This is a genomic window from Streptomyces sp. SID5643 (genome assembly GCF_009872555.1).
GTDB classification, from domain to species: Bacteria; Actinomycetota; Actinomycetes; order Streptomycetales; family Streptomycetaceae; genus Streptomyces; species Streptomyces iakyrus.
Genome location: NZ_WWIC01000295.1, coordinates 57,672 through 114,944 on the forward strand (window position 1 = coordinate 57,672; position 57,273 = coordinate 114,944).

The 57,273-nt window shown below is 71.5% G+C and carries 47 protein-coding genes (2 of these 47 running past the window's edge); 18 read left to right on the plus strand and 29 right to left on the minus strand.

Features of this window, described 5'->3' with window-relative positions:
- Together GTY56_RS32400 and GTY56_RS32405 are read right to left on the minus strand one after the other, a co-directional pair.
- Positions 1-1,122 carry the beginning of a bifunctional salicylyl-CoA 5-hydroxylase/oxidoreductase gene (locus GTY56_RS32400; RefSeq protein ID WP_202511025.1) on the minus strand. The gene continues 1,281 nt to the left of window position 1, outside the view, so the window shows 1,122 of its 2,403 coding nt (coding positions 1-1,122); it begins with the start codon at positions 1,120-1,122; its stop codon lies beyond the left edge, outside the window.
- Positions 1,107-1,934, minus strand: a complete 828-nt coding sequence (locus tag GTY56_RS32405) for an enoyl-CoA hydratase family protein (protein ID WP_161368838.1) — start codon at positions 1,932-1,934, stop codon at positions 1,107-1,109. Before GTY56_RS32405 ends, GTY56_RS32400 begins: the two co-directional genes overlap by 16 nt.
- Positions 1,935-2,241: 307 nt before the next feature.
- On the opposite strand from GTY56_RS32405, the gene GTY56_RS32410 reads away from it, so the two are divergent.
- A complete protein-coding gene (locus tag GTY56_RS32410; RefSeq protein ID WP_161368839.1) occupies positions 2,242-2,709 on the plus strand; it encodes an ATP-binding protein in 468 nt (155 codons plus the stop codon).
- Here GTY56_RS32410 and GTY56_RS32415 read toward each other — a convergent pair.
- The 6 genes from GTY56_RS32415 to GTY56_RS32440 form a co-directional block, all read right to left on the minus strand.
- Positions 2,666-4,096, minus strand: coding sequence for an amino acid permease (locus GTY56_RS32415; RefSeq protein ID WP_161368840.1), 1,431 nt, complete (start codon positions 4,094-4,096; stop codon positions 2,666-2,668). The two genes, GTY56_RS32410 and GTY56_RS32415, sit on opposite strands and share 44 nt — an antisense overlap.
- Positions 4,097-4,198: 102 nt before the next feature.
- Positions 4,199-5,206: an ornithine carbamoyltransferase gene (gene argF, locus GTY56_RS32420; protein WP_161368841.1), complete on the minus strand. Its 1,008-nt coding sequence runs from the start codon at positions 5,204-5,206 to the stop codon at positions 4,199-4,201.
- Positions 5,207-5,366: 160 nt separating this feature from the next.
- On the minus strand, positions 5,367-6,593 hold the full coding sequence (locus GTY56_RS32425) for an arginine deiminase (protein WP_161368842.1): 1,227 nt from the start codon (positions 6,591-6,593) through the stop codon (positions 5,367-5,369).
- 266 nt (positions 6,594-6,859) lie between these two features.
- A complete protein-coding gene (locus GTY56_RS32430; RefSeq protein WP_161368843.1) occupies positions 6,860-9,400 on the minus strand; it encodes a polynucleotide kinase-phosphatase in 2,541 nt (846 codons plus the stop codon).
- Positions 9,397-10,860, minus strand: a complete 1,464-nt coding sequence (locus GTY56_RS32435; RefSeq protein ID WP_161368844.1) for a 3' terminal RNA ribose 2'-O-methyltransferase Hen1 — start codon at positions 10,858-10,860, stop codon at positions 9,397-9,399. The genes GTY56_RS32430 and GTY56_RS32435 overlap by 4 nt, the downstream gene beginning before the upstream one ends.
- 154 nt (positions 10,861-11,014) lie before the next feature.
- Positions 11,015-11,938 carry an LLM class F420-dependent oxidoreductase gene (locus GTY56_RS32440; RefSeq protein WP_161368845.1) on the minus strand — a complete coding sequence of 308 codons (924 nt, stop codon included), beginning with the start codon at positions 11,936-11,938 and terminating at the stop codon, positions 11,015-11,017.
- A gap of 238 nt (positions 11,939-12,176) precedes the next feature.
- Between GTY56_RS32440 and GTY56_RS40140 the strand changes: the two genes are divergently transcribed.
- Positions 12,177-12,350, plus strand: a complete 174-nt coding sequence (locus GTY56_RS40140; protein ID WP_202511026.1) for a hypothetical protein — start codon at positions 12,177-12,179, stop codon at positions 12,348-12,350.
- A gap of 33 nt (positions 12,351-12,383) precedes the next feature.
- On the opposite strand, the gene GTY56_RS32445 is transcribed toward GTY56_RS40140, so the two are convergent.
- From GTY56_RS32445 to GTY56_RS32460, 4 genes are all read right to left on the minus strand, one after another.
- Positions 12,384-12,854, minus strand: a complete 471-nt coding sequence (locus GTY56_RS32445) for a DUF6099 family protein (RefSeq protein WP_161368846.1) — start codon at positions 12,852-12,854, stop codon at positions 12,384-12,386.
- A gap of 198 nt (positions 12,855-13,052) precedes the next feature.
- Positions 13,053-13,376, minus strand: a complete 324-nt coding sequence (locus GTY56_RS32450; protein WP_161368847.1) for a MazG-like family protein — start codon at positions 13,374-13,376, stop codon at positions 13,053-13,055.
- Positions 13,369-14,505, minus strand: a complete 1,137-nt coding sequence (locus GTY56_RS32455) for an AAA family ATPase (RefSeq protein ID WP_161368848.1) — start codon at positions 14,503-14,505, stop codon at positions 13,369-13,371. The genes GTY56_RS32450 and GTY56_RS32455 overlap by 8 nt, the downstream gene beginning before the upstream one ends.
- 95 nt (positions 14,506-14,600) lie before the next feature.
- Positions 14,601-14,996 carry a cell division protein SepF gene (locus GTY56_RS32460; protein WP_031134653.1) on the minus strand — a complete coding sequence of 132 codons (396 nt, stop codon included), beginning with the start codon at positions 14,994-14,996 and terminating at the stop codon, positions 14,601-14,603.
- Positions 14,997-15,190: 194 nt separating this feature from the next.
- Here GTY56_RS32460 and GTY56_RS32465 point away from each other — a divergent pair, with 194 nt between their 5' ends.
- Positions 15,191-19,216, plus strand: coding sequence for a bifunctional nitrate reductase/sulfite reductase flavoprotein subunit alpha (locus GTY56_RS32465; RefSeq protein WP_161368849.1), 4,026 nt, complete (start codon positions 15,191-15,193; stop codon positions 19,214-19,216).
- 162 nt (positions 19,217-19,378) lie between these two features.
- On the opposite strand, the gene GTY56_RS32470 is transcribed toward GTY56_RS32465, so the two are convergent.
- Positions 19,379-19,894, minus strand: a complete 516-nt coding sequence (locus GTY56_RS32470; RefSeq protein ID WP_161368850.1) for a YceI family protein — start codon at positions 19,892-19,894, stop codon at positions 19,379-19,381.
- 118 nt (positions 19,895-20,012) lie between these two features.
- Here GTY56_RS32470 and GTY56_RS32475 point away from each other — a divergent pair, with 118 nt between their 5' ends.
- From GTY56_RS32475 to GTY56_RS40145, 5 genes are all read left to right on the plus strand, one after another.
- Entirely contained in the window at positions 20,013-20,516 is a 504-nt protein-coding gene (locus tag GTY56_RS32475) for a MarR family winged helix-turn-helix transcriptional regulator (RefSeq protein WP_161368851.1), read from the plus strand.
- A 189-nt stretch (positions 20,517-20,705) separates the two neighbouring features.
- Positions 20,706-22,049 (plus strand): hemolysin family protein, encoded by a 1,344-nt coding sequence (locus tag GTY56_RS32480; protein ID WP_161368852.1) that lies wholly within the window; start codon positions 20,706-20,708, stop codon positions 22,047-22,049.
- A complete protein-coding gene (locus tag GTY56_RS32485; protein ID WP_161368853.1) occupies positions 22,046-23,068 on the plus strand; it encodes a CNNM domain-containing protein in 1,023 nt (340 codons plus the stop codon). Before GTY56_RS32480 ends, GTY56_RS32485 begins: the two co-directional genes overlap by 4 nt.
- 385 nt (positions 23,069-23,453) lie before the next feature.
- A complete protein-coding gene (locus GTY56_RS32490; protein WP_161368854.1) occupies positions 23,454-23,684 on the plus strand; it encodes a hypothetical protein in 231 nt (76 codons plus the stop codon).
- A 211-nt stretch (positions 23,685-23,895) separates the two neighbouring features.
- Positions 23,896-24,066: a hypothetical protein gene (locus GTY56_RS40145; protein WP_237525135.1), complete on the plus strand. Its 171-nt coding sequence runs from the start codon at positions 23,896-23,898 to the stop codon at positions 24,064-24,066.
- Here GTY56_RS40145 and GTY56_RS32495 read toward each other — a convergent pair whose 3' ends face one another.
- The 8 genes from GTY56_RS32495 to GTY56_RS32530 all read right to left on the minus strand — a co-directional run bounded on the left by GTY56_RS32495 (position 24,067) and on the right by GTY56_RS32530 (position 30,196).
- Positions 24,067-24,402, minus strand: a complete 336-nt coding sequence (locus GTY56_RS32495; RefSeq protein WP_161368855.1) for a DUF3140 domain-containing protein — start codon at positions 24,400-24,402, stop codon at positions 24,067-24,069.
- 6 nt (positions 24,403-24,408) lie between these two features.
- On the minus strand, positions 24,409-24,639 hold the full coding sequence (locus GTY56_RS32500) for a hypervirulence associated TUDOR domain-containing protein (RefSeq protein WP_053667926.1): 231 nt from the start codon (positions 24,637-24,639) through the stop codon (positions 24,409-24,411).
- On the minus strand, positions 24,596-25,816 hold the full coding sequence (locus tag GTY56_RS32505; protein WP_161368856.1) for an acyltransferase family protein: 1,221 nt from the start codon (positions 25,814-25,816) through the stop codon (positions 24,596-24,598). Before GTY56_RS32505 ends, GTY56_RS32500 begins: the two co-directional genes overlap by 44 nt.
- Positions 25,817-26,006: 190 nt before the next feature.
- Positions 26,007-27,068: a peptidoglycan recognition protein family protein gene (locus GTY56_RS32510; RefSeq protein WP_161368857.1), complete on the minus strand. Its 1,062-nt coding sequence runs from the start codon at positions 27,066-27,068 to the stop codon at positions 26,007-26,009.
- 3 nt (positions 27,069-27,071) lie between these two features.
- Complete coding sequence (locus tag GTY56_RS32515; RefSeq protein WP_161368858.1) at positions 27,072-27,554, minus strand: hypothetical protein; 483 nt, start codon at positions 27,552-27,554, stop codon at positions 27,072-27,074.
- A gap of 97 nt (positions 27,555-27,651) precedes the next feature.
- A complete protein-coding gene (locus tag GTY56_RS32520) occupies positions 27,652-28,692 on the minus strand; it encodes a hypothetical protein (protein WP_161368859.1) in 1,041 nt (346 codons plus the stop codon).
- A complete protein-coding gene (locus GTY56_RS32525) occupies positions 28,685-29,212 on the minus strand; it encodes a hypothetical protein (RefSeq protein WP_161368860.1) in 528 nt (175 codons plus the stop codon). The genes GTY56_RS32520 and GTY56_RS32525 overlap by 8 nt, the downstream gene beginning before the upstream one ends.
- A gap of 96 nt (positions 29,213-29,308) precedes the next feature.
- Positions 29,309-30,196, minus strand: a complete 888-nt coding sequence (locus GTY56_RS32530; protein WP_161368861.1) for an NAD(P)-dependent oxidoreductase — start codon at positions 30,194-30,196, stop codon at positions 29,309-29,311.
- Between the two features lie 282 nt (positions 30,197-30,478).
- On the opposite strand from GTY56_RS32530, the gene GTY56_RS32535 reads away from it, so the two are divergent.
- Positions 30,479-33,718, plus strand: a complete 3,240-nt coding sequence (locus GTY56_RS32535) for an AfsR/SARP family transcriptional regulator (protein ID WP_161368862.1) — start codon at positions 30,479-30,481, stop codon at positions 33,716-33,718.
- 233 nt (positions 33,719-33,951) lie between these two features.
- Complete coding sequence (locus GTY56_RS32540) at positions 33,952-34,224, plus strand: DUF3253 domain-containing protein (protein ID WP_161368882.1); 273 nt, start codon at positions 33,952-33,954, stop codon at positions 34,222-34,224.
- 141 nt (positions 34,225-34,365) lie between these two features.
- On the opposite strand, the gene GTY56_RS32545 is transcribed toward GTY56_RS32540, so the two are convergent.
- Together GTY56_RS32545 and GTY56_RS32550 are read right to left on the minus strand one after the other, a co-directional pair.
- The gene (locus tag GTY56_RS32545) at positions 34,366-34,797 is read right to left on the minus strand and encodes an arsenate reductase ArsC (RefSeq protein WP_161368863.1); all 432 of its coding nucleotides are present in this window, start codon (positions 34,795-34,797) and stop codon (positions 34,366-34,368) included.
- 151 nt (positions 34,798-34,948) lie between these two features.
- Entirely contained in the window at positions 34,949-35,326 is a 378-nt protein-coding gene (locus tag GTY56_RS32550; protein ID WP_161368864.1) for an ArsR/SmtB family transcription factor, read from the minus strand.
- A gap of 171 nt (positions 35,327-35,497) precedes the next feature.
- Here GTY56_RS32550 and GTY56_RS32555 point away from each other — a divergent pair, with 171 nt between their 5' ends.
- The 4 genes from GTY56_RS32555 to GTY56_RS32570 all read left to right on the plus strand — a co-directional run bounded on the left by GTY56_RS32555 (position 35,498) and on the right by GTY56_RS32570 (position 42,884).
- Positions 35,498-36,862 (plus strand): NAD(P)-binding domain-containing protein, encoded by a 1,365-nt coding sequence (locus tag GTY56_RS32555; protein WP_161368865.1) that lies wholly within the window; start codon positions 35,498-35,500, stop codon positions 36,860-36,862.
- Between the two features lie 375 nt (positions 36,863-37,237).
- Positions 37,238-39,550, plus strand: a complete 2,313-nt coding sequence (locus tag GTY56_RS32560; RefSeq protein WP_161368866.1) for a beta-L-arabinofuranosidase domain-containing protein — start codon at positions 37,238-37,240, stop codon at positions 39,548-39,550.
- A 181-nt stretch (positions 39,551-39,731) separates the two neighbouring features.
- Positions 39,732-41,144: a non-reducing end alpha-L-arabinofuranosidase family hydrolase gene (locus GTY56_RS32565; protein WP_161368867.1), complete on the plus strand. Its 1,413-nt coding sequence runs from the start codon at positions 39,732-39,734 to the stop codon at positions 41,142-41,144.
- 87 nt (positions 41,145-41,231) lie between these two features.
- The gene (locus GTY56_RS32570) at positions 41,232-42,884 is read left to right on the plus strand and encodes a glycoside hydrolase family 27 protein (RefSeq protein WP_161368868.1); all 1,653 of its coding nucleotides are present in this window, start codon (positions 41,232-41,234) and stop codon (positions 42,882-42,884) included.
- A 112-nt stretch (positions 42,885-42,996) separates the two neighbouring features.
- Here the strand turns inward: GTY56_RS32570 and GTY56_RS32575 are convergent, their stop codons facing one another.
- A complete protein-coding gene (locus GTY56_RS32575; protein ID WP_161368869.1) occupies positions 42,997-45,648 on the minus strand; it encodes an RICIN domain-containing protein in 2,652 nt (883 codons plus the stop codon).
- Between the two features lie 174 nt (positions 45,649-45,822).
- Entirely contained in the window at positions 45,823-46,929 is a 1,107-nt protein-coding gene (locus GTY56_RS32580) for a ricin-type beta-trefoil lectin domain protein (protein ID WP_161368870.1), read from the minus strand.
- An 881-nt stretch (positions 46,930-47,810) separates the two neighbouring features.
- Here GTY56_RS32580 and GTY56_RS32585 point away from each other — a divergent pair.
- Complete coding sequence (locus tag GTY56_RS32585) at positions 47,811-49,166, plus strand: extracellular catalytic domain type 1 short-chain-length polyhydroxyalkanoate depolymerase (protein WP_161368871.1); 1,356 nt, start codon at positions 47,811-47,813, stop codon at positions 49,164-49,166.
- Here GTY56_RS32585 and GTY56_RS32590 read toward each other — a convergent pair.
- Positions 49,048-50,409: a sensor histidine kinase gene (locus tag GTY56_RS32590; protein WP_237525133.1), complete on the minus strand. Its 1,362-nt coding sequence runs from the start codon at positions 50,407-50,409 to the stop codon at positions 49,048-49,050. The genes GTY56_RS32585 and GTY56_RS32590 overlap by 119 nt on opposite strands.
- Here GTY56_RS32590 and GTY56_RS32595 point away from each other — a divergent pair.
- Positions 50,408-50,803, plus strand: coding sequence for a DUF418 domain-containing protein (locus tag GTY56_RS32595; RefSeq protein WP_524540167.1), 396 nt, complete (start codon positions 50,408-50,410; stop codon positions 50,801-50,803). The genes GTY56_RS32590 and GTY56_RS32595 overlap by 2 nt on opposite strands.
- A gap of 719 nt (positions 50,804-51,522) precedes the next feature.
- Here GTY56_RS32595 and GTY56_RS32600 read toward each other — a convergent pair.
- The 3 genes from GTY56_RS32600 to GTY56_RS32610 form a co-directional block, all read right to left on the minus strand.
- Positions 51,523-53,322, minus strand: coding sequence for an ABC transporter transmembrane domain-containing protein (locus GTY56_RS32600; protein ID WP_161368873.1), 1,800 nt, complete (start codon positions 53,320-53,322; stop codon positions 51,523-51,525).
- Positions 53,323-53,524: 202 nt separating this feature from the next.
- A complete protein-coding gene (locus GTY56_RS32605) occupies positions 53,525-53,746 on the minus strand; it encodes a hypothetical protein (protein WP_161368874.1) in 222 nt (73 codons plus the stop codon).
- 418 nt (positions 53,747-54,164) lie between these two features.
- Positions 54,165-55,073, minus strand: a complete 909-nt coding sequence (locus tag GTY56_RS32610; RefSeq protein ID WP_346345635.1) for a LysR family transcriptional regulator — start codon at positions 55,071-55,073, stop codon at positions 54,165-54,167.
- A gap of 201 nt (positions 55,074-55,274) precedes the next feature.
- On the opposite strand from GTY56_RS32610, the gene GTY56_RS32615 reads away from it, so the two are divergent.
- Both GTY56_RS32615 and GTY56_RS32620 read left to right on the plus strand, forming a co-directional pair.
- Positions 55,275-56,495: an FAD-dependent oxidoreductase gene (locus GTY56_RS32615; RefSeq protein WP_161368876.1), complete on the plus strand. Its 1,221-nt coding sequence runs from the start codon at positions 55,275-55,277 to the stop codon at positions 56,493-56,495.
- A gap of 38 nt (positions 56,496-56,533) precedes the next feature.
- Positions 56,534-57,273, plus strand: the 5' portion of a protein-coding gene (locus GTY56_RS32620; RefSeq protein WP_161368877.1) for an alpha/beta hydrolase. It continues 154 nt past the right edge of the window; only the first 740 of its 894 coding nucleotides appear in the window; its start codon is at positions 56,534-56,536; its stop codon lies beyond the right edge, outside the window.

Below are 57,273 nucleotides of genomic sequence, written 5' to 3' on the forward strand. Positions count from 1 at the left end.
GTAGAGGGCGATGTTCTCGAACCACTCCAGGCTGGCCCGGGCGGCACGCTGGGTGGAGGCGACGACGGGTCGCCGCTCCGCCTCGTAGGCGGCCAGGGTCTCGGGCACGGTGTCCCGCTCCTCCAGACAGGCGGCCAGGGCGAGCGCGTCCTCGACGGCGAGCTTGGTGCCGGAGCCGATGGAGAAGTGGGCCGTGTGGGCGGCGTCCCCGAGGAGGACGACGTTGCCGTGCGACCAGCGGTCGTTGACGACCGTACGGAACGTCGTCCACGCGGAGTTGTTCGACTTCAGGGGCCGGCCGCGGAGCGCTTCCGCGAAGATCTTGGCGCAGCGCTCGACCGACTCCGCCTCGTCGAGTTCGTCGAAACCGGCCGCGCGCCAGACCTCGTCGCGCATCTCGATGATCACCGTCGAGGCGTCGGGGGCGTAGGGGTAGCCGTGGAGCTGCATCACGCCGTGTTCGGTCTCGGCGATCTCGAAGCGGAAGGAGTCGAAGGGGAAGTCGGCGGCGAGCCAGATGTAGCGGCAGCGGTGCTGCGTCACCCGGGGGCGGAAGACGTCCGCGTGCCTCTCGCGGGTGGTGCTGTGGATGCCGTCGGCGGCGATGACCAGATCGTGGGTGCCGGCGAGGTCTTCCGGGGCCCCGGCGCGGAAACGGAGGTCGACACCGAGGTCGCGGCAGCGGGTGTGGAGGATCTCCAGGAGGCGCCGGCGGCCGAGGGCCGCGAATCCGTGGCCCGAGGAGGTGTGGCGGGTGTCGCGGTGGACGATGTCGATGTCGTCCCAGCGGGTGAAGTGCCGCTGGAGTGCCTCGTAGACCTCCGGGTCGGCGTGCTCCATGCCGCCGAGGGTTTCGTCGGAGAGGACCACGCCGAAACCGAAGGTGTCGTCGGGGGCGTTGCGTTCCCAGACGGTGATCTCCCGTGCGGGGTCCAGGCGTTTGAGGAGGGCGGCGGCGTAGAGGCCGCCGGGGCCGCCGCCGATGATTGCCACCCGTAGGGGGTGGCCGGGCCGCGCGTGCGAGCGCGGGTCCGTTGCGGCTGATCGCGCCCGCGCGGCGGTAGCCGCACATCCAGCACAGCCCCGCGCCCCTGAGGGTGACTCGCTCACCGTCCGCTCCATTTCGGGGGGCGCTTCTCCGTGAACGCCGCGTGGAACTCGGCGTAGTCCTCGCTGTTCATCAAGAGCGCCTGCGTCGAGGCGTCCAGCTCGATCGAGGCCGCCAACGGCATGTCCAGCTCTGACGTGAGCAGGGCCTTGGTCTGGGCGTAGGCCAGGGCGGGGCCCTCCGCCAGGCGCTGGGCCAGTTGCCGCGCGGTCTCGTCCGCCCGGCCCTCCTCCGTCAGCTCGCTGATCAGGCCGATGCGCTCCGCCTCGGTGGCGCGGACCGGCTCGCCCAGCATCAGCAGGCGGGTCGCGTGCCCCAGTCCGACGACCCGGGGCAGCAGGTAGGCCGCGCCCATGTCACCGCCGGAGAGGCCGACACGGGTGAAGAGGAAGGCGAAGCGGGCGGTGGGGTCGGCGACGCGGAAGTCCGCGGCCAGGGCGAGGACCGCGCCGGCGCCCGCCGCCACGCCGTGCAGCGACGCGATCACGGGGAACGGGCACTCCCGGATCGCCCGGACCACCTGGCCGGTCATCCGGTTGAAGTCCAGGAGCTGGGCGGTGTCCATGCCGAGGGTGGCGCCGATGATCTCGTCGACGTCGCCGCCGGAGCAGAAGCCGCGGCCCTCGCCGGCCAGCACCAGGGCCCGTACGGACCGCTCCCGGGACAGCTCAGCGAGCAGGTCGCGCAGGTCGGCGTAGGCGCCGAAGGTGAGCGCGTTGAGCTTCTCGGGGCGGGCCAGGGTGACGGTCGCGACGCCGTCGGTGACCTCGACGCGCAGGTGCTCCCAGCCGGGGGTGCGGGCGGCGGAGCCGGTGAAGGGACTCATGACGTGCGGCCTCCTCGGGCGGGCACTGCCTCACTGAGCTCTACCCCCCGAAGCTATCACTCATCCGTGACTGTCGTCATGAGTGCGCGATAGACCGTCCGGGTAGGACTTCGGTGTGGGGCCGGCGTGACCCGGGCCGGTCACATCCGTCACAGATCGTCCACACCGCCGTAACGGCGGGAGCAGCTGTGCGCGGCGCCGCGTTCACCTGGGTAAGCCGTCGGCAAGGAGGCAAGGGCGCCTCCGACGGTGCCCCTCGGACGTCTCCGGAGAGCGGCGCCGTACCATTCATCAGGTTGAAAGCAGGATGTCCTGCTCCATGAACGGACCCGCCGTGTACGAACTCCCCTCAGCCCCCGCCTCCTGGCGCATCGCGCTGCCGCACACCGCAGCGGCGGTGCCCGTGGCCCGTGCCCTGGTCCGTACGGCGCTGGCCGAGCTGGAGCGCGGGGCGGACTGCGACACCGCGGAGCTGCTCACGGCGGAGCTGGTGGCCAACGCGGTGGAGCACACCACGGGCGAGTCGCCGATAGAGCTGGTCGTGGAGCTGTTGCCGTCGGGCTGCCAGGTCGAGGTCCACGACACCGACCCGGCCCCGCCCGGCGACCTCACCTGTCCGGCCGGTGGACCGCCCGACCCCTGGCAGGAGCACGGGCGCGGGCTGCTGCTGATCCGCACCCTGAGCTCCTCCTGCGGGCACCGGCCGACCGAGTCCGGCAAGGCGGTCTGGTTCAGACTGCCTCTCGTACCGGCTCAGCGGCGTCCGTCGGTGTGACCGCGGCGAGCCGGGAGTTCCGGCGCCCGTAGAGCAGGTACAGGGCGGTCCCGACCGCGAGGAACCCGGCGAACTGGATCCAGGTCGTCGCACCCGTCTCGTACATCAGGTACAGGCAGAAGCCGACGCCGAGCAGGGGGGTGACGGGGTACAGCGGCACGCGGAAGGTGCGCGCGAGGTCCGGCTCACGGCGGCGCAGGGCGATGACCGCGACGTTCACCACGGCCATGATGGCGAGGGTGCCGATGGTGCACAGGTTGACCACCGCGTCCAGCGGGGCGAAGGCGGCGGGGATCGCGAAGACGACCGCCACGATCAGCGTGCCGGCGACCGGCGTGGAGGTCTTCGGCGAGACCTTCTCGAAGACGCGCGGGATCAGCCCGTCGCGGGACATGGACATCAGGATCCGGGTCTGGCCGTACATCACGGCGAGGACGACCGAGGCGATGGCGACGACCGCGCCGAAGGCGATCACCCCGCCGCCGACGGTGGAGCGGGTGACCTGGTTGACGACATAGGAGAGGGCCGCCGGGCGGCCGCCGACCGCGTCGCCGCCGATGGCGCCGATCGCGGCGAGCGCGACGGCGCAGTAGAGCAGCGTGACCAGTCCGATGCAGACGAGGATCGCGACGGGGATGTCCCTGCGGGGGTTCTTCGCCTCCTCACCGGCGGTGGTGATCGCGTCGAAGCCGATGTACGAGAAGAAGGCGGCGGTCGTGCCCGCCCCGATGCCGGCCAGGCCCGTGGGCGAGAACGGCGTGAGGTTGCCGTCCTCGAACGCGGTGAAGCCGATCGCGATGAAGGCCACCAGGACGGCGAGCTTCAGCACCGCCATCGCCGCCGTGGCCCGGGCGCTCTCACGCACCCCGCGGACCAGCAGGACGGCGGCCATGGCGATGACGATCACGGCCGGGAGGTTCACCACGCCGCCCTCGCCCGGACCGGCCGACAGGGCCGTGGGCAGGTGCAGTCCGACGAGGCTGTCGAGGAGTTCGTTGACGTACTGGCTCCAGCCGACCGCCACCGCGGACACCGAGACGCCGTACTCCAGCAGCAGGCACCAGCCGACGAGGAAGGCCGTGCCCTCGCCGAGACCGGCGTAGGCGAAGGAGTACGAGGAGCCGGAGACCGGGATCGCGCCGCCGAGCTCGGCGAAGGCGAACGCGGTGAAGACACAGGTGGTCGCCGCGAGCAGGAAGGAGACGACGACGCCCGGGCCGGCCTGGGCGACCGAGTCGGACAGGCCGACGAAGATGCCGGTGCCGACGATGGCCCCGACGCCGAAGCAGACGAGCTGGAAGAGGCCCATCGTGCGCCGGAGGCCGTGGCCTTCGCGGTCGGCGCCGGATTCGGCCACCAGGAGATGGGACGACTTGAAGCGGGGCATGCGGGTGGTGCTCGTTTCTGGTGGTGCGGGATGCGACGGGTTCGTCGCGCGGCGGCTGCGGAGAAGGGGTGGCTCCGGGCCGCCGGTCAGCTTAAGGCCTGTTCAGGCCAGGGTTGCCACCATGACCGCCTTGATGGTGTGCATCCGGTTCTCCGCCTCGTCGAAGACGACCGAGTGGGCCGACTCGAAGACCTCGTCGGAGACCTCCAGGTACTCCAGGTCGTGGGCCGCGTGGATCTCCTGGCCGACCTTGGTGCCGAGGTCGTGGAAGGCGGGCAGGCAGTGCAGGAACTTGACCTCCGGGTTGCCGGTGGCGCGCAGGACGTCCATGGTCACGGCGTACGGGGCGAGGGCGGCGATGCGCTCGGCCCAGACCTCCTTCGGCTCGCCCATGGAGACCCAGACGTCCGTGGCCACGAAGTCGGCGCCGCGCACGCCGTCGTCCACCGTCTCGGTCAGCGTGATGCGGGCGCCGCTGCCGACGGCGAGGGCACGGGCCCGGTCGACGACCTCCTCGGCCGGCCAGTACTCCTTCGGTGCGACGAGACGGACGTCCATGCCGAGCAGGGCGCCGGTGACCAGGTAGGAGTTGCCCATGTTGAAGCGGGCGTCGCCCAGGTAGGCGAAGGAGACCTCGGTCAGCGGCTTGGCGCAGTGCTCGGTCATGGTCAGCACGTCGGCGAGCATCTGGGTGGGGTGCCAGTCGTCGGTGAGCCCGTTGTAGACGGGGACACCGGCGTGCGCCGCCAGCTCCTCCACCTTCTGCTGGCTGTCGCCCCGGTACTCGATCGCGTCGTACATCCGGCCCAGCACCCGCGCGGTGTCCTTGACCGACTCCTTGTGCCCGATCTGTGAGCCGGAGGGGTCGAGGTACGTGGTCGAGGCGCCCTGGTCGGCGGCCGCGACCTCGAACGCGCAGCGGGTGCGGGTGGAGGTCTTCTCGAAGATCAGCGCGATGTTCCGGCCCCGCAGGTGCTGGGTCTCGGCCCCGGCCTTCTTGGCGGCCTTGAGCTCGGCGGCCAGCTCGACCAGACCGCGGAACTCGTCCTCGGTGAGGTCCAGCTCCTTGAGGAGGTGGCGGCCGGCGAGGGGGGTCGGGACAGTCGCCATGAGGGCGCTCCAGGGATACGGGGACACAGACTTTTGGAATACTATACGAAAGCCAGCATGCCTATACAGATGCCGTCGGGAGCCCAAGGCCCGGGAACTCAGAGCCCGGGGAACTCAGGACCCGAGGAACTCAGGACCCGGGAACCCCACGGACCCGGCCCTACCGCACCGGATCCCGTTCGACCGGGCAGCTCATGCACCGCGGCCCGCCCCTCCCCCGGCCCAGCTCGCTGCCCGGGATCTCTATCACCTCGATGCCCTGCTTGCGCAGGTGGGTGTTGGTGGTGGAGTTCCGCTCGTAGGCGACCACGACCCCGGGTTCGACGGCCAGGACGTTGCAGCCGTCGTCCCACTGCTCGCGCTCGGCCGCGTGCACGTCCTGGGTGGCGGTCAGCACACGGATCTCGTTCAGGCCGAGGGCCGCCGCGATCGCGCGGTGCATGTGCTCCGGCGGATGGTCGGTGACCTTCAGCTCCTTCTCGCCGACCCCCGGTTCGATGGTGTACGAGCGGAGCATGCCGAGGCCCGCGTACTGGGTGAAGGTATCGCCGTCGACCATCGTCATCACGGTGTCGAGGTGCATGAAGGCACGCCGCTTGGGCATGTCGAGGGCCACGATCGTCTCGGCGGAGCCGGCGGCGAACAGCTTGTGCGCGAGCATCTCCACGGCCTGCGGAGTGGTGCGCTCGCTCATGCCGATGAGCACCGCCCCGTTGCCGATCACCAGCACGTCCCCTCCCTCGATGGTGGAGGGGTAGTCGGCCTGCCCCTTCGACCACTCGTGGAACGTCTCGTCGCGGAACAGCGGGTGGTGCCGGTAGATCGCCTCGAAGTGCACGGTCTCGCGCTGCCGGGCGGGCCAGCGCATGGCGTTGATGGACACGCCGTCGTAGATCCAGGCGGAGGTGTCGCGGGTGAAGAGGTGGTTGGGCAGCGGGCCCAGCAGGAAGTCGTCCAGCTCCATGACGTGGAAGCGCACGGAGGTCGGCTCCGGGTGCACCTCGAGGAACTCGCGTTTCGTCATACCGCCGACCAGGACCTCGGCCAGCTCCCGCGCGGGCAGGTTCTCGAAAGCGGCTCTGAGCGGGTCGGTGGCCAGCGGGCCGTACTCCTTCTCGTCGAAGACCCGTTCCAGGACGAGGGATCTGGCCGCCGGGACCTCAAGGGTCTCGGCCAGCAGGTCGCCGAAGAGGTGGACGGCGACGCCCCGGTCGCGCAGCACGTCGGCGAACCCGTCGTGCTCGGCGCGGGCCCTGCGCACCCACAGCACGTCGTCGAAGAGCAGCGAGGTCTTGTTGCTGGGGGTGAGCCTTTTGAGCTCCAGATCGGGCCGGTGCAGGATGACGCGGCGCAGCCGCCCGGCCTCGGAGTGGACGTGGTATGCCATGCCTCCATCCTGACCATCGAAGGGCGCATTGACGCGCTCCTCGGCCGTTTCGGTGACCGCCAGTTCTCGTCGCGGCGACGACAAGCAGGGCGGCGTCACCGGCGGCGAGGTGCCCGCCCGGGGTGCGCGGCGCGGTGGGACGCGTGGCGGAGCCGTGGGTGCGCATGCCGGCCGGGACGTGCGGGACGAACGGGACCTGAAGGACGACGTCCGGCCAGGAGCGTCCCAGGCGGGACAAACCTGGCCGGAATCGCCTGGCTACCGGCTCACAGCCTCGGGTCGACCGGCTCCGACTCCAGGGCCAGCACCCCGAACACCGCCTCGTGCACCCGCCACAGCGGCTCGCCCTCGGCCAGCCGGTCCAGGGCCTCCAGACCCAGGGCGTACTCGCGGATCGCCAGGGAGCGCTTGTGGTTGAGGAACCGCGAGCGCAGGCGGGCGAGGTTCTCCGGGCGCGTGTACTCCGGACCGTAGATGATCCGCAGGTACTCGCGGCCACGGCACTTGATGCCGGGCTGCACCAGGCGGCCCTGGCCGTCGCGGACCACCGCGCCGACCGGCTTGACGACCATGCCCTCGCCGCCCCGGCCGGTCATCTCCAGCCACCAGTCGACGCCGGCCCGCACCGACTCCGGGTCGGCGGTGTCGACGTAGAGCCGCCGGGTGGTCTGGAGGAGACCGCTGCCGTCGTGCTCGACGAGCCGGTCGAGCAGGGCGAGCTGCTCGTCGTGCGGCAGCCCGGTGAGGCTGCGCCCCTGGACCGCGAGGATCTGGAACGGCGCCAGGCGCACGCCGTCCAGGCCGTCGGTGGTCCAGCAGTAGCGGCGGTAGGCCTCGGTGAACGCGGCGGCGTCGGTGGCGCGTTCACCGGTGCGGGCCAGCAGGCCCGCCACGTCCACGCCGCGCTCCGCCGCGCCCCGGAGGGCGCTCAAGGCCTCCGGGAGCACCGCGCCGGACGCGGCGCCCACGGCGGCGTACTGCGAGCGCAGCAGCCCGGACGCCTTCAGCGACCAGGGCATCAGCTCGGCGTCCAGCAGCAGCCAGTCCGTCTCCAGCTCGTCCCACAGGCCGGCCTCGCCGGCCGCCGTGCGCACCCGGCCGAGGATCTCCTCGGTGAGGGCGTCGTCGTCGAGGAACGGGCGGCCGGTACGGGTGTAGAGGGACCCGGTCGGACCGTCCACGCCGAAGCGCCTGCGGGCCGCCTCCGCGTCGCGGCACACCAGGGCCACCGCCCGCGAGCCCATGTGCTTCTCCTCGCACACGACCCGCGCCACACCGTCGTCCCTGTACTGGGCGAACGCCTCCTCGGGGTGCTCCAGGTAGCCCTCGACGTGACTGGTGGCCGTCGGGGCCATGGTCGGCGGGAGGTACGGCAGCAGCCGCGGGTCCACCGCGAAGCGGCTCATGACCTCCAGGGCGGCCGCGGCGTTCTCCTCGCGGATCGAGACACGTCCCTGGTGCCGGGTCTCCACGACCCTGCGGCCCCGCACGTCCGCGAGGTCCAGCGGACGGCCGTCCTGCCCGCCGGGCGCCTCGGAGCGCAGCGGCTTCGTCGGCTCGTACCAGACCTGCTCCGCCGGGACGTCGGCCAGCTCGCGCTCCGGCCAGCGCAGCGCGGTGAGCTTGCCGCCGAAGACCGCGCCGGTGTCCAGGCAGATGGTGTTGTTGAGCCAGGTGGCCTCCGGCACCGGGGTGTGGCCGTAGACGACAGCGGCCCGGCCCCGGTAGTCCTCCGCCCACGGGTAGCGCACGGGCAGGCCGAACTCGTCGGTCTCCCCGGTGGTGTCGCCGTACAGGGCGTGGCTGCGGACGCGGCCGGAGGTGCGGCCGTGGTACTTCTCGGGCAGACCGGCGTGGCAGACGACCAGCCGGCCGCCGTCGAGGACGTAGTGACTGACGAGGCCGTCGAGGAACTCCCGTACCTCGGCGAGGAACTCCTCGCTCTCGCCCGCCATCTGCTCGATGGTCTCGGCGAGGCCGTGGGTGTGCTGGACCTTGCGTCCGCGCAGGTGACGGCCGTACTTGTTCTCGTGGTTGCCGGGTACGCACAGGGCGTTGCCGGACTTCACCATCGCCATCACGCGGCGCAGCACGCCGGGGCTGTCCGGGCCGCGGTCGACCAGGTCGCCGACGAAGACGGCCGTACGGCCCTCCGGGTGGACGCCGTCGACGTAGCCCAGCTTGCCGAGCAGCGCCTCCAGTTCGGCGGCGCAGCCGTGGATGTCGCCGATGATGTCGAACGGGCCGGTGAGGTGGGTGAGGTCGTTGAAGCGCTTCTCGGTGACGACCGTGGCGTTCTCGACCTCTTCCACGCCCCGCAGGATGTGCACCTTGCGGAAGCCCTCGCGCTCCAGGTGCCGCAGCGAGCGGCGCAGTTCGCGGGTGTGGCGGTGGATGACCCGGCGGGGCATGTCGGCGCGGTCGGTGCGGGCCGCGTTGCGTTCGGCGCACACCTCCTCGGGCACGTCGAGCACGATCGCGATGGGCAGCACGTCGTACTGCTTGGCCAGGTCGATGAGCCGGCGGCGGGCGTCGGACTGCACGCTGGTGGCGTCCACGACGGTGCGGCGGCCGGCGGCCAGGCGCTTGCCCGCGATGTAGTGCAGGACGTCGAAGGCGTCCTTGGTGGCGCTCTGGTCGTTCTCGTCGTCCGAGACGAGACCGCGGCAGAAGTCGGACGAGATGACCTCGGTGGGCTTGAAGTGCCTGCGGGCGAAGGTGGACTTGCCGGAGCCGGTGGCCCCGACCAGCACCACCAGGGACAGGTCGGTGACGGGCAGCACGCGCCCCTGCGTCTCGTCGGTCATGCCGCCTTCGCCTCCTTCGGACTGGTCTGGGTGAACACGGCCATCTGGGTGGGCGGTCCCACCTCGGGGTCGTCGGGGCCGACGGCGACGAACTCGACGCCGTAGCCGTGCCGTTCGGCCACCGCCTCCGCCCAGGCGCGGAACTCCGCGCGGGTCCACTCGAAGCGGTGGTCGCCGTGCCGGACATGGCCGGCCGGGAGGGACTCCCAGCGCACGTTGTACTCGACGTTGGGGGTGGTCACGAGGACCGTCCTCGGCCGGGCCGAGCCGAACACCGCGTACTCCAGTGCGGGCAGCCGGGGCAGGTCGAGGTGCTCGATGACCTCGCTGAGCACGGCGGCGTCGTAGCCCTTGAGCCGGACGTCGGTGTAGGCGAGGGAGCCCTGGAAGAGCCGGACGCGGGAGGCCTGCCGCTCGCCCATGCGGTCCAGCTTGAGCCGCCGGGAGGCGATGGTGAGGGCGCGCATCGACACGTCGACGCCGACGATCTCGGTGAACGCCGGGTCCTTGAGCAGGGTCTGCACCAACTGGCCCTGCCCGCAGCCGAGGTCGAGGACGCGGGCGGCTCCGGACTGCCGGAGCGCCGTGACGATCGCCTCGCGGCGCTGCACGGCCAGCGGCGTCGGCTTCTCCTCGGTCTCGGTCTCCGCCTCGACCGCGTTGTCGATCTCCTCGACCTCGCTGTCGTCGGTCTCGGCGAGGCGCACCAGTTCCAGGCGCTCGGTGGCCTGCCGGGTCAGCGACCAGCGGCGCGACAGGTAACGGCTGGTGATCAGCCGCTGCTCCGGGTGTCCGGGCAGCCAGCCCTCGCCGACGCGCAGCAGCTTGTCGACCTCGTCGGGGGCGACCCAGTAGTGCTTGGCGTCGTCCAGGACGGGGAGCAGGACGTAGAGGTGGCGCAGGGCCTCGGCGAGGGTGAGCGCGTCCGATTCCAGGACCAGGCTCACGTACCGCGAGTCGCCCCAGTCGGGGAACTCGGTGTCCAGCGGCACGGGTGCGGCGGTGACGGTCCAGCCGAGCGGCTCGAAGAGCTTGCGTACGAGGTCGGGGCCGCCCCGGGCGGGCAGCGCGGGCACCTCGACGCGCAACGGCCTGGCCCGGCCGGGCAGCTCCGGCCTGGCGTTGCAGACGCCCTTCATCGCGCTGGAGAAGACGCTGCTCAGCGCCACGGCGAGCAGGGAGGAGGCCGCGTAGGGGCGGTCGTTGACGTACTGCGCGAGTGCCGCGTCGGGGGCGCCGCCGCGTCCCTTGCCCTTACCGCGCCTGACCAGTGCCACGGCGTCCACTTCCAGCAGCAGCGCCGCCGTGCAGCGCCCGGATTCCGCCTCGGGGTAGAGGACGTGAGCCGTGCCGTAGGAGGTGGAGAACGCCTGCGCCTTGTCGGGATGCTTGTGCAGCAGGTAGCCGAGGTCGGTGGCGGGGCGCTCAGGCGTGCCGGTGGTCGTGATCGTCAGGAACATGCGGAGGGCCTCTCCGGCTGGGTGGATGTTCGGTGCCGTACGTGCGCGGGCCCCCAGGACGGTGATCCCGGGGGCCCGGCAGGACGACGCCCACAGCTTCGCACACCTGTGCCCACCAGCGCCTTCGTTTATCGAGGACGGCCGGGCGGGCCCTCTACGACAGCTGTGACTGCACCTGCGCGGAGATCAGCTCCAGGTGGTCGAGGTCGTCGAGGTCGAGGACCTGGAGGTAGATGCGGCTCGAACCGGCCTCGGCGTAGCGGCCGATCTTGTCGACGACCTCGGCCGGGGAGCCGGCCAGGCCGTTGAGCTTCAGCTCCTCCACCTCGCGGCCGATCGCGGCGGCCCGGCGGGCCACCTCCGCGTCGTCCCGGCCGACACAGACGACGAGGGCGTTGGAGTACGTCAGCTCGTCGCCGCCCCGGCCCGCTTCCTCGGCTGCCGCGCGGACCCGGCCGAACTGGCGCTCACTGTCCTCGACGGAGGCGAACGGCATGTTGAACTCGTCGGCGTACCGGGCGGCCAGCCGCGGGGTGCGGGAGGGGCCGTGGCCGCCGACGAGCACGGGGATCTTCCGCTGCGCGGGCTTGGGCAGGGCGGGAGAGTCCGTGAGGTCGTAGTGGGTGCCGTGGAAGTCGAAGGTCTTGCCGGGCTCCGTCGCCCACAGGCCGGTGACGATCTCCAGCTGCTCTTCCAGGCGGGCGAACTTCTCCTTGGGGAAGGGGATGCCGTAGGCCTTGTGCTCCTCCTCGAACCAGCCCGCGCCGAGGCCGAGTTCGACCCGGCCGCCGGACATCTGGTCGACCTGGGCGACCTGGATGGCGAGCACGCCGGGCAGCCGGAACGTACCGGCGGTCATCAGGGTGCCGAGCCGGATGCGCTTGGTCTCACGGGCGAGTCCGGCCAGGGTGATCCAGGCGTCGGTCGGGCCGGGCAGGCCGTCCACGGCGCCCATGCGGAGGTAGTGGTCCGAACGGAAGAAGGCGTCGAAGCCCAGGTCCTCGGTGGCCTTGGCGACGGCGAGCAGGGTGTCGTAGGTGGCCCCCTGCTGGGGCTCGGTGAAGATGCGAAGATCCATGCTTCCATCCTGCACGCCGGGGTGTGCGATCACGGGATCGGTCCCCCGTCCACGCCGGTCCCCGGTCGGGTGAAATTACGTCAATACCGCAGCCGCCGCCCGGCCCGGCCAGTGACCGGCCCCGGTGATGATCGTTGGCTCGGGCGGAGCCGGGGCCCCCGGCTTCCGCACCGGGGGTGGACCGCCGGGGCGTCACCCGTGTCGGCCTCCCCGGGGGCCGGGGGCCGAGGAGGCCGTCATGTCCGAAGAGACCGTGCCGCAGCAGGGCGGGAGCGGGCAGCCGAAAGGGCTGTTGCAGCAGATGGAGGAGCTGATGGCAGCGTTGAACGCGGACCTGTCGGCACTGGACGCGGACCTTCAGGCCGCGGGGGATGCCGAGCGCGGGGTCGTCGAGGAGGGGCGGGCGGGCTAGGGGCGGGCGGTTCAGGAACTCTCGTCGCCCGCCTCACCCCGCTTCACGCTCCGGCAGCGCCTGTTCCCGGTCCGCGAGTCTGCGGAGCATTTCCAGGACGCGGTCGCGGGACTCGTCCGCCGCGTCGATGGCCTCCATGCACTGCCAGTACGTGCCCTCGTCGTCGGCGGAGCTGGCCAGGGCGACGAGGGCGATGCCGACCTCGCCGAGGAGACCGCCGAGGTACATCAGGGTGTGGCGGGCGTCACCCAACTCGGTGAGCTGGCCCGCCCGCAGCTCACCGGGGGCCAGTTCCGGCGGATCGAGGACGCCGCAGCCCCGGCCCGCCAGCTCCGTCAACCCCAGTGCCTCGCCGCGCAGTTCGGGCGGTCCGGCGACCGCGAGGCGACTGCCTATGGCCTGCGCGAGGGCCTGCGCCTGCCACACCTCGGCCAGGGTCTCCCGCGCGCCGCCGCCCGCCGCCAGGGACCGCCTGCTCGTCACGATGAGCCGCACCGCGTCCATGCGCTGCCCCCGTCTTGTCCGACGCGCTGCGCGCGTCCGTCTGCCCGCACTCCCTTGTTCACTACCCAGAGTGAAGGGGTGTGAGACGAAAAGCCAGAGGAAGGTGGAAAATTGCGGACAACGATTCGGATTCGAGCCGCATGTTGATTACACAGAGTACAAACGGACTTGTTCGTTCTGTGTGTTGGCGCGGTGGTGCTAGATCGGGAACCTCCGCTCGTTCCGGTCGATCTTCGCGTCCAGCGCCGCCAGCGGGTCGATGCCGAGCACCTCGCACAGTTGGAGCAGGTACGCGAGCACGTCGGCGACCTCGTCGGTGACGCGGTGCGCGGTGTCCGGGTCGGCCATGACCCGGGCCGACTCCTCGGGCGTCAGCCACTGGAAGATCTCGACCAGTTCGGAGGCCTCGACGCTGAGCGCGGCGGCCAGGTTCTTGGGGGTGTGGTACTGCTGCCAGTTCCGCGCGGCCGCGAAATCGGCCAGGCGGCGTTGCAGTCCGGCCACGTCCAGGGGATCAGACACGGTCCAGGTGTACCACCGTGGCCCCCTCCGTCCCGGCCGCCCAGGAACCGTCGCTGACCGCGCCGACCAGCCGGATGTGCCCCCGCTCGCACATCCGGGCCGCCAGCCGCAGCAGTTCGAGACGCTGCCGTCCGTCCAGGCCCCGGTCGAAACCGTCAGCGAGGACCGTGAGCGTCTGGAGCGCGGCGGGCACCTCGCCGGCCGGGTCGACCTCCAGCACGCCCGGCCCGGTGAGCAGAACCAGCGCGAGGGCCACGTAGCGCAGTTCGCCGTCGCCGAGCCGTCGCAGGTCCGTGCGGACGCCGTCGCCCCGGTCGAGCGCGGCGCGGATCGTTCCCGTGGCCTCCTCCGCCCGGGCGAGCACATCCGCCACCGGCCCCGCGCACCCCGCCCGCACCGCCGTCACGAACTGCGCGTGCCGCCGCCCGCACTCGGCGCGGGTCCGCCGCAGCACGTCGGCGAGGTTGCCGCAGCCGCCCAGCAGCCGGCCGGAGCCGGCCGTCACGGGGCCGCGCATGCGGGCGGGATCGGGGTCGACGGCGAAGGCGGAGCGCAGGGCGACGACCATCTGCTCGGCGGCCGCCAGCACCCTGCGCTGCCCGGATGTCTTGCCGGCCACGCGCAGCGGCAGCAGGGCGGTGCCGAGCCGGTCGTCCGGGAGCGGGCCGCGGGTCACCGGTGTCGGTCCGGCCGTGTGCCAGGCGGCCTGTACGGCGCGCTTGCCCGGGTCGCGCAGGGCGGTCTCCAGGAGGACCAGTCCATCGGACGTCAACCGCTCTCCCACGACCCGCAGTTCGGGCTCGGCCTGCACGGCCACGTCGAGGCGGACCGGGCCCGCTGGGCCGTCGGCCGTGCAGCCGATGCGGAAACCGCGGCGGCGCTGGGCGTCGGGCCGGGCCCGTTCCGGGACGCAGGCGGTGGGGTCGGGGAACGCATCGCCGAGCCGGGCGCCGCCCCCGAGCCGGGCGAGGGCCTCGTACGCCCGCAGCGCGCTGGTCTTGCCGCTGCCGCTGGGGCCGGCGAGGAGGGTGAGGGGTCCGAGCGGGAACGCGGCGCGGCGGTGGCCGGTGAAGGCGGCCAGGCGCAGTTCGGTGACGCGGGGGCGGTCGGGGAGGGCGGGGTGGGTCATGTCCGGACGGTAGGGCTCCGCCGGAAGGACGAACCGTTCCGTCTCCGGGGGCTTCCTACGATCGGGCTACGGTCACACCGACGGTGCCCCGGCGGTCACACCCCGGGGAGGCCGGCTCCCTCCATCAGCCCGGTCACCTCGGTCCCCGCCGGGGTCAGCAGGAACACGTTGCGGTCCACCCGGTGCATCCCGCTCGCCAGGCCGAAGACGACGCCCGTGCTGAAGTCGAGGACCCGCTTGGCGACCTCCGTCTCCGCGCCGGTGAGGTCGAGGAGGACGGGAACGCCCGCCATCAGCCGCTCGGCGACGTCACGGGCGTCGGCGAAGACGTTCACCCGCAGGACGACGAAACGGCGGCGGGTCTCCGTCTCGGCCTCGGGTATCGACCGGTGGCCGACGGAGGACGGCCAGGCGTCCCGGCCTCGCAGCGGCACGACCTGGGCGAGCCCCTCCCACTGTTCGTCGGTGACATCGTGGCTGTTCACCGGCATGCTCCGTCCTGGCTCGCGCTCGCTGTCTGCATCGGGCAATTCTTGCGCAGAGTCACCCGTTCGGCCCAACAGCGACACGCTCAGCGACCTCAATGCACCTCACAACGGCCAGAAGGCGGCTGTGTGACCGGCGTAACTGCTCGTGATCAAGTGATGTGACACCTGCGTAACGGGACGTTCGTACCGTCGACGGCATGACCACGACCCCCCGGCCGCAGCAGGAGACGCAGCGGGTGCGCACCGTCTGCTCGTACTGCGGCGTGGGCTGCGGCCTGGTGCTGGATGTCGGTGCGGGCCCGGACGGGCGGCGCAAGGTGCTGAAGGCGTCGGGTGACAGGGCGCACCCCGCGAACGCGGGCCGGCTGTGCACCAAGGGTGCGACCACCGCCGACATGCTCGCCGCGCCCGGGCGGCTGACCCGCGCGCTCGTGCGGGACGACCGGGGCGAGGAGGCGGCCCCGGCGCCCGTGGCCGACGCGATCGCCGGGACCGCCGCGCGGCTGCGGGCGATCGTCGACGAGCACGGGCCGGACGCGGTCGCCTTCTACGTCTCCGGGCAGCTGAGCCTGGAGGCGCAGTACCTGGCGAACAAGCTGGCGAAGGGGTTCGTGGGGACGAACCGGATCGAGTCCAACTCGCGGCTGTGCATGGCGAGCGCGGGCACCGGCTACAAGCTGTCGCTGGGGGCGGACGGGCCGCCCGGGTCGTACGAGGACTTCGACCGGGCGGACGCCTTCCTCGTCATCGGGTCGAACATGGCCGACTGCCATCCGATCCTGTTCCTGCGGATGATGGAGCGGATCAAGGCGGGCGCCAAGCTGATCGTCGTCGACCCGAGGCGGACCGCGACCGCCGCCAAGGCCGATCTGTTCCTCCAGGTCAGGCCGGGGACCGACCTCGCGCTGCTGAACGGTCTGCTGCACCTGCTGCTGGAGAACGGGCACACCGACGCGGAGTTCGTCGCGGACCACACCGAGGGCTGGGAGGAACTGCCCGCGTTCCTCGCCGACTACCACCCGGCGGCCGTCGCCGAGATCACCGGGCTCGCCGAGGACGACCTCCGGGAGGCGGCCCGGATCATCGGCGCGGCCGGGAAGCGGTGGATGAGCTGCTGGACCATGGGGCTCAACCAGTCCACCCACGGCACCTGGAACACCAACGCCCTGGTCAACCTGCATCTGGCGACGGGCGCGATCTGCCGTCCGGGCGCCGGGCCGTTCTCCCTGACCGGGCAGCCCAACGCCATGGGCGGGCGCGAGATGGGCTACATGGGGCCGGGGCTGCCGGGGCAGCGGTCGGTGCTCGTCCCGCAGGAGCGGGCCTTCACCGAGGAGGTGTGGGAGCTGCCGCCCGGGACGCTGCGCGCCGACGGGGTCGGGCAGGGCACGGTCGAGATGTTCCGGCAAATGGCCGACGGGGAGATCAAGGCCTGCTGGATCATGTGCACCAACCCGGTCGCCTCGGTCGCCAACCGCCGCACCGTCATCGAGGGCCTGGAGGCCGCCGAGTTCGTCGTCACGCAGGACGTGTTCACGGACACCGAGACGAACGCGTACGCCGACGTCGTCCTGCCGGGCGCGATGTGGACCGAGGCGGAGGGCGTCTTCGTGAACAGCGAGCGCGTCCTCACGCTGACCCGGCCGGCCGCGGACCCGCCCGGGGAGGCGATGGCCGACTGGCGGATCATCGCGGAGGTGGCGTGCGCGATGGGCTACGAGAAGGGGTTCTCGTACGACAGCGCCGAGCAGGTCTTCGAGGAGATCAAGCGCTTCTGGAACCCGAGGACCGGGTGGGACCTGCGCGGGGTGTCCTACGAGCGGCTGCGCGAGACGCCCGTGCAGTGGCCGGCCGCGCGGGAGGACGGGCCGGAGCGCAACCCGATCCGGTACGTGGACGAGGAAGGGCTGCGCTTTCCGACGGCCTCCGGGCGGGCCGCCTTCTTCGCGCGGCCGCACCTGCCCGCCGCCGAGATGCCGGACGACGACTACCCGTTCGTCCTCAACACCGGGCGGGTCCAGCACCAGTGGCACACGCTCACCAAGACCGGCAAGGTCCCCAAGCTCACCAAACTGAACCCGGGGCCGTTCCTGGAGCTTCACCCCGCGGACGCCACGGCGCTCGGGGTCGCCGACGGCGATCTCGTGGACGTCGCCTCGCGGCGCGGGCGGGCCGTGCTGCCGGCGGTGGTGACGGACCGGGTGCGGCAGGGCTGCTGCTTCGCGCCCTTCCACTGGAACGACCTGTTCGGCGAGTACCTGAGCATCAACGCGGTGACGAGCGACGCGGTGGATCCGCTGTCGTTCCAGCCGGAGTTCAAGGTGTGCGCGGTGTCGCTGGCGAAGGTGGCGTCCCCGGCACCCGCCCCGGAGACACCGGCCCTGACGCCCACGGCCGTGACGCCGGGCGGCGCGAACCCCTTCGGCCTGGAACCCTCCCCTCCCCCGGTGCTCTCCGCCCAGGAGCGCCGGTACCTCACCGGCTTCCTCGCCGGGCTCGGCTCGGGCACCCCCGGGGTGCCGGTGCTGCCGCCCGACGCGCCCTTCTCCCCCGAACACGCCCTGTGGGTGAACGGCGTTCTCGCCGGCATGTACTCGCGCACGGGGGCCGCCGTGCGGCAGGAGCGATCCGGGCGGGAGGTCGTCGTGCTGTGGGCCTCGCAGACCGGCAACGCGGAGGAGTTCGCCACCGCCACGGCCGAACGGCTGACCTCGACGGGACACCGTACGACCCTCGTCGGCATGGACGACGCCGATGTCGGGGCGCTCGCCCGCACCGCGGATCTGCTGTTCATCACCAGCACCTTCGGGGACGGCGACGCACCCGACAACGGCTCCGGCTTCTGGGACGCGCTCTCCGGCGAGCAGGCCCCCCGGCTGGACGGGGTGCGGTACGCGGTGCTGGCCTTCGGCGACTCCTCCTACGACGACTTCTGCGGGCACGGACGGCGGCTGGACGCACGGCTCGGCGAGCTGGGCGGGGTGCGGCTGGCCCCGCGCACGGACTGCGAGCCGGACTTCGAGCCGTCCGCCGGGGAGTGGCTCGACCAGGTGCTGTCTGCGCTGGGCGCGACGACTGCCCCGCCGGCCGGGACGCCCATGACGCGGTCCAAGCCCGTCACCACCGCCCGGCTGGTCGGCAACCGGCTGCTGAGCCGGGCGGGTGCGGGCAAGGAGGTCCGGCGGTTCACCTTCGACACGAGCGGGACGGACCTGGCGTACGAGGCCGGGGACGCGCTCGGGGTGCGGCCGGTGAACGCGCCCGCCCTGGTGGAGGAGTGGCTGGCGGTGACCGGCGTGGACGCCGGGTCGGCCGTGGCGGTCGACGGTGTCGGTGAGGTGCCGTTCGGCGAGGCCCTGCACCGGCATCTCGACATCACCCGGATCACCCCCGACCTGCTCCGCTTCGTCGCCGAACGCGCCCGGGACAAGCACGAGTTGCGCAGGCTGCTGCGGCCGGACAACAAGGACGGGCTGGCGCAGTGGAGCTGGGGGCGGCAGGCGGTGGACGTGCTCGCCGAGTACGCGGTGCGGGCGAGCGCCGAGGAGTGGGCCGGGGTGCTGCGCAGGCTCCAGCCGCGGCTGTACTCCATATCGTCCAGTCCGCTGGCCGATCCCCACCGGGTGTCGCTGACGGTGTCCGTGGTGCGGTACGAGAACCTGCACGGCCGTGCGCGCGGCGGGGTCTGCTCGCCGTACCTCGCGGACGCCGGACCGGACACGGAGGTGCCGGTGTTCGTGCAGCGCTCGCCGCACTTCCGGCCCCCGGCCGACGCCTCGACGCCGATGGTCATGGTCGGCCCGGGCACCGGCGTGGCGCCCTTCGTCGGCTTCCTCCAGGAGCGGCGGGCGCTCGGCCACCGGGCCCCCAACTGGCTGTTCTTCGGGGAGCAGCACCGGGCGACGGACTTCTACTACGAGGACGAACTGACGGCGCTGCGCGACGAGGGCGTCCTCACCCGGCTGGACACGGCCTTCTCCCGGGACCAGCGCAACAAGGTGTACGTGCAGGACCGGATGCGCGAGCACGGGCCGGAGTTGTGGCACTGGCTGCGCGACGGGGCCCGTCTCTACGTGTGCGGCGACGCCTCGCGGATGGCGAAGGACGTCGACCGGGCGCTGCGGGACGTCGCGATGACGCACGGCGGACTGGGCGAGGCCGAGGCCACCGCGTATCTGAAGCAGCTCGCGGCGGACAAGCGGTACCTGCGGGACGTGTACTGAACCGAAGGAACGGCAAGCGGCGCCGACGGGACCGCGGGGGCCGCCGTGGAGCCCGCAGGGGCCCCTACCCGGATCACACCGGAGTCTTCACCTCCCTCCGGGGCCCGCTCACCGGCGGCGATGTGCGGCAAGCCGTGCGCGGCGGGGCGGCTGACGGTGACGTCAGGCCGCGGCCCGGGTGAAGCGGAGGGTGGCGGCGACCGTGGCCCGGCCGCGGATCATGCCCAGCTGGTTCCAGCCCATGCCGAACTGCTCGCGGTCGACGGTGAACTCGGTGTCCAGCGTGAGGCCCCCGGCGTCCCGGTCCGTCACGCGGGCGTCCAGGGACAGCGGCCTGCTGATGCCGCGCACGGTGAGCTGCCCGATGACGTGCACCCGGTCCCCGTCGCGGAGTTCGGCGCTGCGGGCCGCGAAGGTGATCTCGGGGTGGTGGCCGGCGTCGAAGAAGTGCTCCGACCTCAGATGGGTGTCGCGCTTGGCGTGCCCGGTGTCCAGCGAGGCGACGTCGAAGGTCAGAGTGCCGACGGCGGACCCGTCGGGACGGACCTCGCCCGTGCCGCTGACGGCGCCGAACGTGCCCTCCACGGTGACCAGACCCCACATGGTCCTGTGCCGGATGCCGACGGTCGAGGCGGTCGCGTCGAGCTGCCACTGTCCGGTTTCCACGGCGACGGTCATGATCGTTCCCCTTGAGGTGTCGTTCAAATTTGGATGACTTCCGCACGGCACGCTAGCGGCTAATCCAAAATTGAACAACCATCTGCTCCAAATTTGGACGACAGGTAGACTCGACACCATGGCCGACCCCGAGGAGCACCCCGCCGACCTGCCCGAATGCCCGTCCCTCGGCGGTGGCGGGCTGCTGCCCGCCGAACTGCGCGCCTGGATGCTGCTGCTGGCCGCGACGGGAGCCGTGGAACAGCGGCTGCGGTCGGTCGCGAAGGAGACGCTGGACGTCTCGCACGACGAGTTCCTGGTCCTGTGCCTGCTCGCGGAGCAGCCCGAGGGCGGTCTGCGCATGACGCGTGTCGCGGAGCTCCTGGGCCGTCCGAAGACCCGCCTGACCTACCAGATCGCCTGCCTCCAGCACGCCGGTCTCGTCACCCGCAGGTCGGTCTGCGGCGACAGGCGGGGCGTCGAGGTCGCCCTCACCGACAAGGCGCGCGACCTGCTGAAAGAGGCCTCCGCCCCGCTCGCCGAGACGGTCACCGAGTCCCTGGCCCGCTTCATGGGCCCGGACCAGTGCGCGGCGATGCGGGGGCTGGTGCCGGATCTCGCCGAGGAGTCCCGCCCGGAATGAGCCGGGCGGCTTGATCTACACAGTCGTAGAATCCGGGAACACCGGCGCGATGACGCGCGTTGTACCGGAGACACACGACACCTGAAGGAGCACGTTCTTGTCCGCCAGACCGACGGACCCTCCGGGGCACAGTCCCCGACCATCCCGCCACGGCACCAGTGATCGCGGCACACGGCGGGGTGGTGTTCGATGAGTGCCGCAGAAGCCCTGCTGGGCCTGCTCGCCGTGTTCGTGCTGACCGCCGGCACCGGCTACTTCGTCGCCCAGGAGTTCGCCTACGTCTCCGCCGACCGGCTCACCCTCGCGCGTGAGGCCGAGGCCGGGGACCGCAGGGCGGCCCGTGCCCTCACGGTCCTGGAGCGGCTGTCCTTCATGCTGTCCGGCGCGCAGCTCGGCATCACCGTCACCGGCCTGGTGGTCGGCTTCATCGCCGAACCCTCGGTGTCCGCCCTGCTCAGGCCCGCCCTGTCGGGGCTCGGCCTGCCGGACGCGGCCGTCGGCGGCATCGCTGTCGTCCTCGCCTTCACGCTGGCCACGGTCGTGCAGATGGTGCTGGGCGAACTCGCCCCGAAGAACCTCGCGATCGCCGTGCCCGAGCGGCTGGCGAAGGCGCTGGCGCCGTCCACCCTGGCGTACCTGAAGGTCGTCGGACCCGTCGTGCGGGTCTTCGACGGCGCGGCCGACCGGCTGCTGCGCAAGGCCGGGATCGAGCCCGTCGAGGAACTGCACCACGGCGCCACGCTGGAGGAGCTGGGCCATCTGATCGGCGAGTCCCACGAGCAGGGCGAGCTGCCCGAGGACACCGCCGCGCTGCTGGACCACGCGCTGGAGTTCTCCGAGCGCACCCTCGACGAGGTGATGGTGCCGCGCGCGGACGCCGTGTTCGTGCGCATGGACGCCGGCGCCGATGAGGCGGTCGGCCTGATCGCCCGGCACGGCCACTCCAACTACCCCGTGCTCGGCGACCACCCGGACGACATCGTGGGTGTGCTGGGCGTGCGCGAGCTGATGGCGCTGCCCGCCGCCCGGATGGCCGGCGCGCGGGCCGGGGAGGTGGCCCGGCGGCCGCTGCTGCTGCCGGACACCCTCGCGCTGCCCGACGCGGTGACGCGGATGCGGGAGCAGGACGACGAGTTCGCGGTCGTCCTCGACGAGCACGGCGGCGTGGCGGGCGTCGTCACCTACGAGGACATCGCCGAGGAGCTGGTCGGTGACATCGCCGACGAGTCCGACAAGGTCACCCTGCTCGCCCTCGCCGACGGCGACGGCTGGCTGGTGGACGCCGGCCGACGGGTGGACGAGGTGGCCGAGGCGACCGGTGTCCGGCTGCCGGAGGGCGACGACTACGACACCGTGGCCGGCCTGGTCGTGGACCGGCTCGGCCGCTTCCCGACGGTGGGTGACCGCGTCACGGTCGGGCTGCCCGGCGGTGGCCGGGCCGTGATCGACGTCCGCACGCTGGACCGGCACGTGGCCGACCGGGTCCGGATCAGCCCGCTGGTGGAGGCCGTGCAAGCCGAGGAGATGGCGTGAGTTTCCCGATGGCGGTCTTCGTGACCGTGCTGCTGCTGATCGGCAGCGGCTTCTTCGTCGCGGCCGAGTTCGCCCTCGTCGCCGCCAAGCGCCACCGTATGGAGAAGGCGGCGGCGGACGGGCGGCGCGGTGCCGGCGCGGCCCTGGCCGGCATGCGCGAGCTGTCGCTGATGCTGGCCGGTGCCCAGCTGGGCATCACCGTGTGCACGCTGGGCCTCGGCTCGGTGTCCAAGCCGGCGATCTCGCACGAACTCGACCCGCTGCTGCACACGCTGGGCCTGCCCAGCGCGGTGAGCTACGGCGTGGCCTTCGCCGTGGCGATGGTCGTGGTGGTGTTCCTGCACATGGTGGTCGGCGAGATGGCGCCCAAGTCCTGGGCCATCGCCCACCCGGAGCGTTCGGCGATGCTGCTGTCGCCGCCCTTCCGGGCCGTGGTGCGGGCCGTGCGCCCGCTGATCCGGCTGCTCAACGCGGTGAGCAACGCCCTGGTGCGGCTGTGCCGCGTGGCCCCGCGCGACGAGCTGGCCTCGGTGCACAACCGGGAGCAGCTGACGCACCTGGTGGAGGAGTCGGAGCGGCTGGGCCTGATCAGCGCGACCGACTCCGAGCTGCTGACCCGCTCGCTGACCGAGCCGGAGACACCGGTGGCGGCGCTGCGGATCCCCGCCGCCGAGATCACCTGGGCCGAGGGCGGCGCGGACGTCGAGGCGCTGCTGCGCTTCGCCGCCGAGCACGACCGCACGCGGCTGCTGGTCCGGGAGAACGGCATCGTCCTCGGCTCGGTGCACGCCCGGGACGCCCTGGTGGCCCGGGCCCGGGGCCGGGCCACGACCGCGCGGGACCTCGCCCGGCCGGTGCCCGAGCTGGCGGAGACGGCCACGGTCGCCGAGGCGATCGAGGTGCTGCGCCGCCGCCGGTCGTCCCTGGCCGTGGTCCGCGACGGCTCCGGCCGGCTCACCGGCCTGGTCACCCTGGACGACCTGCTGGCCCGTCTGATGCAGCCGGCTGCGGCGGCCTGACGGGTACGGGCCCGAACCTCCAGCACATCTGCACATCGCGGGCCGGAAGGCGGCGCACCGCCCGACCCGCCGGCGTGGCCCGGTTCCGGCACGGGGGCTTGGCGGCGAAGTGCCCGCTTCGGGATCCGGGGCGCAACACTCCCGCACCCGCCCGGGCGACGGGCTGTGTGAAGGAGTGGGAGCATCCGGTGACCCCGCGGTCACAGCGGTGAAGACGGCTGCCGGAGGGAGCCGCGGGTCACCGGAAGGCAATTGGCTCTCCCCTGCGGGGAGTGTTTTGATCCTGCGCACGGCGGGAGCAGCCGGGACGGGAGCTGGTCCCCGGCTTCCGGCGTCACTCGCGCTCACCGCCATTGCGAGACATTCACGCGAAGGGAAACACCCCATGAACCTCACCTCTCGGGTCGCCACCGCCGAGCTCTCCGACGCCGACCTGGACGCCGTCGCCGGCGGCAACGCGGGCGGCGTCGATGTCTCCGCGGGCCTCGTGGGCGGCCTCTCCGCCGGTCTGGTCGGCCCCCTGACCGGCGAGGCCTGCGCCGCCCTGCACGCGACCCTGTCGCCGGAGGGCGCGGCTGCGGGCGGCCACGCGGGCGTCCAGACGACGTCGCTCTGACGACCTGCACGCGAAAGGGCCCCGGGAAGCGTTTCCCGGGGCCCTTTCGCGTGCGGACGGCGGCGGCCGGCCACGGATCGCAAACGTGAGGAATTTGCGAAACACGTGACGGAGATCTGAACACCACGGGGGTGAGTAACGCGGTGCGGGGCCGTGACGCAGACTTACTCGGACCCCCTGGATCCCGGCTGCAAACCGATTGGAACCCGTTGTGATATCCGAGTCGACCCGAACCGAAGAACTGCCGATCTACGCGAGCCTCATACGCGAACGGGGTGACGTCGTCGAGGAGGCCCGTGTCGTGGCCGAAGAGACCCAGCACCAGATGACCCAGGCGCTGAACGGTGTCGCCCCGACCCCGCACGAGACCGGCGCGCCCTGATCACCCGGCGAGCGGGTCGTGGCCCCAGTTCATCAGGGAGTACCGCCACCGCGTGTCCCGGACGTCCCCGGAGGGCCGCTGGGCCTGGTGGCGGCGTACGTAGCCGACGACCTTGCGCATGTGCCGGTAGTCGTCGTCCGTGAGGTCGGCCTTGCCGGCCCGCAGGATCGCCACGATCCGGCGGCCGGAGGCGTGCCCGGTGGACTCGCCCCCGTCCTGGTGCTGCCCGACGCCTTGTGAGGCGTCGGACTCCAGCCATTTCTCCAGGTCCGCCGGTGTCATGTTCACCAGCTCACGGAAGTCGTTCCAGGTCTCCTGGCGCTCCTCGTCGTCCACGCCGCCTCACTTCTTCTTCTTGAGCGCGGACGGCTTGTGCACCGCGGTCCTGCCGGACTTGTCGCTGCGCACCTCGTACTGCGGGTCGTCCGGTGAGGCGTCGACCGTGCGGCCCGACGCCTCGGTCCGTTCGGTGATCTCCCTCTCGACCTCGCCCTCGGTCCGGCTGCCGTGACTGCTCCAGGTGACCTTGTCACCCTTCTTCGGCTTCCCGCCCTCGCTGCGGCCCTTCGCCATGCCGGTGCTCCCTCGCGCAGAAGTGTGCTGTCCCTCCAGCGTGCGGGCCGCGCGGTCGGGGCGCAGCCCGACGGGCACCGGCCTTGGTGGCGGCCGTGGCGCGGAAGGCCCACACCATGCCCGGTTCGGTCACGGGGCGGAAGACCCGCCGTACGGACGGAGTGCACAGGGCGGTGACGACCACGCCCGCGACCAGGGTGGCGGCGACCACACCGGCGGGCCCGCGCACCCAGGCCGGCTCGTACCAGCCCCAGTACTTCGCGGCCTGCGCGACGAAGCCGTGCAGCAGGTAGCCGCACAGGGTGCCGGCGCCCAGCACGGTGAACCACGTCCGGCGCCCGGGCACCCAGGCGAGGAAACAGCCGACCAGGACGAGCGAGCAGCCGAAGGCGGCCAGGGTCATCACGGGCCCGTACCAGAGGGGCACGCCCAGCTCCGGGGCGCTGTCGGCGTGGAAGAACCAGGCGTAGTCCATGCGCGGGACCGCCCAGTACGCCACGGCCAGGGCGCAGGCGGCCACCGGCACGGCGAGGATCCGCACCTCACGCCGCCGCACCAGCCGGAAGTGCTCCGGGCGCAGCAGCAGACCGAGCACGAAGTAGGGCAGGAACTGCAAGGTCCGCTGCAGATCGAGGTCCTGGCCGATGGACGGTGCGCTCGTGGCGAGCATCGCGACGGCCAGGGCGAGCGGGAGCGGCCACCGCACCAGCCGCCACAGGGGTGTGGTCAGCCGCCAGACGAACAGCGCCGCGAGGAACCAGGTGAGGTACAGCGGGTCCAGCAGGGTGACCGGGCGGCCGGGGTCCTGGCTGGTCCAGCGGGTGAACAGGGTGTACGCCGTCTCGAACACCACGTACGGGACGACGACGCCGGTGAGCAGCCGCCCGAGCCGGGCGGGGCTGCCGTCGAAGGTGCGGGAGAAGTAGCCGGAGACGATGATGAACGCCGGCATGTGGAAGGCGTAGACGAGCATGTAGAGGGCGGTGACGGTCCTGCTGCCCTGGCGCAGTGGCTCCCAGGCGTGCCCGACGGCCACCAGGACGATCGCGAGGTACTTGGCGTTGTCGAAGAACGCGTCCCGCTGCCGGACCGGGCGGGGCGCCGCGTCCTGCTCCTTCGTTCCCGTCGCCCGTGTCACCGCGGCCCCGGGGCGGGCCGCGGTCACCGTGTCACTCACGGGACCTCCCGCAACGGGAGGCGCGGGTGCCTCTTGCGGCCGGGCGTGAGGGAGTGGGGTGCGCGCAGAACATCGCCCGCACCCTAATCACAGGGCCGTCCGTTCGTTCAACTCGTAACGGAGGTGGCTCGCTTCGGTGCATGCCCGGGTATACGTCCGGAGGCGGCGATCGTCTCCCGCAGGGCGGTGCTCAGGTCTCCTTCCAGACCAGTGCGGTCAGTACGGCGCTCACGACGGTGACGGGGTCGGCGGCCTGGTTCAGCAGCCGCACCCGCATGCTGCGCCCCGTGGCGAGCCGCTTGGTCACGGGCACGACCACGAAACTGCCGCCGCCGGTCCCGGCGATCTCGTGGATCGGGTGGTCCGTTCGGAGCTCGTCGCCCTCGTACTCCGACATGCGTGCCTGCACGACCGCGCCCGCCGGCAGGCCGTCGATGTGGAGGCTGAGGGTGCCGCTGAAGCGGGCCGGGCCCCGGGCGAACACGCTGCCGCCGGTGGCGTGGTGGCCGGTCTCGTCGGTCCACTCAGCGGTGAACTCGACCGAGTCCCAGGCGCCGGGCGCGAGCTGGTACTCCCCGGCGACACCGAGGTTCACGTACTGGGGCATGGGGTCCTCTCCTTCCCACCGGCCCGCCGGGAGGGCCAGGGCGTCGGCGACGTCTCGGCGGAAGCCGGCCATGTCGAATCCCCGCGGGTCGACCTTCCAGTCGCTCCATTCCAGGTGGCCGATGGCACTCTTGTGGCCCCAGCCGTGGGCGCGGCAGATCGCGGCGGTGGCCTTGACCATCGCGAGGTACTGGGCGGCCGGCCACGGGTCCTTGCCGTCGCCCCTGTTCTCGCACTCCCAGCCGTAGAAGCGGGCGTTGCCGTCGACCGCGCCGGCCGAGCCGTCGTGCTCGTGCGTGGGTGGCGGGTACGTGCCGTACGACTCGCCGATGACGGCGTCGAGTACGTCGCGGTCACCGCCTCCGGCGTGGTTGGCCCGGCCGTTCCCGGTGAGGTGGACGACGCCGTCCTTGGTGATGCATCCGGTGGCGAGCGGGCCGGGCAGGGCGCTGTGGCCGTGGAAGATCAGGCCGACGACGTCCGTGCCGGAGCCGGTGACGGTGTGGTGGATCATCGCGCCGTGCACGGGGCCCCAAGGCCCTTTGTGGTTACGGTTGTTGGTGCGCCAGCCGGTGACTTCGCGGACGGCGCAGCCCTCGGCCTTCAACGCGGCGACGAGCCGGGCGGCGGTGAGTGGGGTGGCCATGAGTCAGTCCTCCGTTCCGGCGCGTTCGTGCCGGTCTGAAGACGGTCCGATCCCATCGGGGGAGCGTGCCTGATCTCGGAGCTCGCCCGGCGGCGGCGCGCGTTCGGCGGATCGATTCGCCCGCGGGTATCCGGGTGCGCCGCGCCAGGCCCTCACCATTCTCGCGCCGCTCGCCCCGTCGCTCACCTCGCCGTGTGCCACGTCCGTGAAATCGGCGCGATAACGACGCTGCCGCACCAGGGCGGTCCCGCAGCACACCGTGGCCGGGACGCGAACATGCGCAGTCGGGAGGCAGATCAGCGGCACCCGCTCGGGCTCGCCGCGGTGCCGGTTCCGGACGACGGTGCCGCCGGTCTCGCAGAGCCGGGTGCAGACGCCGATGGTCGGCTTGATGCCGGCGTCGGAGACGTCGGCGAACACGCCGCAGACCAGGACGAGATGTGCCGGGGCCAGGTCCTGATACCGGTCGACGAGCGAGGCGGTCACCGGTCACCGCCCTTCAGCGGCCCTGCCGGGGCGCACGCCAGGCCCGGCCGGCCGTCCGGACGTCCGGATTTCGACGGTCGTCCGCGGGGGCGTGGGGTCAGGCGGGGTCCGTCGTGGTGGGTTCAGCGCGGTAGGCGTCCAGGGCGGAGGCGCGTTCGTGGTACGGGATGCGGGAGAGCCGGGAGACCATCGTCCACATGGCGCGTTCCGCGGCGAGGGTCTGCGGGAGGGCGAGGCCGAGGGAGGCCGCGAGGGGCTTGCGGCCGGTGTTGACCAAAGCCCGGACGGCGGCCGCCCATTCGTCGGTCGCGGTGACCGCCGACCGGTACCAGACCGGCACGAGCGCGGCGAGTACGACGAAGGTGCTCAGCAGGGCGACGCGGTCCGGCTTGTCTCCGGCCGCCAGGGCGATAGCCGCCGCCACGGCCACGACGGCATGGCCGGCCAGCAGGGCGACGAAGAAGTCGACGCTGGCGCGGGCGAGTTCGCTCTGGCGGCGGATCTGGTCCGGGACGCAGCCGGTGAGTTCGTTCCACAACAGCTGGGTGTCGAGGCGGTAGCGGTCCCAGCCGTACTCCTCGAAGCGGCGGATGGCGTTGCCGAGCCGGGTCGGGGCGATCTGGTCGTCGGCGATCGGGAACCGGGAGAACCGCTCACGCAGCAGCCCGCGCTGCACGGCGGTACGACGCCGGTCCCGCCCGGCGGCCCGGGCGAGGCGCGGGTCGGCGAGCAGCCTCGCGAGCTCCTCCGCGTCCTCGGCCCGCAGCGGCCCCTGCTCGGCCCGGCGGCGCTCCAGGCGGAGCACGGTCAGCCGGTCCGCGAGGAACGCCTTGCTGCGGCGACTGCGCCGGCAGCCCGCCTCGAAGGCCCGGGCCGGCCACAGCAGGTATCCCTCCAGCAGCCGGTAGAGCGCGTTCTGGCAGGCGTTGGCGACCAGGCCGAGCAACAGCGCGCCGGTCAGCAGGGTGAGGCCGGTGCCGAGTCCGCCCGCGCCGCGCAGCCGGTCGAGCGGGCCGAGGCCACGAAGGCTCGGGGCGACGGTGAGCAGGAAGACGGCCAGGTTCAGCGCGGTGGGCAGGATCCAGCCCACCAGCAGCGTCCAGGCCCCGCCCAGCACGCCCTTGGCGATGTCACCCATCCGCGGGGTCGGGCCATTCGTCGTCGTCGGAACCGGTGCTGGGGCCGGGCGGGGTGTGGCCCGCGGGTGTCCCGTACGCGCCGGGACGCGCACGGCCGACAGGCCAGGGAGGCATCGAATGCTGCCCGGCGGCTTCCGGATGGCCCAAGGCCGGCGCCTCCACCCGGGCGAGCGACTGGACGAGGCCGACGACGGAGGCCAGGGGCGACACGGCCGTTTGCGCTGCCTCCAGACGGTCGCGGAGCCGGGCGGCGAGGCCCGGTGTGACGCGGCCCGTCCGGGAGATCTCCTGCTCGGCCTCGTCGCACTCCTCCCGCAGCGCGGTGATCTCGTCCGTACTCCGAAGGCGTTCGAGGTCGGACCGCACTTCCCGGAGCAGGGCGAGGAGTTCGGCGACGTGCCGGTCCGCGGGCGGAGGGGGCACGGGACCCCGTCCGGCGCCGCCGCCGGTCGTGATGTGGGCCTGCCCACTCACATGGCCCTCGGACGTGCTCTCCGCCCGGTCCCCCTCTGCCGCCATCAACTCTCCTCGGTCGCCGCTTGGTTCAGCCGGTCCGCTGATCCAACCGCACGGGGATCGTGCCGGGCAATCCGGCCGGCGGGGCGCCCGGGCTCCTCACCGGTTCGGGCGGCGGTACGCCTTCACCACGCTGGCGTAGCTGTTCTGGGCGTAACCCCGGGCGATGACGCCCTCCATCAGCGCCTCCGAGTACCTGGGCAGTTCGGTGTCGACGCCGAGCGCCTCGGACTCCTCGACGAGGTGCTTGAGCGCGCCCAGGTGCGTCTCCAGGGTGGCGTCGCCGGCCGGGAACCTCTCGTCGCCGGCGTCGATCTGCGCGGCGTAGTCGGCCGTGAACATCTTGATGGCGTCGAGCCACATGTGCGCCCACGGTAGGAACTCCTGCGCCTTGACGCCGCCGGTCTCCACGATGGCCACACCGTGCAGGAAGCTGTTGAGGGCGCCCCACATGAGGCCGAGCAGCGACACGTCGAACAGGGCGGGCTTGCCATAGTCGGTGCCGAGGTAGGTGGTGCCGCCGCCGAGGCGCTTCAGCACGGGTTCGTGGGCGTCGAAGACGGCCCGGTCGCCCGCGTAGAAGAGAACGGAGGTCTCGGCGCCAATGCCGGGCGGGGTGATCATGATGGCGCCGTCGAGGTACTGCGCGCCGTTCTTCTCCGCCCACTCGGCGGTCTGCCGGGCCTGCTCGGAGGAGCCGGTGGTCAGGTTGACGACGGTCTTGCCGCGCAGCGCGTCGCCGAGCCGGCCGATGACGTCGTGCACCACGTCGTACGTCGACACGCACACGACCACCAGGTCGCTCGCGGCGACGGCGTCGGCGGGCTTCGCGGCGAGGACCGCGCCCTCCTTGACGAGGCCCTCGGCCTTGTCCGCCGAACGGTTCCACACGGTGGTGGCGTGGCCGGCCTTCAGGAAGGCGGTGGCCAGGGCCTGCCCCATCAGGCCGAGGCCGAGCACCGACACCGAGGTGTGGTTGTCACCCATGGATGTGTTCCTCCAGTACGAAGTGGTGTGTTGTACGAACCGGCACGCGGGGGCGCCGATGAGAAGGACGGCCCTGGCGTTCGAGGGCGCCGTCGCTCGTTCTCGGCCACCTGCCCGCCCTCCGCTCCCCGCCGCGACCGCATTCCTCGAAGAACCCTGGTACAGGCCCCTTCGGATTCGCTTCGGACGGCTTCGGAAACGCTGCGGGAACACCCCGCGCAGCGGTGGCCGGACCTTCGTCGTCCCCGGTCGCACCGGTCATCGGGCGGTTACGCTGAGATCATGGAGTTCGGGGTGCTCGGGCCGCTGGAGGTGCGCACGGACGAGAGTCGTGTCGTGCGGGTACCCGAAGTCAAGGTGCGGCTGCTCCTCGCCGATCTGCTCGCCCACCACGGGCAGGTCGTCCCCGCGGCACGGCTCATCGAGGACCTGTGGGGCGGCTCGGCGTTCACGGCCCGGCCGACGGCGTCGCTCCAGGCCAAGGTCTCCCAGTTGCGGCGCGCGTTGGAGGACGCGGAGATCGGCGGCCGCGAACTGATCGCGCACCGGCCGCCCGGATACGTCCTGGACGTCCCGGCCGGAGCGCTCGACGCCGGGCGGTTCCGTGAACTGCTCGCCCGAGCCCGGTCCGGTGCGGACCCGGCGACGCGGGCCGCGTTCTACACCGAGGCGCTGGCGCTGTGGCGCGGCCCCGCCTTCGCCGAGTTCGCGGACCAGCCGTCCGTGCGGCCGACGGCGGTGAGCCTGGAAGAGGAGCGGCTGACGGCGGTGGAGGAACACGCCTCCGTACGACTGGAGTTGGGCGAGCACAACCTGCTCGTGGCCGAGCTGACGGAACTGGTCGCGCAGCATCCGCTGCGCGAGGGGCTGCGGGGCGCGCTGATGTGGGCGCTGTACCAGGCGGGGCGCTCCTCCGACGCGCTCGACTGCTTCAACGACCTGCGGCGCCGGCTGGACGAGGAACTGGGTCTGACTCCCGGGCCGCCCCTGGAAGCCTTGCAGCAGGCCATCCTGCGCCACGATCCGGTGCTGGCCCGGCCGGAGCAGCCCTCGGCGTCCGCCACCGGGGTGCGGGCGGGGCCGGGGCCGGCCGGGTCGGCCTCGCCCCTGGTGGGCCGCGAACGGGACGTCCGGGCGATCCGGACCCTGCTCGCACAGCGCCGCCTGGTGACACTCAGCGGGCCGGGCGGGGTCGGCAAGACGCGCCTCGCTCAGGCCGCGGCGGAGAGCCTGGCTGGCGCGTTCGGGGACGGCACCTGGCTGGTGGAGCTCGCGGACGCCGGGGGCCCGGAGCGGTTCGCCGGCGCGGAGGCGCTGGCCGAGCAGGTCATGGCGACGCTGGGGATCCGGGAGAGCAGCTCCGACGACGACGCCAAGGGCCCCACGGACCGCCTGGCGAACGCGCTGGCCGGCCGGCGGCTGCTGCTCGTGCTGGACAACTGCGAGCACGTCGTGGAGGCCGTCGCACAACTGGCCGGTCCGCTGCTGCAACGGGCCCCCTGGCTGCGCATCCTGACGACCAGCCAGGAACCGCTGCGCACCCGTGACGAGACGGTGTATCCGGTGGCACCCCTGTCGTTGCCGCCGGAGGACGGTCCGGACCTCGACGCCCTGACGAGCGCAGGGGCCGTACGCCTCTTCGTCGACCGGACCAGGGCGACGGACCCGGAGTTCGTGCTCGACGCCACCACCGCACCGCTGGTCGCCGATGTGTGCCGGCGGCTCGACGGCATCCCGCTGGCCCTGGAACTGGCCGCCACCCGCGTGCGGTCGCTGGGCATCAAAGAACTGCACGACCGGCTCGACGACCGTTTCAGGATGCTCAACAGCGGCTACCGCGACGCCCCTTCACGCCACCGGACACTGCGGGCCGCACTCGACTGGAGCTGGGGCCTGCTCGACGACCGTGAACGGACCGTGCTGCGCCGGCTGTCGGTGTTCGGCGAGGGGTGCGGTCTGGAGGCCGCCGAGGACGTGTGCTCCGGCGGCGGTGTGTCCCCCGCCGACGTCCTCGACGCGCTGAGCCTGCTCGTGGAACGCTCGCTGGCCGTCCGCACCGAAGGGCCGCGGGGCCCGCGCTACCGGCTGCTGGAGTCGGTCGCGGTCTATGCGCGTGACAAGCTCGCCGAGTCCGGTGAGCACGCCCGGACCGCCGCCCGGCATCTGCGCCACTGCGTCCGCCTCGCCGAGCGCGCCCGGCCGCATCTGCACGAGCGGGAGCAGTCGCGCTGGTTCCAGTTCCTGGACCTGGAGGCGGCCAACGTGCAGCGCGCGCTGGCCGAGGCCGACCGGGCCGGGGCCGCGCAGGAGGCGCTGCGTCTGGTCAACTCGCTGACCTGGTATTGGTACGTCCGCGGCCGGCTGGGCGAGGCCCGCAGGGCGCTGGCGACCGCCCTGGACACACCGGGCGAGGCCGCGCCCGAGGAGCGCGCGGAGGCGGTGTTCTGGTACACGGGCATCAGGCTGCTGCTCGGCGAGCACGACCGGGAGTGCGACGCCTTGGAGGAGTACCCGCGGGAGTCCACCGTGGAGTTGACCAGGGCCCAGTGGTTCCTGGCGCACGCGCAGTGGACGGTGGGGGCGCTGGCCGAGGGCGAGCAGCGGGTCGAACGCGTCCTGGTGCGCTTGCGCACCCTGCGCGACGCGTGGGGCACCGCCGCCGCGCTGACCACGCGCGCGTGCTTCGCCCTGGCCCGCGGGGACCTGGAGTCGCTGCGCGCCAACGCCGAGGTCGCCCGCGCCCACTTCGCCGAACTGGGCGACCTGTGGGGCCGGCTGAGGACGACGGACCTACTGGGCAGGCTGGCCGAGATCAACGGCGACTACGACCTCGCCGCCCGGCTGCACCGGGAGAACCTGCGCATCGCCGAGGCCCTGGAGGCGTGGCCCGAGATGTCCACGAAGCTGTCGGGCCTCGGCAGGATCGCCCTGCTCACCCAGCGCTACGACGAGGCCGACGACCTGCACACACGCGCCCTGCGGATCGCGGAGGGGCAGGGCAACCAGCCGGCCGAGCAGTTCGCCGCGCTGGGCCTCGCCCTGAGCGCCCGCCGCCAGGGCCGCCTCGACGCCGCCGAGGAGTGGCTGCGGCCCTGGCTCTCCTGGAACCGTCGCCGCGGCGACGGCCCGGGACTGGCCCTGGTGCTGGGCGAGTCGGGGTTCATCGCCGAGCAGCGTGGCGACGCCGGACGGGCGTTGGAGTACCACCGGGACGGCCTCGCGGCCGCCGCCACGACCAAGGACCCGCGCTCGGTCGCCCTGGCCCTGGAAGGCCTGGCAGGCGCCTACTCCCTGACAGGCGCCCCGTACCGCGCGACCCGCCTCCTCGGCACGGCGGCAGCGACCCGCGAACGGGCCGGCGCCCCGCATCCCCCGGCGGAACGGGGAGACGTGGAGCGCATCGCGGCCCGCCTGCGCGCCGCGCTCGACGAGGCCACGTACACACGCGAGTTCACGACAGGCACCGAGCGCCACCACGAGACGGTGGCCCTGGCGGAGTCGACGCCGCCGGGAACACCGTGAGCCGCCGGCACGGCGCAGCCAGGTCCGACCGGTCGCGGTGGAACCAGTCCGTGTACGCCTGGAACCGCCGCCACCGGTGATCTGCCCCCGTTTCCCAGGCGACCGCCCTCACCCGCCAGACGCCGCCAGGGCCGTTCCTGGCGAAACCAGGGGCGGGCCGGCGTCTTGTCCAGGAGAGTTCCGTGGGGAGGCAAACGGCGCCCGCCCCGGCGAAGGGTGCGACACTGGAGGGCGTGGCGGAGACGGACCGACAGCTCACCCAGCGGCTGGAGCAGGTCATCGTGAACCTGCTGGAGCGGCGTGCGGCCACGTCCTCGATCTGCCCCTCCGACGCGGCGCGCGAGGCCTACGAAGGCACCGACGAAGGCTGGCGGGCCCTGATGGAACCGGCCCGCCGAGCGGCCTGGAGCCTGGCGGCGTCCGGCAAGGCCGAGGTGACCCAGTCCGGCCGCCCCGTCACGGAAACCGAGGCCCGCGGCCCCATCCGCATCCGCCGCCCGCGCTGACGGAGCCCCCGGCCCGGGCAGCGGCCCGGGAGCACAGCCGGCTCACCTGCACGAGCCCGCAGCGCACGCCGGTCAGAGCTCGTCGCCTCACTCAGTCGACCCCGCCGGCGGGGATCCCGGCGCCTCGGCCGATGTGGTCGATCAGGAACAGTCCCGCTCAGCGTCGATCTCGGCGATCAGCGCCTCGATGCGTGTCCTGATCTCGTCGCGGATCGGACGGACGGCCTCGACGCCCTTGCCTGCCGGGTCCTCCAGGGTCCAGTCGAGGTACTTCTTGCCCGGGAAGACGGGGCAGGCGTCGCCGCAGCCCATGGTGATGACGTAGTCCGACGCCCGGACGGCCTCGGTGGTCAGGATCTTCGGCTCGGCGCCGGAGATGTCGACACCGACCTCCTTCATGGCCTCGACCGCTGAGGGGTTGACCTGGTCGCCCGGGGCGGAGCCGGCGGAGCGGACCTCGATCCGGTCTCCCGCGAGGTGGGAGAGAAAACCGGCGGCCATCTGCGAGCGCCCGGCGTTGTGGACGCAGACGAACAGCACGGAGGCGAGCGTGGCGAGCGGGCTGGACGACATCGGTTCTTCCTTCGTCAGTGGTTCTTGCGGTGGCTCGGGGTGCGGAGTCGCTGCCCGCGCCGCCGACGCCGACGTCTCCCGGCAGACCCGCGCGGAAACAGGCATCCGGATCCGCCACCGTCCGGCCTGCCCGTCCCGAGACGCAGGACGGTCAGGCAGTGACCGGAGCCATGGTGAGCAGCTTGCCCATGGCCGCCATCACCGAGGGCTCCACTCGGTAGTACACCCAGGTGCCGCGCCGCTCGGAGGTCAGCAGCCCGGCTTCCTTGAGCTTCTTCAAGTGGTGGGACACGGTCGGCTGGGACACGCCGACGTCGGAGATGTCGCACACGCACGCCTCACCGGCAGCGTGGGAGGCCACCGCCGAGAACAGGCGCAGCCGCACCGGGTCGCCGAGCGCCTTGAACATCCGCGCGGCCGACTCGGCCTCCTCCGCGGTGAACGGGCGCTCGGTGAGCGTCGGGCAGCACGGCGCAACGGCCTCGGAACCTTCGGCCTCGGTCAGCGGCAGCACGCTCGTATTCGACATGCATCTATGTTGACACGCGTCGAACCAGCGGTCGAAGGGTGAACGGCGCCTCCGTCACGCCACGCCACCAGGAGCCACTGATTCGATAAGCGTCTATGTTGACGCTTATCGAAGCAAATGCGATGCTGGCCGCGCAAGTCATCGACAAATGTCGAAACAGAGGAGAGTCTCGTGAGCGCGAACAACACCGGCCGACTGCCCGTCGTGGTCATCGGTGCCGGTCCGATCGGCCTGGCCGCCGCCGCCCACCTCGTCGAACGCGGTATCGAGCCCCTGATCCTCGAAGCCGGACCGTCTGCGGGTACCGCCGTACGCGGCTGGGCGCACGTGCGGCTGTTCTCCCCCTGGGCCGAGGTCACCGACCCGGCCGCCGAGAAGCTCCTCGCCCCCACCGGCTGGGTGCGCCCCGACGGCTCCGCCTACCCGACCGGCGGCGACTGGGCCGAGCAGTACCTGCGGCCGCTCGCCGCCGCCCTCGGCGACCAGGTCCGCTACGGCGTCAGAGTGACCGGCGTCGCCCGCGCGGGCCGCGACCGCATCGTCGACGCCGATCGCGACGAGCAGCCCTTCACCATCCATGCCCTGGGGCCGGACGGCCGTGAGGAGCGGATGACCGCCCGTGCCGTGATCGATGCGTCCGGCACCTGGTCCACCCCGGGTCCGATGGGCGCCGACGGCCTGCCCGCCCTCGGCGAGAGGGCCGCCGCCGACCGCGTCGCCTATCGCGTCCCCGACCTCAAGGACCCGGCCGTCCGTGCCCGCCACGCGGGAAGGCGCACCGCGGTCATCGGCTCCGGCGCCTCGGCCTTCACCGCGCTGGCCTCCCTCGCCGACCTGGCCGAGGAGGAGCAGGGCACGCACGCGGCCTGGATCCTGCGACGCGGCATCGGCGCCAACACCTTCGGCGGCGGAGAGGCCGACGAGTTGCCCGGGCGCGGAGCCCTGGGCCTGCGCGCCAAGGCCGCCGTGGAGGACGGCTACGCCAGCGCGGTCACCGGCTTCCGGACACACGCTGTGGAGCGTGACGGCGACCGACTGGTCCTGGTCGCCGAGGACGGCCGCCGGCTGGACCCGGTCGACGAGGTCATCGTGCTGACCGGCTTCCGCCCCGACCTGTCCTTTCTTTCCGAGGTCCGTCTCGGACTGGACGAGCGTCTGGAGGCGCCCACCGCCCTGGCTCCGCTGATCGACCCGAACGTGCACTCCTGCGGAACCGTCTACCCGCACGGCGTGAACGAGCTCTCCCACCCGGAGCAGGGCGTCTACCTGGTCGGCATGAAGTCCTACGGCCGCGCCCCCACGTTCCTGGCCATGACCGGCTACGAGCAGGTCCGCTCCATCAGTGCCGCCATCGCCGGCGACCGCGGGGCCGCCGAACGCGTCGAGCTGACCCTGCCGGAGACCGGCGTGTGCGGCGGCGCGGGACTGTACGACCAGCCCGACACGGCCCAGAACGGCCAGGGCGGCGGATGCTGCGGTGCCCCGGCGACCCTGCGGATCGGCACCGGAACCTCGACCGCCTCCGGCAGTTGCTGATCCACCCCCACCCATCGAGCAGAAGGTGCACCACGTCCCGCGTTCAGCCGGCCCTCCCAGGCGTGGCCGGTTTTGCGCGACCGGTCGTCCCGGTTCTCCCATGTTTGACGCGACGTCAGAGGTGTGAGCCGGACGAAACCCGCAAGTAGCCAAGCCTTCCGTGTCACAAGGCTAGACAGGAGCAACGTCCGTATCCGTTAATCCATCCCATGTATCGCGCAAGAGGGTTGGTCGAACGGAAACCCCAACGGATGCGCACGTGACGCGTCGCGCCCGACCGCCCGACCGCCCGACCGCCCGACCGCCCGACCGCCCGACCTGTGAACGAACGCACCGAAGACCGAGCAGTCACCTTCCCCCACCGAAGGGTGCGAGATGTCTTCCTCCGTCAGCAGACGGCGTCTCCTGCAAGTAGCCGGGGCCACGGCCGCCGCCTCTGCCACCGGTTCCTTCGTCGGCGCATCGCCGGCCCGAGCGGCCGTCCCTCCCGCCAGGGCCGACATCGGGGTGCTCGCGCATCCCTTCGCGCTCGGCCAGGTCCGGCTCACCGCCGGCCGCTGGCTGGACAACCAGGACCGTACGCGGAACTACCTGCGGTTCGTCGATGTCGACCGACTGCTGTACAACTTCCGCGTCAACCACCGTCTGTCCACCAACGGTGCGCCCGCGAACGGCGGTTGGGACGCGCCGACGTTCCCCTTCCGCACCCACGCCCAAGGGCACTTCCTCACGGCGTGGGCGCAGCTCTACGCGGTCACCGGGGACACCGTCTGCCGGGAGAAGGCAACCCATATGGTTGCGGAGTTGGCCAAATGCCAGGCCAACAACAGTGCCGCCGGTTTCGGCGCCGGGTATCTGTCCGGCTACCCCGAGTCCGACTTCACCGCTCTCGAACAGCGGACCCTGAACAACGGCAACGTGCCGTACTACACCATCCACAAGACGCTGGTCGGTCTGCTGGACGTGTGGCGCCACATCGGCAGCACACAGGCCCGTGACGTGCTGCTCGCCCTGGCGGGATGGGTCGACCGGCGCACCGGCCGACTGAGCGGCCAGCAGATGCAGGCCATGCTGCAGACGGAGTTCGGCGGCATGAACACCGTGCTGGCCGATCTCTACCAGCAGACAGGTGACGCGCGGTGGCTCACCGTCGCCCAACGGTTCGATCATGCCGCGGTGTTCGACCCTCTGGCGGCCAACCAGGACCGGCTCAGCGGACTGCACGCCAACACGCAGGTACCCAAGTGGATCGGGGCCGCCCGGGAGTTCAAGGCCACCGGCACCGCTCGGTACCGGGACATCGCCACCCATGCCTGGAACATCTGCGTCAACAACCACACGTACGCCATCGGCGGCAACAGCCAGGCGGAGCACTTCCGCGCCCCGAACGCCATCGCCGGCTACCTGAACAAGGACACGTGCGAAAGCTGCAACACCTTCAACATGCTCATCCTGACCCGGGAGTTGTTCGCGCTGGACCCGAACCGGGCCGCGCTGTTCGACTACTACGAGCAGGCGTGGCTGAACCAGATGATCGGCCAGCAGAACCCGGCGGACGACCACGGTCACGTCACCTACTTCACCCCGCTCAATCCGGGAGGCCGACGCGGTGTGGGCCCGGCGTGGGGCGGCGGCACGTGGAGCACCGACTACGGCACCTTCTGGTGCTGCCAGGGCACGGGCCTGGAGATGCACACCAGGTTGATGGACTCCCTCTACTACCGCAGTGACAGCACGCTGATCGTGAACATGTTCGTGCCCTCGGTGCTCAACTGGTCGGAGCGCGGCATCACCGTCACCCAGACGACGAATTATCCCGTGAGCGACACCACGACCCTGCGGGTCAGCGGGAACGTCGGCGGAACCTGGGCGATGCGCATCCGCATCCCGAGCTGGACCTCCGGGGCCACCGTCAGCGTCAACGGCGCGGCGCAGAACATCACCACCACGCCCGGCAGCTACGCCACCCTGACCCGCTCCTGGACCTCCGGTGACACGGTCACCGTCCGCCTGCCCATGCGGGTCGTCATGCGGGCGGCCAACGACAACGCGAACGTCGCCGCGATCACCTACGGCCCGGTGGTCCTGTCCGGCAACTACGGCGACCGGGCGCTCACCTCTCTCCCGACGCTGGACACGTCCTCGATCACACGGACCAGCAGCACGGCGCTCGCCTTCACCGCCGGCGCCAACGGCTCCACCGTCAACCTGGGCCCGTTCCACGACGCGCACGGCCACAACTACACCGTCTACTGGAACACCAGCGGTACCGGCACCGTCCGTCTCGCCAACGTGGGCAGCGGTCTCGTGCTGGGCATTCAGAACATGTCCACGGCCGACGGCGGCCGCGCCCTCCAATGGAACGACTCGGGCACCGCCGACCACGACTGGCACATGATCCCCGACGGAAACGGGTTCCGCTTCCGCAACGCCCACAGCGGCAAGGTGCTCGGTGTCCAGGACATGTCCACGGCGGACAACGCAGCCGTCCTGCAATGGTCGGACAACGGCACCGCCGACCACCGTTGGACGCTGCTCGACCAGGGAGACGGGTCCTACAAGATCCGCAATGTGCACAGCGGCAAGTTGCTCGCCATCGCGAACAACTCCACCGCCGTCGGCGCGTTCGCCGTCCAGGACTCGGACGACGGCTCCGCCGACAACCGCTGGCGCCTCGTGCGGAACTGACGCCCCCAAGCAGCTTGTGATCACCCTCCCCACTCCCTTGCGCGACTCTTCGACCATCGTTCGAAATCACGAACAATATCGTTCGGCGGCGAACACCGCGGTCGGGTCGTAGCGCATCAAGAGTCCGGACAGCCTCCGACGGGGCCGGCCGGAACCGCTCACTCAAGGAATGAGGCCCCCCATGCGCAGACGTGGTTTCAGCCCCAGGCAGCTGTCCGTGGTGCTCGCGGCCCTGGTCGCTTCGGCGGCGACACTCGTCGCCAACCCGGCTCAGGCGGCCACCAGCGGCGCGTTGCGCGGCGCCGGTTCCGGCCGGTGTCTCGATGTGCCGAACGCCGGCCAGACGGACGGCACGAGCCTGCAGATATGGGACTGCACGGGCGGGACCAACCAGCAGTGGACGCTGACGGACGACAGCCGGCTGACCGTGTACGGCAACAAGTGCCTGGACGTGCCCGGCCATGCCACCACGGCCGGTACGCGGGTGCAGATCTGGACCTGCCACGGCGGTGCGAACCAGCAGTGGCGGGTGAACTCCGACGGCACGATCGTCGGTGTGGAGTCCGGGCTCTGCCTGGACGTCAGCGGCGGCGCCACGGGCAACGGCACGGCGGTGCAGCTCTGGAACTGCCACGGCGGCAGCAACCAGAAGTGGACGGGGCTGTCCGCACCGCCGGGCGACACGTGTGCTCTCCCGTCGGCGTACCGGTGGTCGTCGACCGGCGCGTTGGCGCAGCCGTCGAACGGCTGGGTCGCGCTGAAGGACTTCACCACCGTGCCGTACAACGGCAAGCAGCTGGTCTACGCGACCACCTCTGACGGATCGTCGTGGGGCACGATGGCGTTCCGTCCCTTCACCAACTGGTCGGACATGGCGACGGCCCCCCAGACCGGGATGAGCCCGGGCCTGGCGGTGGCGCCCAAACTGTTCTACTTCGCGCCCAAGAACATCTGGGTGCTGACCTCCAACGGGTGGGGGACGGCCTGGCCCTTCACCTACCGCACGTCCAGCGACCCCACCAACCCCAACGGCTGGTCCGCCCCGCAGCCCCTGTTCACCGGCAGCCTGCCCGAAAGCGGCCCGATCGACCCGACCATGATCGCCGACGACCAGAACATGTACATGTTCTTCGCCGACGACAACGGCAAGATCTACAAGTCGACCATGCCGATCGGGAACTTCCCGGCCAGCTTCGGCTCGTCGTACACCACGGTCATGAGCGACACGAAGGAGAAGCTGTTCGAGGCACCGGAGGTCTACAAGATCAAGGGCCAGAACCAGTACCTCATGATCGTCGAGGCGATGGGTGCGAACGGCCGCTATTTCCGCTCCTTCACCGCCGCCGGCCTGAACGGTCCGTGGACGGTACAGGCCGGCAGCGAGAGCAGCCCCTTCGCCGGCAAGGCCAACAGCGGTGCCACCTGGACCAACGACATCAGCCACGGCGACCTGGTGCGCATCAACGCCGACCAGACCATGACCGTCGACCCCTGCAACCTGCAGTTCCTGTACCAGGGCAGGACCCCCGCATCGGACGGCACGGACTACCTGAAACTGCCGTACCGGCCGGGTCTCCTCACCCTGCGACGCTGACCCGCGCGCACGTGATCACACACTCCTGACCCGCCGATCAGGCCCGCACGGCGGCTACCGCTGTGCGGGCCAGGAAGGAAACCCCCCATGGTTCCCCTGCACAGACGACTGCTGCGGCTTCTCACGGCCACCGCACTGACGCTGAGCGCCTGCGCCACGGCCTCCGTCGGCACGACCGCCCAGGCCGCGCCGGGCAGCCCCGCGCTCACCCCGCCGCTCGGCTGGAACAGCTGGAACAGCTTCGGATGCGGGATCACCGAGGCGCAGGTCCGCCAGGCCGCCGACGCGATGGTGTCCTCGGGCATGAAGGCCGCGGGCTACCAGTACGTCGTCGTCGACGACTGCTGGTTCGACCCGCAGCGCGACGCGTCGGGCAACCTGCGGTCCAACCCGACCAAGTTCCCCAGCGGGATGAAGGCGCTCGGGGACTACATCCACAGCAAGGGCCTGAAGTTCGGCATCTACCAGGCGCCCAACGAGAAGACGTGCGCCCAGGGGGTGGGCACCTACCCCGGCTCCACCGGCAGCAAGGGCCATGAGGCCCAGGACGCCGCCACGTTCGCCTCCTGGGGTGTGGACTACCTCAAGTACGACTGGTGCTCCGGCAGCGGCACCCTCAGCGAGCAGGTCGCGCAGTTCACGACCATGCGCAACGCCCTGCGTGCCACCGGCCGTCCGATCGTCTACAGCATCAACCCCAACAGCTTCCACGCCCCCACCGGCGCCACCTACGACTGGGGACAGGTCGCCGACCTGTGGCGGACGACCGAGGACCTGCTCGACATCTGGCAGAACGGCAACACCAACAGCTACCCCATGGGCGTCGGCAACGTCCTGGACATCAACGCGCCACTGGCGGCCCAGTCGGGCCCGGGACACTGGAACGATCCCGACATGCTCGTCGTCGGCCGTCCCGGTCTGTCACTGACCGAGTCACGTTCCCACTTCGCGCTGTGGGCGCTGATGGGCTCCCCGCTCATCGCGGGCAACGACATCCGCACCATGTCCGCTGACGTGAGCGCGATCCTGCGCAACCCGCGTCTGCTGGCGGTGAACCAGGACTCGCTGGGCGCGGGCGGTCGCCGGGTGCGCGACGACGGCGACACGGAGGTGTTCGCCAAGCGCCTGTCCGACGGCTCGGTCGCCGTGGGTCTGTTCAACCGGGGCAGCAGCACCGCGACCATCACCGCCACGGCCGCCCAGGTCGGCCTGACCGGAGGGTCGTTCACCCTCACCGACCTGTGGACGGGCGGCACGTCGAGCACCTCCGGGCAGATCTCCGCGAGCGTCCCGGCCCACGGTGTCGCCGTGTACAAGATGACCGGCGGCAGCCCGCTGGCCTCCACCACCGGGCGCCTGCGCGGTGGCGGGTCCGGCCGCTGCCTGGACGTGGAGGGCGCCGCCACCGCCGCCGGGTCGAAGACGCTGCTGTGGGACTGCCACACCGCCGCCAACCAGCTCTGGACCAGCTGGGCCGGAGGCGAGATCCGCGTCTACGGCGACAAGTGCCTGGACGCCTCCGGCCGGGGCACCACCAACGGCACGCCGGTCGTCGTCTGGCCCTGCAACGGCCAGGACAACCAGAAGTGGACGGTCGGCTCCGACGGGTCGGTCCGCAACGTCCGCGCCGGGCTGTGCCTCGATGCCAAGGAGGCCGGATCCGCCAACGGGACGCCGGTCATCCTGTGGACCTGCAACGGCCAGAACAACCAGAAGTGGACCACGCTCCCGAACACGTAAGACGTAACCCGTAACCCGTCACCGCGCGAGCCGGGTTGGCAGGTCCGCGAAAGAACGTCGGTCCTGGCGGGGCCGCAGGCGGCAGTGCCTGCGGCCCCGATGGTTGTCGAGGTCAGGACGGGTCGCCGTACTGCAAGCCGCGTCCGTTGGTGCCGACGTAGACGCGGCCGTAGGTGTCGGGGTCGCCGGTGATGACGCCGACGCCGCCGATGGCGCCCCACTGGTGGGCCTTGTCGTTGACGCGGAGCCAGGTGGCGCCCTTGTCGGTGGAGCGGAAGACTCCGGTGACGCCCTTGACGGTGCCGATCAGGTACAGGGCCTGGTAGCGGGAACCGGGCTTGGCCTTGCCGAAGCCGAGGGCGGAGGCGGACTCCACCGTCTTGAGCGTGGTGAAGGTGCGGCCGCCGTCGGTGGAGTGCAGCAGCCCCTTGCCGTAGCCGGAGATCCAGAGGTCACCGGCGATGCCGGGGGCGGCCGTGAGCCGGCCGTCGGGCAGGCCCGTGGCGCGGGCAGTGAAGGTCGCGCCACCGTCGGTGCTGGCGTGGAGCGTGCCGCCGGACAGGGAGTAGAAGGTCCTGGCCGAGGAGCGGTCGGCGACGACCACGGCGTCGTCGCCCAGGCCGCCGACCCTCGACCAGCTCGCCCCCCTGTCGGTCGACCGGTACGGGGCCTGGCCCGCCTGGGTCCAGACGATGGTGGAGCCGTCCGCCGCGAGCGCGACATGCCCGTCCTGGGCACTGGCCACCGGCTCTGCCGTGAAGCCGTTCCAGTTGCGGCCGCCGTCGGTGGAGTAGGCGCCGTCCTGCGCGCCGCCCCGGCCGACGCGGACCATCATCGAGGGCTTGGACTGGGCGAAGTCGATATCGGTGCTGTTGGTCATCAGCGGGTTCTTCAGCCGCCCGGAGGGCACCTTGGTCAGGGAGTCGTGCCGGAAGCCGCCCTGGTCGCCCATGGAGGTGATGACGGTGGCGCCGCCGGGAGGGGCGATCGCGTCCAGCAGCGCGGTCTCCTCCAGACCTCGGGCGCCCATGCTCCAGTGACTGGTCCCGCCGCTGTCGGACGCATGGGCGTCCTTGCTGCGCAGGATGCCGTTGCCGGTGCCGTACAGCACGTGACCGGAGTTGAAGGGGTCGATGGCCAGGGCGGTCATCCAGTGCCCGGTGTGGGTGCCGACGTAAGGCGCGGCGGAGGCGTTGCGCTTCGACTTGTCGGCCAGTGCCTTCCAGGTCGTGCCGCCGTCGGTGCTGCGGTAGATCTCGTCCTCGGGGTACCAGCGGCCGAGGGTGGTGACCATGACCGTGGAGGGCTTGCGCGGGTCGACGGCCAGACCGGAGAACCCGTAGTTGCCCTGGGACGGGGAGATGTTCTTCCACGCCCCGCGGTTCGGCGTGTACTTCCATACGGAGCCCGCCGTCACGCCGTTGGGTCCGAGGTTGTCGGTGTACGTCAGGTACAGCGAGCCGTCACCGGAGAGCACCCCGTGCTGGGGCAGCTGGCCGGTGGGCTGTCCGGAGACGGCCTGCCAGCTGCTGCCGCCGTCGGTGGAGCGGTACAGGGAGGTGGACTTGTCGCCGACACCGACGTAGATCGTCTTGCTGCCGGCCGGGCCGTACGTCACGAAGGAGATGCCCGCGCCGCTGCTCGCCCCGTCCTTGACGGGGAACGAGGAGACCTGCCGCCATGTCACACCGAAGTCGGTGCTGCGCCACAGACCGTTCTTGCGGCTGCCCAGCAACAGGTTGCGGTTGTCCGCGGGATCGACCACGAGCCGTTCACCCGCCCCGCGGCCGTCCTCGTTGCCGCCCACCTTGAACGGCAGGTTGGTGCGTTTGAAGGTGCGGCCCCGGTCCGTGGAGCGCAGGATCGCGCCGTTGCCCGCCCACTCGTTGGTGTAGGTGCCCGCCATGAGGTAGAGCCGCTTGGGTTCGACGGGGTCGGTGGCCACCGAGTCGATGCCCAGCAGGTTCCAGTCCTTCTCGCCGATCCAGTCGGTCAGCGGGATCCACTGCTCGGCACCGGTGTCCCAGCGGTAGGCGCCGCCCATGTCCGTGCGCGCGTACAGCAGACCCTTCTCCCGCTGGTTGAAGACCAGCCCGGTGACGTAACCGCCGCCCACCACCTGGGCGTTCTTCCACACATACGGTCCTGCCGCGGCCGTGGTCCGCGCGGTGGCGGATCCGGACACCAGGGTCCGGTCCGCCTTCACCAGCTTCCACTGCTGACCAGAGCCACCCCGGCTCGGATTCTGGACGACCGCCGCGCCCTGGGCCCTGGAGCCCCCCGAGACGTCCAGGACCTGTCCGCTCCTGCGGGAGGTGAGGATGACGGCGTCGGAACCGCTCCCCTCACTGATCCGCCACTCCTGGGACGTGGCGGAGCTGTCGGTCTGCTGCTCGGCGGCGGCCCCCTGAGCGTCGGAGTTGCCCACTATTCCCAGCACCTTGCCGCTGTTGCGGTTCACCAGCTCGTAGTGGCCGTCGCCGGTGGGCCGCAGCCTCCACTGCTGGTTGGCGGTGTTCTCGTCGGTCCACTGCTGGATGCGGGTGCCGTCGGCGGTGGAGAAGCCGTTGACGTCCAGCACCTTGCCGCTGCGCACGGAAACCAGCCGGTAGTAGGCATCGCCGTCGACCGTCGCGGCCTGCGAGTCCTCCTGCGCGAACAGGAGGTACGGCACGAGGACGGCGGGCACACCGAGCACCAGACCGGTGGCGGTCCAGCGGCGGCGGTGACGCCCGCGGCGCCCGCCGTTCGTGGGGTGGTTCATGGGGAGGCGTTCTCCTTGCATGCTGTACACGTGGAAATCCGGATCCCGGCCACCGAACTGGCCGGATCCGCTTCCTTGTGGTCACAGGCTGCGCAAAGGGTTGCCGTGATCCTGGAACTCTCGATGGTCTTCCGGGATCCGAACCCCGGAATGGGCGCAGATCCCGGAGCGGGGTCAGCCGGCGGTCAGAGTGGTCCACTTCTGGTTGGAGCCGCCGTTGCAGTCCCACAGATGGAGCTGTGTGGCGTCGGCCGTGGAGGAGCCCGGAACGTCGAGGCAGCGGCCCGAAGCGGGGTTGCGGTAGCCGCCGTTGTAGGGCTGCCAGACCTGGTTGGCGCCGCCGTGACAGGACCAGAGCTGGACCTTGGTTCCGTTCGCGGTGCCATAGCCGGCTGCGTCGAGGCACTTGCCCATGGAGCGCAGCGTGCCGTCGGTGTAGGCGGACCACAGCTGGTTGGCACCGCCGCCACAGCTCCACGTCTGGACGGCGGTCCCGTCGGCTGTGGCGGCGCCTTTGACGTCCATGCACTTGCCGGCGATGCCGGACTGTACGCGTGCGGGGGCGGGGGCGGGGTTCTTCAGCCATCCGGCGCTGTCCGCGGCCCGGACGCCGCGGTGGAAGGCGTCGGCCATCTTCCGGTAGCCCGAGTCGTTGGGGTGCAGGGGGTCGGCCAGGTCGGCCGTGGTCAGGCTGCTCATGTCGACGTGGGCGACGTGTTTGCCCGCCGCTTGTGCATCGCTGACGATCTGGCGCGTGGCCTGGTTGTACGCGCCCCGGAACCGCTCCTCCGAGCTGCTGGTGGACACGACCAGGGAGGCGACGAGGACCGTTGCGTCGGGGACGTCGGCGGTGATCTGGTTGACCAGCGACTTCAGCCGGGCGATGGCGGTGTTGACCTCGGAGGCTCCCTGGAGGTCGTTGGTGCCGATGTGCAGCGTGACGACATTGGGCCGGTAGCGGGTGAGCGAGGCGTCGGCGAGTGCGGCGATCTGGTCGATGCGGTACCCCGAGTGACCCTCGTTGTCGGGATCGGACATCGAACCGGCCCGCCCGGTGCCCACGAAGTCCAGCGGGTGGCCGTCCGCAGCGAGTCTGTCCCACAACGGCGCCCGGTAGCCGTTGCCCGTACTGCTTCCCACACCCCAGGTGATCGAGTCGCCCAACGGCATGACCCGCAAAGGCGTGTTGGGGGCGGCAGAGGCAGGGGTCACCCCTGCCGCCGCCAGCCCGAACACGGCGGAGACAAGCGTGACCAGGGGCAGGATCCGAGACTTTTTCATGGAGTTCCTTCTCTTCCGCGAGTGATTGCTGTTCGGCGGGGCTGACCGAACGCGAGCGCGCTGTGTCGGCCGTTGCCGCTGAGGAAGGCGGTCTCCCACCGGGTGACCGGGTGCGGCCGTCAGGTGCCCTGGGTGGTGAGGACGACGCCGATGCCGCTGTCGCGCGTCAGACGGGCTCCCCGTACTGCACTCCGGCCGTGCCGCATGGCGGCCCATGCGCGTCGGGAGCAGTTGGTCGACGGCCTTGCCCTACGTGGTGCCCTCGCACGCCCCACTGTCCGACCTGTCCCAGGCGGTGAGCAGCGACTTCTCAGCGGCCACCGCTGCGGTGGCGAACGCCGTGGGAGCGAGGAAGCCTATCCGGCTTGGTCCGGAGCAGACGGGGGCGGCATTCGGCGTCATCGCGTCAACCCTTCATGGCACACCAGGACACCCGGCGCAGGGCCGTCGGCTGCGGTGTCGTGACTGGAATTGGCTGAGCTGAAAGCAGTCATCCCATTACTGCGACGACGTGATGCACAGTCGAAGCGCTTCGATGCTGCTGCGAGGTTAGGGGAAGGCATGAGGGCGCACAAGGGCCGCATTCAAGATTACTCCCGGGTACAACAAAGGGGCCAGAGCGCTCTGTTCAACGTATCAAGGCTGATCTCTTGACACTGCCCTGGAGCTCTGACGAGCATCGAAGCGCTTCACCTTCTTTTCCGGTCCGCCTCAGGGAATCCCATGTGTATGCCCACGCGCCGCACACACCACCGTCGTTGCGCGGTCGCACGCCCCTTCCCGAAGCGCATCGACCCCCCTCCGTCGCGGCTCCGCCTCGACAAGGATCCCCGGGCCGCCCTCGCCCGTACCCGCGCCGGATTTCCAGAAAGGACAGCGTCATGTCCCCGAAGGCCAGGAAGAGAAGCGTCAAGGATGTGCTGGTAGCCCTGCTGATGGGGATCTCGCCGCTGATCGCGGCGCTCGTACTGACCGGTGCCTCGGCCACCACCGCGTCGGCCGCTTCCCTGAAGGAGGTGACGGACTTCGGCAGCAACCCGGGCAACCTGCGGATGTACACCTACGTGCCCGACAGCGCTCCGGCGCGCCCGGCGGTGCTGGTGGCGGTGCACTACTGCACCGGCACGGGGCCCGCCTTCCACTCCGGAACGGAGTTCGCCCGCCTTGCCGACCAGTACGGGTTCATCGTCGTCTACCCGGACGCGAACGTCAGCGGGCAGTGCTTCGACGTCTCCTCGCCGCAGGCGCTCAAGCACGACGGGGGCAGTGATCCCACGAGTATCGCCTCGATGGTCCGGTACACCGTGCGGAACATGAACGCCGACGCCGACCGGGTCTATGTCACCGGTGCCTCGTCCGGCGCGATGACGACCAATGTCATGCTCGGCGCCTACCCCGACTTGTTCAAGGCGGGTGCGGCGTTCATGGGCGTGCCGTTCGGCTGTTTCGCCACCACCGACGGCTCCGGCTGGAACAGTGCCTGCGCCACCGGCCAGATCACCAAGACGCCGCAGGCATGGGGTGACCTCGTCCGGGCCGCCTACCCCGGGTACACCGGCCCCCGGCCGCGGATGCAGCTGTGGCACGGCACCGAGGACGAAGCGCTGTACTACGCGAACTTCGGTGAAGAGATCAAGCAATGGACCAATGTGCTCGGGGTGAGCCAGACCCCGGCCTTCACCGACTCCCCGCAGACCGGCTGGACCCGCACCCGCTACGGCTCCACCGGCGCGCAGGCACCGGTCGAGGCGATCAGCCTCAAGGGTGTCGGGCACGCCCTGCCCTCCACCGGTATGGCGGCCCGGGCCATCGCGTTCTTCGGACTCGACGGCTCGGGAGGTTCCGGCGGCACCACCACAGGTCCTGTCCGCGCCACCGGTTCGGGCAAGTGCCTGGACGTCCCCGGCTTTTCGCAGACCAACGGCGCCCAGACGCAGATCTGGGACTGCAACGGCCAGACGAACCAGTCCTGGACCAGAACCTCGGCCAAGCAGCTCACCGTCTACGGCGGTGCGAAGTGCCTCGACGCGGCCGGCACCACGGCCGGCGCGAAAGTCGTGATCTGGGACTGCAACGGCGGCACCAACCAGCAATGGAACCTCAACTCCGACGGCACCATCACCGGCGTCCGGTCAGGGCTGTGCCTGGATGTGACCGGTGCCTCCACCGCCAACGGCGCACCGGTCGGGCTGTGGGACTGCAACGGCGGCAGCAACCAGCGATGGCGCCTCGGCTGACACCACCGCCCGGATGCTGAGAGCGCTGATCCGCGTCGGGCGGGCTGGGCTCAGGCGGGCCGGGTGAGGCCCGCAGTCCGATCTCGTATCCGCCCTGTGGGGTGGGTTCGGCGGTGAGGATGCCGTCGAGCAGTTCGGCGCCTTCTCTCAGGCCGATCAGGCCATGCCGGGCGCTGGGCAGGGCGACGGACGGGCGAGTGGGGGCGGTGTTGGTGGTGGTGACGCCGAACCGCTGCGCGTCATGCCACAGGCGCACCTCGGCGCGGGCGCCCGGGGCGGGCTTGCGGACGTTGGTGAGGGCTTCTTGGACCGTGCGGTAGACGGTGCGTTGGGCGGTAGTGCTGATGCCGGGCGGGAGCTCCCCGGTCAGGGTGGTCTCGATGCCGCTGTTGGCGATCAGTTGCTGGAGGTCGGCGAGGGTGGGCTGTGGGGTGAGTTCGGTGTCCTTGCCGCCGGAGGCGCGCAGCAGGGTGACCATGTGGCGGAGTTCGTCGAGGGTGTTCACGCTCAGGGTGCGGATGGTGCGGGCGGCGTCGCGGGCGTCCGGGTCCTTCGCGGCGACCTGCAGGGCTCCGGCCTGCACGGCGATGAGGCTGACCTGGTGGGAGACGACGTCGTGCATCTCGCCGGCCAGCTGGGCGCGTTCGCGGGCGAGGACCCTCTGGGCGTACAGGGCGCGTTCGTGTTCGCGGGCCACTTTGACCTCGACGAGTTGGCGGGCCACGTCGTGTCGGGCCTGCACGAGCTGGCCGCACAGGATCGGAGCGAAGGCCGTGGCCAGCGTGTAGACGAAGTCGATGAGCGTCCAGGTCCGATCGCCGGAGAACGGGTCGACCAGGGGCCAGGCGAGGGTGCCCGCCGTCGCGTTCAGCAGGACGCACCCGGCCAGCAGCGGGCGGTTACGGGTGCGCGTGGCCAGTGTGTACAGGGCGGCGATCGGCGCGACTGCCGCGTCCATGAGCAGGGTCATGGGCAGTGTCAGCAGGTAGACGGTCATCGGAAAGCGCCTGCGCAGGATCAGGCCGGCGCAGCCGAGGGCGACGACGGCCCACAAGAGGGGTGTCGCCTCGTCGTGGAGGTTGATCCAGGCGTCGAGCGCGGCGAGTACGACGAGGCCCGTGTCGACGGCCCGGGCCACGCTGCTGGGTGGCACGAGCGCGGTGCTGAGCTTCAGGGGAGGCGGAGGGCCGTCCAGCGGCTCCGGATCGGGGGCCATGGGCAGCGGGTCCGGGGCAGGGTCCATGGGCGGGTCCGGCGGGCCCGTGCAGTCGGCCTCGGACCTGCTGGGTGCTGTGTCGCACACCGGCACCACCCTCGACACCCTCGGCTGCCTGGGTGTCGCGATCCTCGTGATCGTGGGCGCGACGGTGGCCATCGACAGCCTGCCGCGACTGCGCCGCCTGGCGAAACCGGTCATCGCCGTGGGCACCATGTCCCTGACCGCCTACGTCGGCCACTTCCTCGCACAGTCCGCGTGGCCCGCTTCCGGCGCCGGCACCACGAAGTCCTGGATACCCGTGCTCACGTACATCCTGGGTGCGATCGTCTTCGCCGCGATCGGGTCCCGCTTCTTCCGCCGCGGCTCCCTGGAGTACCTGCTCAACGCAGCCACCAAGCCCGCCAGGTACGTCCGGTGAGGTCAGGTCGGGGTGGCCCGCTCAGTGCCCATCCCGGCCTGGTCAGCCGTCCGAGACCCGCAAGGGGGATAACCCCGCGGGCCTCGGCTGTGGTCCCCGGCCGACTCATCGCAGCTCCGCCCTGACGCCAACCGGAGAGAGCTCAAAGTTCAAAAGGCGCCCGGCCTCGGACGCGGTGCGGTCCTCAGGCCGGTGCCCGGCCAGGTCGCCCGGATGCGCAGCAGTACGTCGCGGCGCAGGCGTGCTCACTCCCCGAAACCCTCGTGTGCTGCGAACCGTTGGCCGGTGTGCCGGGTGTCGAGGGCGCCGAGTGGTGCGGGGATCGTGCGCGCGTGCTCAGGCATGGCGCTCGATGGCCTGGAGCAGGTCCGCGAAGGTGGTGCAGGTCGCCGGTTCGCCGATGACCTTCATGATCCACGCGTCGGCTGCGCGGTCACCGCCGCCGTGCCCCGCGCCGTGGGAGCCCGCGGCGGGAAAGACGTACCGGGGCGCGGAGGGGGCAGCCGGCCGACGCCCGTGCGCATCAGGTCGAGCGGGCGGTCGTCCGGCCTGCTCAGCGGGCCTGCTCGCCCTTGGCCATGAGCACGGCGTGGGGACTCCCGGGCGAGGGACGAACCGAGCGGGCCGCGAACCGCCGCAACCGGCTGCCCCCGCCGCACGGCGGGGGCAGCCGGTGGAGGACGGCCGACGGCACCGGCGAGCCCACAGGTCAGGCCCGTCTAGCCGAAGGGGCGACCCACCGCGGTCAGGAGCTGCGTCGCCGCGAGCTGCGCGTACAGCTCGTCCTTGGCCACCAGTTCCTCATGGGTGCCGACCGCGCGGACCGTGCCCGCGTCCATGACGACGATGCGGTCGGCGTCCGTGACGGTCGACAGGCGATGGGCCACCACCAGCACGGTGGTCTCGCGTGCGGTCTCGGCGATGACGTCCCGCAGTGCCAGCTCGTTGACGGCGTCGAGCTGCGAGGTCGCCTCGTCCAGGAGCAGCAGCCGGGGCCTGCGCAGCAGCGCGCGGGCGATCGCGATGCGCTGGCGCTCGCCGCCGGACAGTCTCGTGCCGCGGTGCCCGACCGGGGTGTCCAGGCCGTGCGGGAGACGCTCGACGAGGTCGTCGAGCCTGGTCCGGGAGAGGACCTCGCGGATCTCGTCGTCGGTGGCGCCGGGCGCGGCGAAGACCAGGTTCTCCCGCAGCGTGCCGGCCAGCACCGGCGTGTCCTGCTCGACGTACCCGATGACGGACCGCAGCTCGGACAGCGGCCACTTCGTCACGTCCTTGCCGTCGACCAGGACACGGCCGCCTGTCGCTTCGTAGAACCGCTCGACGAGCGCGAAGACCGTCGACTTGCCCGCGCCCGACGGGCCGACGAACGCCGTCATTCCGCCGCCCGGCACCTCGAAGTCCACCCGCTGGATCTCCGGCGACCCGGTCCCGTAGCGGAAGGACACCTCCTCGAAGCGAACCGACGCCGGACGCGGCCGCACCGCCTCGGTCGCGGGCCGCACCGGCAGGTGCCGGCCCTGCGGCTCCGTCGCCAGGCCGTCCACCTGCGCGATCCGGGCGATCGCGGCCGCGCCCTCCTGGTAGTGGGACGCTGCCTCGACCAGCTGGTACACCGGCTCCATCAGGAAGAAGAGGTACAGCAGGAACGCGATCAGCGTGGACACGGGCATGTCCCCGGACGCCACCCGCGCCCCGCCGACGGCGAGTACTGCGAGGAACGCCAGCTCGACGGCAAGGTTGTCGGCCGAACCCAGCACGGCCTCCCACTTCGCGCTGCGCACGCCGTGCCGCCACGCCCTGCGTGCCGCCGCCTCGACGCGAGCGGTCTCCCGCTCCTCGGCGCCGGACGCCTTCACCGTACGGAACGCGCCGAAGACCCGCTCCAGGCCCGTGGACATCTCGCCGACAGCCGCCTGCGCACGCTCGGCGGCCTGTCCGATCTTCGGCATCACCAGCACGGCACCCACACCGACGACCGCGATCACGCCGAGCGTGACGGCCAGAAGGACGGCATCGAGGAACGCCATCACCACGACCGCCGCGACCAGTGTCACCGCCCCCGTCGCCGCGGAGACCACCGCCTGGGTACTGACCGCCCGCAACAGCGTGGTGTCGGAGGTCACCCGGGACATCAGGTCGCCCGGCTGCATCCGGTCCACCTCCGCCAGGCGCAGCCGCAGCAACCGCCCGATGAGGCTGCGGCGGGCGGCGAGCACCACGGACTCCGCCGTCCGTTCCAGCACATAGGCGCCGAACGCCTCGGCCACCATGCCCAGCAGGACCAGGACGGTCATGGCCAGCAGGATGGTGCCGATCGTGCCACCGGACGAGAGCCGGTCGACCAGCGCCTTCGTGGCCAGGGGCTGGAGCAGCCCGCCGACGGCTCCAGCCAGCGCCAACAGCAGACCGAGTACGACGGCCCACCGGTGCGGGCGGACGTACGCGCACAGCGCCTTGAGCGTCTGGCTCGTGCGCAGGGACTCGGCACCCGTCGCCTCCGGGGCGGATGCGGTTTTCACAGAATTCCTTTCCTACGTGGTCGGCCACGCACCGCGTCAGCGGCTGCGGGCACCGGCCCGCGGGGGCCTGTCGTTCGCGGAGTCCGGGCGTACGACGGCCAGGCAGAAGGGGCCCGGCCGGGCTGGGGGGTGCATCCGCCGAACACCGGATGGTCGAATCCCTCAGGGATCCCCTGGGCGGACGTGCTCGCCGATCGCCGGCTCAGTGCAACAAGGAGGCCGCGTGCGTGGCGAAGACATGCGCGCCTGCCTCGTAGAAGTCAGGACGGACGACGGACAGGACACCGGCGCCCGCCACCAGCGTCAGGCCCAGAAGTTCCAGCAACCGGCTACCGCGAGGTGTGATGTCACGGCCGGGCACGTCGATGCCGGCCGACGCCTCGACGCTGGTCCCGGGCTCTTTGTCACGAACGTGCTCTGTCATGCCTCCAGCCTGGGCGCCCGGCCGTTCTCCGCGCATCCGGCGACTGTCGGGTCCACCCCCGCCGAGTGGCTGGAGAAGACCGGCCTCGGGTAGGAGCCGCGGGGTTGCGGCTTCCGCCGCCCGCATGCGAGAGGCCGACTCGCGCTCGGACTCCCGGGGAGCCCACCCGAGGCCCATCGGACGCGACGTGCCCGTTGCGTGTGGTTGTCGAGCAGGTACTCCAGCGGGCCGCGGCGGAAGAAGCGGGACCGGACCGCCGCGAACACGGTGGCCGCGACGATGAAGCAGAGCAGGTGCCCGAAACCGGCGGACTGCGGCGGGGCGGCCGGCCCTCCCGCAAGGGCCGACTCCGGGGTGTCGGCGCTCGACGTCGACCGGCTGCTGTACAACTTCCGCGTCCCCGCCCAAGGGCCCTTACTCACACCATGGGGCCGCTCTCGACTGCCTGGCCGGCCTGAGCGGCGATACGGCGCAGCCATATGTGGGCCGGTTCCCGCTCATGGATGGGATGCCACCACAGGGCCTCCACCAAGTGGCCGATCTCGAAGGCGGGCCGGACGACGGTGATCGGTTGTCCGGAGAGGGTGGGGATCGCGACCCGTTCGGGCATCAGGCCGATCCGGTCGGTCCCCGCGACCAGGTGGGGAATGGCCAGGAAGTTCTCCGTGACGATCTCCGCGTGCGGTTCGATGCCCTCGGCGTGCAGGCGGTTCAGCGGGGAGAAGACCGGCGACGGGTGACGGTAGGGCAACACCCAAGGATGTTCCGCCAGTTCCTCCCGCCCGAGGACGGCCGGAGCACGGTCGGCGGACATCACACACACCCAACGGTCCTTGTACAGGTCGAAGGTGGGGATGTTCGACAGGATGCCCTGGGGCAGGACGAGGGCGTCCACCGTGCGCAGGTTGTCCAGCGCCTGCTGCACGACCCGTTCGGTGCTGTGCTGGAACCGCAGCCGCACGTTCGGCGCGGCGGCGCGGACCAGGTCGGCCAAGGCCCTCCCGAAAGTGGGCAGTTGGCAGTCGGCCATGATCACGGTGAACTCGCGCCGGGCCTGCGTGGGATCGAAGTCGGGGCGCGTCTGGAGGACCCGGTCCGCCCAGCTCAGGGCCTGCTCGGTGTGTTCCACCAGTCGTTCCGCCAGCGGGGTCAGCTCGTAGCTGTTGCCCGCCCTGACGAGAAGTTCGTCGCCGTAGTGCCGGCGCAGCCGGGCCAGGGCTGCGCTCAGCGAGGGCTGGCTCAGACCGAGCCGTTGGGCGGCCCGCGTCACACTGCGCTCCTGGAGGAGCGCGTCCAGCGGCGGCAGCAGGTTGAGGTCCAGATTCACGGCACCCACCTCGAATGATCATCAGCCCTGTCTATGTCGAGCATAGGTGATTTCGGCTTCCCTGATCCCAGCGTGGACGTGAGAGTGGTGACACGGCTCGGCGGGACCTCGTGTCAGACGGACCGCCACCACCCCAGACGTTCGCATGCTCGGGCCCGCACCGATCGATGCAGGTGTTCCGAACCCATCAAGGAGGCGACAATGCCGTCGTTCCATGTCCTGATCGCCGGCGGAGGCATCGGAGGGCTCTGTCTGGCACAAGGTCTTCGCCGCGCAGGCATCTCCTGCACCGTCTACGAGAGCGCGCCGGGCGTCGGGCGGGCCGGCTACCGCCTGCACATGAACGGCGCGGGTGGCCGCGCTCTCCAGCAGTGCCTGCCGGACAACCTCTTCGAGCTGTACATGCAGACCTCGCGCGAGACGCCTCGCCGTGAGGTCATGGTCATGCTCGACCACCAGGCCCGCGAACTGGGCGCCCGTCCCCACATCGGCCCGCCCAACGACCCGCGGCGACCCCACACAGCGGTCAACAGGCGCACGCTCCGCCAGATCATCGGTCTGGGCCTGGAGAACATCGTCCGCTACGACAGCACCGTCACCGGCTTCGAGACGGACGGCGAGAAGGTGCGGGTGCTGCTCGACGACGGCACGAGCGAGACCGGAGACGTACTGGTGGGCGCCGACGGCATCAACTCCGTCGTGCGCGGGCAGTTGCTGCCCGACGTTCAGGTCGTGGACACCGGAATACGCGGCCTGTACTCCACCGCACCGCTGACCGACGATCTGGCAGCGAGCCTGCCCGAGGCACTGTTCGACGGTTTCGCCCTCGCCGCGGAGCCGAACGGCGCGATGTTCGCGTACGGCGTGTACCGACCGCGCAGGCCGGTCGCCGAGGCGGTGGCCGAACTGGCGCCCGGCGCCGCCGTCGATCCCGTCGATCCCTACATCATGGTCAACCTCGCCCTACTGCCCGGCAGCCCCTTCGCCGCCGGGGCTCCCGACCTGTGGCACAGCTCCGGCGAAACCCTGCACGCGCTGATGCGCACCGCGGTACGCGGCTGGGACCCCGCCCTGGCCGGTCTCGTCGAGCACGTCGACGCGTCGACGATCTTCCCGGTGTCCATGCGTCACCTACAGGCGGCAGACCCCTGGCCGGCCGGCCGTGTCACCCTGCTCGGTGACGCGATCCACGCCATGCCTCCCTCGTTCGGCTCCGGCGCCAACACGGCACTGCGCGACGCCGCGGCCCTCACCCGGGCCCTGGAGCGCGCCGCCCACGGTGACACACCTGTGGCGGCGGCCGTGGCCGAGTACGAGACCGAGATGCGCGCCGAGGTCTTCCCCATCCTGCGTGCCTCGGCCGACCCGCGGGCCGTCGACGTCGACTTCCTGCCCGACGACCTCCCCGTCAGTCACACCTGATCGTCGCCCCCTGCACGAGCCGCACCACGAGGAGAATCATGCCTGTCGCCGAAGACATCGAGTTCCGAGTGTCGGAACTGACCCTGCGGGGCAAACTGTTCCGCCCGACCGACGGTCCCGAACGCCCGCCCGTCGCCATCATCCAGGGCGGCCTGGGCGGTCCCGCGGAATCCATGTTCGCCATGGCCGAGGGCTTCACCGACGCCGGTCTGGCCTGCCTGATCTACGACCACCGCAACACCGGCTACAGCGACGGCGAACCCCGTCAGCAGTTCGATCCCTGGCAGCAGTGCCGGGACCTGCGCGACGTCATCACCCATCTGACCCTGCGCGAGGACGTCGACCCCGACCGCATCGCCCTGTGGGGCATCAGCATCGGTGGCGCCAACTCCCTCTTCACGGCCGCCACCGACCGCCGGGTCAAAGCGGTCGTCAGCATCATCCCCCCGGTCAGCGGCTGGAGCGCGCGCACCCTCCAACCGGCCGACACGCTCGCGGAGCTGGAAGCTCTCATCCCCGTCGACCGTCAGGCCCAACTGCGCGGCGAGCCGGCCGCGAGTATCCGCCTGCACGGCGTGCCGGAACCCGGGGACCCGGTCATGTTCAGCGACCAGGAGGGTCTGGAGTTCGTCGAGAACATGATCCACCACCTGCCCAGCTTCCGGAACCAGATCACCATCTCCACCCTCGACCGCATCTTCGAGATGGAGGTGCGCGCCTACGCCGAACGCATCACCGCCCCGGTCCTAATGATCCTCGCCTCCAAGGACACCGTCGC

Excerpts from the sequence above, each read along its gene's own strand:
- GTY56_RS32575 (WP_161368869.1), bottom strand. The coding sequence starts at position 45,648 with ATGAACCACCCCACGAACGGCGGGCGCCGCGGGCGTCACCGCCGCCGC.
- GTY56_RS32570 (WP_161368868.1), top strand. The coding sequence starts at position 41,232 with ATGGTTCCCCTGCACAGACGACTGCTGCGGCTTCTCACGGCCACCGCA.
- GTY56_RS32565 (WP_161368867.1), top strand. The coding sequence starts at position 39,732 with ATGCGCAGACGTGGTTTCAGCCCCAGGCAGCTGTCCGTGGTGCTCGCG.
- GTY56_RS32480 (WP_161368852.1), top strand. The coding sequence starts at position 20,706 with ATGAGTGCCGCAGAAGCCCTGCTGGGCCTGCTCGCCGTGTTCGTGCTG.
- GTY56_RS32490 (WP_161368854.1), top strand. The coding sequence starts at position 23,454 with ATGAACCTCACCTCTCGGGTCGCCACCGCCGAGCTCTCCGACGCCGAC.
- GTY56_RS32415 (WP_161368840.1), bottom strand. The coding sequence starts at position 4,096 with ATGCCCCGCTTCAAGTCGTCCCATCTCCTGGTGGCCGAATCCGGCGCC.
- GTY56_RS32585 (WP_161368871.1), top strand. The coding sequence starts at position 47,811 with ATGTCCCCGAAGGCCAGGAAGAGAAGCGTCAAGGATGTGCTGGTAGCC.
- GTY56_RS32500 (WP_053667926.1), bottom strand. The coding sequence starts at position 24,639 with ATGGCGAAGGGCCGCAGCGAGGGCGGGAAGCCGAAGAAGGGTGACAAG.
- GTY56_RS32580 (WP_161368870.1), bottom strand. The coding sequence starts at position 46,929 with ATGAAAAAGTCTCGGATCCTGCCCCTGGTCACGCTTGTCTCCGCCGTG.
- GTY56_RS32465 (WP_161368849.1), top strand. The coding sequence starts at position 15,191 with ATGACCACGACCCCCCGGCCGCAGCAGGAGACGCAGCGGGTGCGCACC.
- GTY56_RS32430 (WP_161368843.1), bottom strand. The coding sequence starts at position 9,400 with ATGACCGACGAGACGCAGGGGCGCGTGCTGCCCGTCACCGACCTGTCC.
- GTY56_RS32590 (WP_237525133.1), bottom strand. The coding sequence starts at position 50,409 with ATGGACCCTGCCCCGGACCCGCTGCCCATGGCCCCCGATCCGGAGCCG.
- GTY56_RS32560 (WP_161368866.1), top strand. The coding sequence starts at position 37,238 with ATGTCTTCCTCCGTCAGCAGACGGCGTCTCCTGCAAGTAGCCGGGGCC.
- GTY56_RS32525 (WP_161368860.1), bottom strand. The coding sequence starts at position 29,212 with ATGGCGGCAGAGGGGGACCGGGCGGAGAGCACGTCCGAGGGCCATGTG.
- GTY56_RS32410 (WP_161368839.1), top strand. The coding sequence starts at position 2,242 with ATGTCCTGCTCCATGAACGGACCCGCCGTGTACGAACTCCCCTCAGCC.
- GTY56_RS32425 (WP_161368842.1), bottom strand. The coding sequence starts at position 6,593 with ATGGCATACCACGTCCACTCCGAGGCCGGGCGGCTGCGCCGCGTCATC.
- GTY56_RS32550 (WP_161368864.1), bottom strand. The coding sequence starts at position 35,326 with ATGTCGAATACGAGCGTGCTGCCGCTGACCGAGGCCGAAGGTTCCGAG.
- GTY56_RS32470 (WP_161368850.1), bottom strand. The coding sequence starts at position 19,894 with ATGACCGTCGCCGTGGAAACCGGACAGTGGCAGCTCGACGCGACCGCC.
- GTY56_RS32460 (WP_031134653.1), bottom strand. The coding sequence starts at position 14,996 with ATGCCGGTGAACAGCCACGATGTCACCGACGAACAGTGGGAGGGGCTC.
- GTY56_RS32595 (WP_524540167.1), top strand. The coding sequence starts at position 50,408 with ATGGGCGGGTCCGGCGGGCCCGTGCAGTCGGCCTCGGACCTGCTGGGT.
- GTY56_RS32605 (WP_161368874.1), bottom strand. The coding sequence starts at position 53,746 with ATGACAGAGCACGTTCGTGACAAAGAGCCCGGGACCAGCGTCGAGGCG.
- GTY56_RS32535 (WP_161368862.1), top strand. The coding sequence starts at position 30,479 with ATGGAGTTCGGGGTGCTCGGGCCGCTGGAGGTGCGCACGGACGAGAGT.
- GTY56_RS32405 (WP_161368838.1), bottom strand. The coding sequence starts at position 1,934 with ATGAGTCCCTTCACCGGCTCCGCCGCCCGCACCCCCGGCTGGGAGCAC.
- GTY56_RS40140 (WP_202511026.1), top strand. The coding sequence starts at position 12,177 with ATGTCCGAAGAGACCGTGCCGCAGCAGGGCGGGAGCGGGCAGCCGAAA.
- argF (WP_161368841.1), bottom strand. The coding sequence starts at position 5,206 with ATGGCGACTGTCCCGACCCCCCTCGCCGGCCGCCACCTCCTCAAGGAG.
- GTY56_RS32440 (WP_161368845.1), bottom strand. The coding sequence starts at position 11,938 with ATGGATCTTCGCATCTTCACCGAGCCCCAGCAGGGGGCCACCTACGAC.
- GTY56_RS32455 (WP_161368848.1), bottom strand. The coding sequence starts at position 14,505 with ATGACCCACCCCGCCCTCCCCGACCGCCCCCGCGTCACCGAACTGCGC.
- GTY56_RS32530 (WP_161368861.1), bottom strand. The coding sequence starts at position 30,196 with ATGGGTGACAACCACACCTCGGTGTCGGTGCTCGGCCTCGGCCTGATG.
- GTY56_RS32445 (WP_161368846.1), bottom strand. The coding sequence starts at position 12,854 with ATGGACGCGGTGCGGCTCATCGTGACGAGCAGGCGGTCCCTGGCGGCG.
- GTY56_RS32435 (WP_161368844.1), bottom strand. The coding sequence starts at position 10,860 with ATGTTCCTGACGATCACGACCACCGGCACGCCTGAGCGCCCCGCCACC.
- GTY56_RS32545 (WP_161368863.1), bottom strand. The coding sequence starts at position 34,797 with ATGTCGTCCAGCCCGCTCGCCACGCTCGCCTCCGTGCTGTTCGTCTGC.
- GTY56_RS32475 (WP_161368851.1), top strand. The coding sequence starts at position 20,013 with ATGGCCGACCCCGAGGAGCACCCCGCCGACCTGCCCGAATGCCCGTCC.
- GTY56_RS32615 (WP_161368876.1), top strand. The coding sequence starts at position 55,275 with ATGCCGTCGTTCCATGTCCTGATCGCCGGCGGAGGCATCGGAGGGCTC.
- GTY56_RS32510 (WP_161368857.1), bottom strand. The coding sequence starts at position 27,068 with ATGGCCACCCCACTCACCGCCGCCCGGCTCGTCGCCGCGTTGAAGGCC.
- GTY56_RS32520 (WP_161368859.1), bottom strand. The coding sequence starts at position 28,692 with ATGGGTGACATCGCCAAGGGCGTGCTGGGCGGGGCCTGGACGCTGCTG.